Annotated in this window: 64 protein-coding genes, 1 riboswitch and 1 other annotated feature (2 of these 66 cut by a window edge); of the genes, 23 read left to right on the top strand and 41 right to left on the bottom strand. The window is 41.3% G+C overall.

Annotated elements, in window-relative coordinates:
• Positions 1-1476: the 5' portion of a polysaccharide biosynthesis protein gene (locus tag V6Z54_RS12640; protein ID WP_269103159.1), read on the bottom strand. Its footprint begins 147 nt before the window's first position; only the first 1476 of its 1623 coding nucleotides appear in the window; its start codon is at positions 1474-1476; its stop codon lies off the left edge, out of view.
• A gap of 175 nt (positions 1477-1651) precedes the next feature.
• Between V6Z54_RS12640 and V6Z54_RS12635 the strand changes: the two genes are divergently transcribed.
• From V6Z54_RS12635 to V6Z54_RS12620, 4 genes are all read left to right on the top strand, one after another.
• On the top strand, positions 1652-2923 hold the full coding sequence (locus V6Z54_RS12635; protein ID WP_073978720.1) for an NAD(P)/FAD-dependent oxidoreductase: 1272 nt from the start codon (positions 1652-1654) through the stop codon (positions 2921-2923).
• The gene (locus tag V6Z54_RS12630; RefSeq protein WP_041086703.1) at positions 2920-3117 is read left to right on the top strand and encodes a hypothetical protein; all 198 of its coding nucleotides are present in this window, start codon (positions 2920-2922) and stop codon (positions 3115-3117) included. Before V6Z54_RS12635 ends, V6Z54_RS12630 begins: the two co-directional genes overlap by 4 nt.
• 140 nt (positions 3118-3257) lie before the next feature.
• Positions 3258-4790 carry a BCCT family transporter gene (locus V6Z54_RS12625; protein ID WP_041086706.1) on the top strand — a complete coding sequence of 511 codons (1533 nt, stop codon included), beginning with the start codon at positions 3258-3260 and terminating at the stop codon, positions 4788-4790.
• A gap of 132 nt (positions 4791-4922) precedes the next feature.
• Positions 4923-5447, top strand: a complete 525-nt coding sequence (locus tag V6Z54_RS12620; protein ID WP_075611787.1) for a CbrC family protein — start codon at positions 4923-4925, stop codon at positions 5445-5447.
• Between the two features lie 43 nt (positions 5448-5490).
• Here V6Z54_RS12620 and V6Z54_RS12615 read toward each other — a convergent pair whose 3' ends face one another.
• The 7 genes from V6Z54_RS12615 to V6Z54_RS12585 all read right to left on the bottom strand — a co-directional run bounded on the left by V6Z54_RS12615 (position 5491) and on the right by V6Z54_RS12585 (position 10773).
• The gene (locus tag V6Z54_RS12615) at positions 5491-5673 is read right to left on the bottom strand and encodes a sporulation protein Cse60 (protein WP_041086710.1); all 183 of its coding nucleotides are present in this window, start codon (positions 5671-5673) and stop codon (positions 5491-5493) included.
• 99 nt (positions 5674-5772) lie between these two features.
• Complete coding sequence (locus tag V6Z54_RS12610) at positions 5773-6084, bottom strand: rhodanese-like domain-containing protein (protein ID WP_041086712.1); 312 nt, start codon at positions 6082-6084, stop codon at positions 5773-5775.
• A 54-nt stretch (positions 6085-6138) separates the two neighbouring features.
• On the bottom strand, positions 6139-6822 hold the full coding sequence (locus V6Z54_RS12605; RefSeq protein ID WP_338527379.1) for a YesL family protein: 684 nt from the start codon (positions 6820-6822) through the stop codon (positions 6139-6141).
• A 26-nt stretch (positions 6823-6848) separates the two neighbouring features.
• Positions 6849-8138 (bottom strand): Gfo/Idh/MocA family oxidoreductase, encoded by a 1290-nt coding sequence (locus tag V6Z54_RS12600; protein WP_269103157.1) that lies wholly within the window; start codon positions 8136-8138, stop codon positions 6849-6851.
• Positions 8139-8155: 17 nt separating this feature from the next.
• Positions 8156-8680: a hypothetical protein gene (locus tag V6Z54_RS12595; RefSeq protein ID WP_041086719.1), complete on the bottom strand. Its 525-nt coding sequence runs from the start codon at positions 8678-8680 to the stop codon at positions 8156-8158.
• Positions 8677-9789, bottom strand: coding sequence for a glycoside hydrolase family 105 protein (locus V6Z54_RS12590; RefSeq protein ID WP_041086721.1), 1113 nt, complete (start codon positions 9787-9789; stop codon positions 8677-8679). Before V6Z54_RS12590 ends, V6Z54_RS12595 begins: the two co-directional genes overlap by 4 nt.
• 18 nt (positions 9790-9807) lie before the next feature.
• A complete protein-coding gene (locus V6Z54_RS12585) occupies positions 9808-10773 on the bottom strand; it encodes a sugar ABC transporter permease (protein ID WP_073978715.1) in 966 nt (321 codons plus the stop codon).
• A gap of 231 nt (positions 10774-11004) precedes the next feature.
• On the opposite strand from V6Z54_RS12585, the gene V6Z54_RS12580 reads away from it, so the two are divergent.
• Positions 11005-13305 (top strand): helix-turn-helix domain-containing protein, encoded by a 2301-nt coding sequence (locus V6Z54_RS12580; RefSeq protein ID WP_338527378.1) that lies wholly within the window; start codon positions 11005-11007, stop codon positions 13303-13305.
• Between the two features lie 38 nt (positions 13306-13343).
• Here V6Z54_RS12580 and V6Z54_RS12575 read toward each other — a convergent pair whose 3' ends face one another.
• Positions 13344-13715, bottom strand: a complete 372-nt coding sequence (locus V6Z54_RS12575; RefSeq protein WP_003217763.1) for a winged helix-turn-helix transcriptional regulator — start codon at positions 13713-13715, stop codon at positions 13344-13346.
• 155 nt (positions 13716-13870) lie between these two features.
• Here V6Z54_RS12575 and V6Z54_RS12570 point away from each other — a divergent pair, with 155 nt between their 5' ends.
• Together V6Z54_RS12570 and V6Z54_RS12565 are read left to right on the top strand one after the other, a co-directional pair.
• Entirely contained in the window at positions 13871-15058 is a 1188-nt protein-coding gene (locus tag V6Z54_RS12570; RefSeq protein WP_041086727.1) for an MFS transporter, read from the top strand.
• A 10-nt stretch (positions 15059-15068) separates the two neighbouring features.
• Positions 15069-15911 carry an aldo/keto reductase gene (locus tag V6Z54_RS12565; protein WP_196770536.1) on the top strand — a complete coding sequence of 281 codons (843 nt, stop codon included), beginning with the start codon at positions 15069-15071 and terminating at the stop codon, positions 15909-15911.
• 45 nt (positions 15912-15956) lie between these two features.
• Here the strand turns inward: V6Z54_RS12565 and V6Z54_RS12560 are convergent, their stop codons facing one another.
• From V6Z54_RS12560 to V6Z54_RS12535, 6 genes are all read right to left on the bottom strand, one after another.
• On the bottom strand, positions 15957-17456 hold the full coding sequence (locus tag V6Z54_RS12560) for an extracellular solute-binding protein (RefSeq protein WP_041086733.1): 1500 nt from the start codon (positions 17454-17456) through the stop codon (positions 15957-15959).
• Positions 17457-17481: 25 nt separating this feature from the next.
• Entirely contained in the window at positions 17482-18342 is an 861-nt protein-coding gene (locus V6Z54_RS12555; protein ID WP_087976618.1) for a carbohydrate ABC transporter permease, read from the bottom strand.
• Positions 18343-18562: 220 nt separating this feature from the next.
• Positions 18563-19315 (bottom strand): NAD(P)-dependent oxidoreductase, encoded by a 753-nt coding sequence (locus tag V6Z54_RS12550; protein ID WP_269103155.1) that lies wholly within the window; start codon positions 19313-19315, stop codon positions 18563-18565.
• Between the two features lie 46 nt (positions 19316-19361).
• A complete protein-coding gene (locus tag V6Z54_RS12545; RefSeq protein WP_041086740.1) occupies positions 19362-20264 on the bottom strand; it encodes a dienelactone hydrolase family protein in 903 nt (300 codons plus the stop codon).
• Between the two features lie 129 nt (positions 20265-20393).
• Positions 20394-22808, bottom strand: coding sequence for a leucine--tRNA ligase (gene leuS / locus V6Z54_RS12540; RefSeq protein ID WP_338527377.1), 2415 nt, complete (start codon positions 22806-22808; stop codon positions 20394-20396).
• 97 nt (positions 22809-22905) lie between these two features.
• Positions 22906-23127: a binding site (T-box leader), on the bottom strand.
• 103 nt (positions 23128-23230) lie between these two features.
• Positions 23231-23560 (bottom strand): DUF4257 domain-containing protein, encoded by a 330-nt coding sequence (locus V6Z54_RS12535; RefSeq protein ID WP_224929310.1) that lies wholly within the window; start codon positions 23558-23560, stop codon positions 23231-23233.
• Between the two features lie 422 nt (positions 23561-23982).
• Here V6Z54_RS12535 and V6Z54_RS12530 point away from each other — a divergent pair, with 422 nt between their 5' ends.
• Together V6Z54_RS12530 and V6Z54_RS12525 are read left to right on the top strand one after the other, a co-directional pair.
• Entirely contained in the window at positions 23983-24786 is an 804-nt protein-coding gene (locus tag V6Z54_RS12530; protein ID WP_269103153.1) for a PAS domain-containing protein, read from the top strand.
• Between the two features lie 84 nt (positions 24787-24870).
• Positions 24871-25569: a hypothetical protein gene (locus V6Z54_RS12525; RefSeq protein ID WP_338527376.1), complete on the top strand. Its 699-nt coding sequence runs from the start codon at positions 24871-24873 to the stop codon at positions 25567-25569.
• A 65-nt stretch (positions 25570-25634) separates the two neighbouring features.
• Here V6Z54_RS12525 and V6Z54_RS12520 read toward each other — a convergent pair whose 3' ends face one another.
• The 7 genes from V6Z54_RS12520 to V6Z54_RS12490 all read right to left on the bottom strand — a co-directional run bounded on the left by V6Z54_RS12520 (position 25635) and on the right by V6Z54_RS12490 (position 30511).
• Complete coding sequence (locus tag V6Z54_RS12520) at positions 25635-26945, bottom strand: ABC transporter permease (RefSeq protein ID WP_041086748.1); 1311 nt, start codon at positions 26943-26945, stop codon at positions 25635-25637.
• Positions 26935-27633 (bottom strand): ABC transporter ATP-binding protein, encoded by a 699-nt coding sequence (locus V6Z54_RS12515; protein WP_041086750.1) that lies wholly within the window; start codon positions 27631-27633, stop codon positions 26935-26937. The genes V6Z54_RS12520 and V6Z54_RS12515 overlap by 11 nt, the downstream gene beginning before the upstream one ends.
• 21 nt (positions 27634-27654) lie before the next feature.
• On the bottom strand, positions 27655-28641 hold the full coding sequence (locus V6Z54_RS12510) for an ABC transporter permease subunit (RefSeq protein ID WP_041086752.1): 987 nt from the start codon (positions 28639-28641) through the stop codon (positions 27655-27657).
• A complete protein-coding gene (locus tag V6Z54_RS12505; protein WP_041086754.1) occupies positions 28635-29513 on the bottom strand; it encodes an ABC transporter ATP-binding protein in 879 nt (292 codons plus the stop codon). Before V6Z54_RS12505 ends, V6Z54_RS12510 begins: the two co-directional genes overlap by 7 nt.
• Positions 29506-29898, bottom strand: a complete 393-nt coding sequence (locus V6Z54_RS12500; protein ID WP_019743690.1) for a GntR family transcriptional regulator — start codon at positions 29896-29898, stop codon at positions 29506-29508. The genes V6Z54_RS12505 and V6Z54_RS12500 overlap by 8 nt, the downstream gene beginning before the upstream one ends.
• Before the next feature lie 17 nt (positions 29899-29915).
• Positions 29916-30095: a hypothetical protein gene (locus V6Z54_RS12495; RefSeq protein WP_039180825.1), complete on the bottom strand. Its 180-nt coding sequence runs from the start codon at positions 30093-30095 to the stop codon at positions 29916-29918.
• Between the two features lie 140 nt (positions 30096-30235).
• The gene (locus tag V6Z54_RS12490; protein WP_039180834.1) at positions 30236-30511 is read right to left on the bottom strand and encodes a YtzC family protein; all 276 of its coding nucleotides are present in this window, start codon (positions 30509-30511) and stop codon (positions 30236-30238) included.
• A 152-nt stretch (positions 30512-30663) separates the two neighbouring features.
• Between V6Z54_RS12490 and V6Z54_RS12485 the strand changes: the two genes are divergently transcribed.
• Together V6Z54_RS12485 and V6Z54_RS12480 are read left to right on the top strand one after the other, a co-directional pair.
• Entirely contained in the window at positions 30664-31629 is a 966-nt protein-coding gene (locus V6Z54_RS12485; RefSeq protein ID WP_338527375.1) for a TIGR01212 family radical SAM protein, read from the top strand.
• Positions 31626-32198: a class I SAM-dependent methyltransferase gene (locus V6Z54_RS12480; RefSeq protein ID WP_041086761.1), complete on the top strand. Its 573-nt coding sequence runs from the start codon at positions 31626-31628 to the stop codon at positions 32196-32198. The genes V6Z54_RS12485 and V6Z54_RS12480 overlap by 4 nt, the downstream gene beginning before the upstream one ends.
• A 117-nt stretch (positions 32199-32315) precedes the next feature.
• Here V6Z54_RS12480 and V6Z54_RS12475 read toward each other — a convergent pair whose 3' ends face one another.
• Both V6Z54_RS12475 and V6Z54_RS12470 read right to left on the bottom strand, forming a co-directional pair.
• A complete protein-coding gene (locus tag V6Z54_RS12475) occupies positions 32316-33395 on the bottom strand; it encodes a tetraprenyl-beta-curcumene synthase family protein (RefSeq protein ID WP_039180839.1) in 1080 nt (359 codons plus the stop codon).
• A gap of 30 nt (positions 33396-33425) precedes the next feature.
• Positions 33426-34205: an alpha/beta hydrolase gene (locus V6Z54_RS12470; protein ID WP_260774640.1), complete on the bottom strand. Its 780-nt coding sequence runs from the start codon at positions 34203-34205 to the stop codon at positions 33426-33428.
• 45 nt (positions 34206-34250) lie between these two features.
• Here V6Z54_RS12470 and V6Z54_RS12465 point away from each other — a divergent pair, with 45 nt between their 5' ends.
• Entirely contained in the window at positions 34251-34766 is a 516-nt protein-coding gene (locus V6Z54_RS12465) for a gamma carbonic anhydrase family protein (protein ID WP_041086765.1), read from the top strand.
• Between the two features lie 142 nt (positions 34767-34908).
• Here V6Z54_RS12465 and asnB read toward each other — a convergent pair whose 3' ends face one another.
• On the bottom strand, positions 34909-36807 hold the full coding sequence (gene asnB / locus V6Z54_RS12460) for an asparagine synthase (glutamine-hydrolyzing) (protein WP_073978707.1): 1899 nt from the start codon (positions 36805-36807) through the stop codon (positions 34909-34911).
• A gap of 148 nt (positions 36808-36955) precedes the next feature.
• Positions 36956-38158 carry a methionine adenosyltransferase gene (gene metK / locus V6Z54_RS12455; protein WP_039180847.1) on the bottom strand — a complete coding sequence of 401 codons (1203 nt, stop codon included), beginning with the start codon at positions 38156-38158 and terminating at the stop codon, positions 36956-36958.
• A 195-nt stretch (positions 38159-38353) separates the two neighbouring features.
• A riboswitch (SAM riboswitch) is annotated at positions 38354-38488 on the bottom strand.
• Positions 38489-38714: 226 nt separating this feature from the next.
• Here metK and pckA point away from each other — a divergent pair.
• Complete coding sequence (gene pckA, locus V6Z54_RS12450) at positions 38715-40301, top strand: phosphoenolpyruvate carboxykinase (ATP) (protein WP_260774641.1); 1587 nt, start codon at positions 38715-38717, stop codon at positions 40299-40301.
• A 41-nt stretch (positions 40302-40342) separates the two neighbouring features.
• On the opposite strand, the gene V6Z54_RS12445 is transcribed toward pckA, so the two are convergent.
• The 6 genes from V6Z54_RS12445 to V6Z54_RS12420 are packed head-to-tail and all read right to left on the bottom strand — an operon-like array spanning position 40343 to position 45479.
• Positions 40343-40585, bottom strand: a complete 243-nt coding sequence (locus V6Z54_RS12445; protein WP_025092385.1) for a DUF2584 domain-containing protein — start codon at positions 40583-40585, stop codon at positions 40343-40345.
• Between the two features lie 39 nt (positions 40586-40624).
• Positions 40625-41419, bottom strand: coding sequence for a prolyl oligopeptidase family serine peptidase (locus V6Z54_RS12440; RefSeq protein WP_041086772.1), 795 nt, complete (start codon positions 41417-41419; stop codon positions 40625-40627).
• Between the two features lie 26 nt (positions 41420-41445).
• On the bottom strand, positions 41446-42927 hold the full coding sequence (crtI, locus tag V6Z54_RS12435; protein ID WP_269103147.1) for a phytoene desaturase family protein: 1482 nt from the start codon (positions 42925-42927) through the stop codon (positions 41446-41448).
• Positions 42924-44051 carry a glycosyltransferase gene (locus tag V6Z54_RS12430; protein WP_041086776.1) on the bottom strand — a complete coding sequence of 376 codons (1128 nt, stop codon included), beginning with the start codon at positions 44049-44051 and terminating at the stop codon, positions 42924-42926. The genes crtI and V6Z54_RS12430 overlap by 4 nt, the downstream gene beginning before the upstream one ends.
• A complete protein-coding gene (locus V6Z54_RS12425) occupies positions 44036-44782 on the bottom strand; it encodes a lysophospholipid acyltransferase family protein (RefSeq protein ID WP_073978704.1) in 747 nt (248 codons plus the stop codon). The genes V6Z54_RS12430 and V6Z54_RS12425 overlap by 16 nt, the downstream gene beginning before the upstream one ends.
• A complete protein-coding gene (locus tag V6Z54_RS12420; protein WP_041086780.1) occupies positions 44751-45479 on the bottom strand; it encodes a carotenoid biosynthesis protein in 729 nt (242 codons plus the stop codon). The genes V6Z54_RS12425 and V6Z54_RS12420 overlap by 32 nt, the downstream gene beginning before the upstream one ends.
• 174 nt (positions 45480-45653) lie before the next feature.
• Between V6Z54_RS12420 and V6Z54_RS12415 the strand changes: the two genes are divergently transcribed.
• Genes V6Z54_RS12415 through V6Z54_RS12405 form a run of 3 tightly spaced genes read left to right on the top strand, consistent with a single transcriptional unit; the run spans position 45654 to position 48222 of the window.
• On the top strand, positions 45654-46655 hold the full coding sequence (locus V6Z54_RS12415; RefSeq protein ID WP_338527374.1) for an ABC transporter substrate-binding protein: 1002 nt from the start codon (positions 45654-45656) through the stop codon (positions 46653-46655).
• Positions 46656-46670: 15 nt separating this feature from the next.
• Entirely contained in the window at positions 46671-47441 is a 771-nt protein-coding gene (locus V6Z54_RS12410) for an ABC transporter ATP-binding protein (protein WP_073978702.1), read from the top strand.
• The gene (locus V6Z54_RS12405; protein WP_338527373.1) at positions 47428-48222 is read left to right on the top strand and encodes an ABC transporter permease; all 795 of its coding nucleotides are present in this window, start codon (positions 47428-47430) and stop codon (positions 48220-48222) included. Before V6Z54_RS12410 ends, V6Z54_RS12405 begins: the two co-directional genes overlap by 14 nt.
• A gap of 32 nt (positions 48223-48254) precedes the next feature.
• Here the strand turns inward: V6Z54_RS12405 and ytkD are convergent, their stop codons facing one another.
• The gene (gene ytkD / locus V6Z54_RS12400; protein WP_269103142.1) at positions 48255-48731 is read right to left on the bottom strand and encodes an RNA deprotection pyrophosphohydrolase; all 477 of its coding nucleotides are present in this window, start codon (positions 48729-48731) and stop codon (positions 48255-48257) included.
• Positions 48732-48979: 248 nt separating this feature from the next.
• On the opposite strand from ytkD, the gene V6Z54_RS12395 reads away from it, so the two are divergent.
• A complete protein-coding gene (locus V6Z54_RS12395; protein ID WP_052468239.1) occupies positions 48980-49591 on the top strand; it encodes a TerD family protein in 612 nt (203 codons plus the stop codon).
• A 22-nt stretch (positions 49592-49613) separates the two neighbouring features.
• On the top strand, positions 49614-50399 hold the full coding sequence (locus tag V6Z54_RS12390) for an AIM24 family protein (protein WP_041086788.1): 786 nt from the start codon (positions 49614-49616) through the stop codon (positions 50397-50399).
• A gap of 28 nt (positions 50400-50427) precedes the next feature.
• Here the strand turns inward: V6Z54_RS12390 and V6Z54_RS12385 are convergent, their stop codons facing one another.
• From V6Z54_RS12385 to V6Z54_RS12370, 4 genes are all read right to left on the bottom strand, one after another.
• Entirely contained in the window at positions 50428-50736 is a 309-nt protein-coding gene (locus V6Z54_RS12385) for a hypothetical protein (RefSeq protein ID WP_024425787.1), read from the bottom strand.
• A 43-nt stretch (positions 50737-50779) separates the two neighbouring features.
• The gene (locus tag V6Z54_RS12380) at positions 50780-51184 is read right to left on the bottom strand and encodes a phage holin family protein (RefSeq protein WP_041086792.1); all 405 of its coding nucleotides are present in this window, start codon (positions 51182-51184) and stop codon (positions 50780-50782) included.
• 135 nt (positions 51185-51319) lie between these two features.
• Entirely contained in the window at positions 51320-51511 is a 192-nt protein-coding gene (locus V6Z54_RS12375; protein WP_024424925.1) for a hypothetical protein, read from the bottom strand.
• A 126-nt stretch (positions 51512-51637) separates the two neighbouring features.
• Positions 51638-52075, bottom strand: a complete 438-nt coding sequence (locus tag V6Z54_RS12370; RefSeq protein ID WP_041086794.1) for a Dps family protein — start codon at positions 52073-52075, stop codon at positions 51638-51640.
• 131 nt (positions 52076-52206) lie between these two features.
• Here V6Z54_RS12370 and ytzI point away from each other — a divergent pair, with 131 nt between their 5' ends.
• On the top strand, positions 52207-52353 hold the full coding sequence (gene ytzI / locus V6Z54_RS12365) for a YtzI protein (protein ID WP_041086796.1): 147 nt from the start codon (positions 52207-52209) through the stop codon (positions 52351-52353).
• An 8-nt stretch (positions 52354-52361) separates the two neighbouring features.
• Here ytzI and V6Z54_RS12360 read toward each other — a convergent pair whose 3' ends face one another.
• Together V6Z54_RS12360 and V6Z54_RS12355 are read right to left on the bottom strand one after the other, a co-directional pair.
• Positions 52362-52796 (bottom strand): FixH family protein, encoded by a 435-nt coding sequence (locus V6Z54_RS12360; protein WP_338527372.1) that lies wholly within the window; start codon positions 52794-52796, stop codon positions 52362-52364.
• 118 nt (positions 52797-52914) lie between these two features.
• Positions 52915-53388, bottom strand: coding sequence for an S-ribosylhomocysteine lyase (locus V6Z54_RS12355; protein WP_003217624.1), 474 nt, complete (start codon positions 53386-53388; stop codon positions 52915-52917).
• A 126-nt stretch (positions 53389-53514) separates the two neighbouring features.
• Here V6Z54_RS12355 and yidD point away from each other — a divergent pair, with 126 nt between their 5' ends.
• Entirely contained in the window at positions 53515-53739 is a 225-nt protein-coding gene (yidD, locus tag V6Z54_RS12350) for a membrane protein insertion efficiency factor YidD (protein ID WP_041086801.1), read from the top strand.
• 1 nt (position 53740) lies between these two features.
• On the opposite strand, the gene V6Z54_RS12345 is transcribed toward yidD, so the two are convergent.
• Positions 53741-54307, bottom strand: coding sequence for a carbonic anhydrase (locus tag V6Z54_RS12345; protein WP_024424929.1), 567 nt, complete (start codon positions 54305-54307; stop codon positions 53741-53743).
• A gap of 214 nt (positions 54308-54521) precedes the next feature.
• Here V6Z54_RS12345 and V6Z54_RS12340 point away from each other — a divergent pair, with 214 nt between their 5' ends.
• On the top strand, positions 54522-55511 hold the full coding sequence (locus V6Z54_RS12340; RefSeq protein WP_041086804.1) for a zinc ABC transporter substrate-binding protein: 990 nt from the start codon (positions 54522-54524) through the stop codon (positions 55509-55511).
• Positions 55512-55588: 77 nt separating this feature from the next.
• Here V6Z54_RS12340 and V6Z54_RS12335 read toward each other — a convergent pair whose 3' ends face one another.
• Positions 55589-55831, bottom strand: a complete 243-nt coding sequence (locus V6Z54_RS12335; protein ID WP_041086807.1) for a type B 50S ribosomal protein L31 — start codon at positions 55829-55831, stop codon at positions 55589-55591.
• A 176-nt stretch (positions 55832-56007) separates the two neighbouring features.
• Here V6Z54_RS12335 and V6Z54_RS12330 point away from each other — a divergent pair, with 176 nt between their 5' ends.
• Together V6Z54_RS12330 and V6Z54_RS12325 are read left to right on the top strand one after the other, a co-directional pair.
• Positions 56008-57339: a cytochrome ubiquinol oxidase subunit I gene (locus V6Z54_RS12330; protein WP_041086809.1), complete on the top strand. Its 1332-nt coding sequence runs from the start codon at positions 56008-56010 to the stop codon at positions 57337-57339.
• Positions 57340-57361: 22 nt separating this feature from the next.
• A protein-coding gene (locus V6Z54_RS12325) for a cytochrome d ubiquinol oxidase subunit II (RefSeq protein WP_169510868.1) crosses the window boundary here: on the top strand, positions 57362-57671 show its beginning. The gene runs 737 nt beyond the window's last position; 310 of the gene's 1047 nt are visible here — the first part of the coding sequence; the start codon lies at positions 57362-57364; its stop codon lies beyond the right edge, outside the window.

Here is a 57671-nt window from a genome sequence, read left to right as displayed (position 1 = left end):
ATAAGAAATCACGTGGCTCACAAGCTGACATGTCACATAAGCCACCACAGCCATGATCGCCGTTAAAATACCAATCAGAATAAAACGTTTGAAAATTCTGCGGAACGAATAGCCCGCATGACGTTTAATCATGATAAACATATACAAGATAGACGCACTATAACCTAATGCCGTTGCCAGCACAGAACCATTTCCTTGTAGCCAGCTGATCAGCGGGATGTTCAGAACAGTTTTAATAATGATCCCTAACAAAAGACTAACGATAGCAAATTTTTGTTTGTTAATCCCTTGCAGGATCGCTGCATTAATGGTGAATAAAGAAAACAATAATGCAACAGGTGCATACCAGAACAAAATGGAAATCCCAATCTCAGGGTGAACCGACGGATAGAAAAACCAATAAACCGGTCCAGCCAATGCAGAGATACCAAATGAAGCAGGCAGCACGAAAAATAGAACCCCTTGCATCGTTTGGTCAATTTGTCGGTTTAATAATTTATAATTTCGTGATGTAAAAGATTCTGTGATAGTTGGAATTAATGTTAAACCAAATGCCGTCGCTAATGATACTGGAATCATTACAAGCTTAGGTAAATATAAAGTAACTATAGAAAGTACTGCAGTACTTATATCTTTAAAACCAGCATTAATCATTGCTTTATTAATAGTATTAGTATCAATGTAAGAGTATAGAGGAATAGCTAATCCAACAAAAACATATGGAGCAGCATAACTAAATAGCTCAATAAATATTTTTTTATATCCAAGGCCTAAATTTGGTCCAGAATTAGGCTGCATCGCAAGTAATTTATCTTTCCGCTTGATCCAATATACATATAACGTGAATAAACCTCCAAAAGAACCAATCAGAGCAGCAAAAGTAGCATATCCTACTGCGATGACAAGCCCCCCGTTAAGCACCTTTAAAATGACATAAGTTGCCGTCAACAAGAAGATAATTCGGACTATCTGTTCAACAACTTGTGAAACTGCTGTTGGTCCCATCATTTGATGCCCTTGGAAAAACCCACGTATAAGACCCATAATCGGGACAACTAAGAGAGCCAAACTCACCATTCTAATTACATATGTCACTTGGTCAACCGTTAGTCCACCAGTTTCGGTTGATCCACCGAGCTGTATCTCAGCAAAAATTGGGGCTGATAAATATAAAATACTAAAAGCAATGATACCTGAAACAAGCATGACAGACATGCCGGCTCTAAACATTTTTCGTGTTGTCTCAAAGTCACCAATCGCATTATATTTTGAAACAAATTTAGACACTGCTGCTGGAAAACCCAGAGTAGCAATGCTAATGAAAATCGTAAACTGATTGTATCCATATTGGAATAGCGCACCACCAGTAGCTCCAACCATTGCGCTAAATGGAATTAAATAAATCATACCAAGAATACGAGAGAGATACGTCCCTATCGTTAAAACCAACGTACCACGAAGCAGTTTATTAGACATGCGCTTAACCACCATTTTTCTAATGAATATTCAACTTAACTATTTTACCACATCAATTCAACACACAGGTAACAAATCCAATACTGAAGTCACAAAACCAATCAATTCATATTTCAGCCTTCCCTAATCTTCGTTATAATAGAAAAATGACTGAAAGTAGAAAGAGGAATGTAACATGAAACATTATGATGTCATTGTCATTGGCGGCGGACCTTCTGGACTGATGGCCGCGATTGCATCAGCAGAGCACGGCGCTACTGTTCTGTTAATTGACAAAGGAAACAAACTTGGCAGAAAGCTGGCCATTTCTGGCGGCGGACGCTGTAACGTCACCAATCGCCTTCCAGTAGAAGAAATCATCAAGCATATTCCCGGAAACGGCCGTTTTCTATATAGTGCATTTTCTGAGTTCAACAACGAGGATATTATTTCGTTTTTTGAAAACCTCGGTATTGAACTAAAAGAAGAAGACCATGGACGTATGTTCCCTGTATCAAACAAAGCACAATCTGTTGTGGATGCCCTTCTAGACAGGCTCCGCGCCCTCAATGTCACCATTCGAACGAACGAAAAGATTAAAACGGTTCTGTATCAAGACGGACAAGCAGCTGGAATTGTTACAAATAATGATGAAAAAATTTCAAGTAAGGCTGTCGTCATTGCTGTCGGCGGAAAAAGTGTGCCGCATACCGGCTCTACTGGTGACGGCTATGCATGGGCAGAAGCAGCCGGACATACCATTACAGAGCTTTTCCCAACAGAGGTACCAGTCACATCAGATGAACGATTTATTAAAGAAAAAGTGCTTCAAGGTCTTTCTTTAAGAAGTGTGGCTGTCAGTGTTTTAAATAAAAAAGGGAAACCAGTCGTCACACATGTCATGGATATGATCTTTACTCACTTTGGTTTATCGGGTCCAGCTGTTCTTAGATGCAGCGGATTTGTTGTGAAAGAATTGAAAAAGCAGCCGGCAGTCCGCCTGCAAATTGACTTATATCCGAAGCTGAATGACGAGGAGCTGTTCCAAAAGCTTCATCGTGACCTTAAAGATGAACCGAAGAAAGCCATTAAAAATGTCCTTAAGTCTTGGATGCAAGAACGCTATTTATTGTTTCTGTTAGAACGGAACGGTATTGATCCACAAGACACATTCTCTGGTCTAGCCAAGGATAAACTGCGTGCATTTGCCCATGATTGCAAACATTTTATTGTGCATGCAAATGGTACCCTATCTTTGGACAAAGCGTTCGTGACAGGAGGCGGCGTTTCTGTGAAGGAAATTGAACCGAAGAAAATGGCGTCTAAAAAAATGCCCGGTCTTTATTTCTGCGGAGAAATTTTAGACATCCATGGCTACACAGGCGGATACAATATTACGTCAGCACTTGTGACAGGCAGGCTTGCCGGCATGAATGCTGCACTAGAAGCAAAGGAGAGAGAGCAATGATTAGACGTGCATTACCGATTGTTCTTGCGGTCGTTATCAGTTTGACAGCCGCTGTTTTCTTGAAGCTGTCGATTACCCCGTTAAAAGTCGCCATTGTTTTGGCGTTTACCATTTTCGCTATATGTTTAAAAGAATATGTCTACCGTCTTCGCAAACGAATTGAGGAAAAATCGTCTTCACATATCGATAGTTGATAAATGGAAGCAAAACATGTTACGGTAAAGTAGAGGTCGAGTGAGAAGCTCGCCTCTTTTTGTTTGAAATAAGTTGAGTTAGGGGATATTAAACAAAGTCCTCTGCTTAAACGTGTAGAACAACAGGAGAGTGAGATGGTGTGAAAAACGTATCAAGTGTATTTTGGATTGTGATTGCGATCACATTTGTTGCCGTGATGTGGGGAGCGTTTTCTCCAGACACATTGCAAAATGTCACAGATCAAATTCAAACATACATTACAAATGACTTTGGCTGGTATTACTTGTTAGTGGTATCACTGCTTGTCGGCTTTTGTCTATTCTTTATTTTTAGCCCAATCGGTAAGATTACGCTAGGAAAACCGGGGGAAGAGCCTGAATTTGGTTTATTTTCTTGGTTTGCTATGCTATTTAGTGCCGGTATGGGAATTGGTCTTGTTTTTTACGGAGCAGCTGAACCAATCAGCCACTATGCTATTCAGTCACCAACAGGGGAGACTGAAACTGCGCAGGCCTTCCGTGATTCCCTTCGCTATACATTTTTCCACTGGGGGCTTCATGCATGGGCTATTTATGCCATTGTTGCACTTTGCATTGCTTACTTTAAATTTAGAAAAGACGCACCTGGCTTAATCAGTGCAACACTGCAGCCCGTTTTAGGAAATAAAATTCACGGATGGATCGGTAAAACCATCGATTGTATTGCGGTATTTGCAACCGTGGTTGGTGTTGCGACAAGCCTAGGATTAGGCGCGGCACAAATAAATGGTGGATTGAATTACCTTTTTCATATTCCAAATACCTTTAGCACACAATTGATCATCATTATCATTGTGACGGTGCTTTTCCTTGTATCTGCTTTAAGAGGGATTGGAAAAGGCATTAAATACTTAAGTAATATCAATATGGTATTAGCAGCTGTTCTGATGTTTTTCTTACTTTTGGTAGGTCCAACTGTTTTTATCTTAAATTCATTTACTGACTCGATTGGACAATACTTATCCAATATTGTTCAAATGAGCTTCCGTCTATCTCCCAATGATCCTGAAAAGAGAGAATGGATTAATGGATGGACGATCTTTTATTGGGCATGGTGGATTTCTTGGGCACCATTTGTCGGGATCTTTATCGCTAGAGTGTCACGCGGGCGAACGATTCGCGAATTTTTAGTGGGTGTCTTAGTGGCTCCTTCCATCCTAGTATTCCTATGGTTCTCGATTTTCGGCGTGTCTGCAATGGACTTACAGCAAAAGAATATTGTCGATGTTGCAGGCCTTTCAACTGAAACGATGCTCTTCGGTGTACTGAATGAATATCCGCTGGCGATGATTACATCGATACTAGCACTCATTTTAATCGCCGTATTCTTTATTACATCGGCTGATTCAGCTACATTTGTGCTTGGAATGCAGACAACCTACGGATCATTAAACCCTCCTGGCAGTGTCAAAGTCAGCTGGGGCATTATCCAATCTGCTGTTGCTGCTGTGCTTTTATTTTCAGGGGGACTTGAAGCCTTGCAAAATACAGCCAAGCTCGCAGCCTTGCCGTTCTCCGTTGTCATCATATTGATGATTGTCTCGCTGTATAAATCACTAAATGATGAACGAAGAATCATCAAACAAGCCAATAAAGTCAATAAACCAAGAAGTCCAAGAGTAAAAAAAGCATAATCGCAAGCGAGAAAAAAAGCCGTTCCTCATCCGAACGGCTTTTTTCTATATAAACAATTTAAGATTGTCTCGAGCTTGAGGATTCCTTTAAAATAGTGTTGAATCATCACTTTCTACATAATGGAGGTTTATATGACGTTACCTACGTTCAAGTACAACCCAGACCCAGTTTTGTTAAACGTGATTAAAAAAGAGCATACGACATGTCCTGTTTGTGAGAAAGAAAGAGATTATGTGTACCATGGCCCTTTTTATGCTGTTGAAGATGTGGAGGGAATTTGTCCTTGGTGCATTAAAGATGGATCAGCGGCGAAAAAATACAATGGAACCTTTCAAGACGATGCAAGCTGTGATGACGTCGATCAAGAGGAATATATCGATGAGCTGATCTTCAGAACGCCAGGCTATCGCGGATGGCAGCAGGAATATTGGTTAAGTCATTGCGGAGATTTTTGCGCAATCGTCCAGTATGTCGGCTGGAAAGAGATTGAACATTTAGAGGAAGAACTCGCCGAGGATATCGAAGACATTTGCAGCGGCGAAGGATTAACGAAAGAAAACCTAAAGCAATGGCTCGTCAACGGAGGAGACTTACAAGGCTACCTCTTCCAATGTGTTCACTGCAAAAAGCACCGTTTATATATTGACGCCAGCTAACCAAAGAAAAAGGACCCTTCAAGCAGGTCCTTTTTGATGCCGTCTATTTTTTATATAAAATGAGTGCAGAAAAACAGTAGAGCTGGTCGCCTCCCTGCTCACAGATCACCGCTACATTGTACTTGATGTCAATGATTTGGTCGTCATCCATTCCTTTTAAAAAATGATTGATTTCACTTTGCAAATCTTTCTCATGCTCTTCATCAAATACAGCTACCTTTAGCACCTATGCCACTCTCCCTTCTCTCGCTACTCTATCTTTATGCACATAGAGAGAGGCATATGAACAAAAAACCTTTCATCCTAACGATGAAAGGTCTTCAATTTATAACTTCGGTTTTGTTTCTCCTGTCCAAGCAAGCATCCCGCCAACGACATTGGTCGCTTGATAGCCTTGATCTTCTAGGTAATAGCAGACATTTTCACTACGTTTACCAGAGCGGCAAATAATATAATATTCCTGCGTTTGATCGAATGCATCCAGCTTCTCAGGGATATCTCCCATTCGGATGTGGACCGCTTCAGGAATCATCCCTTCTGCTACCTCTTCATCCTCACGTACATCGACAAGCTGAATAGCTTCTTCCTGATCCAGCTTTTGTTTTAATTCTTCTATTGAAATTTCTTTCACTGCCACGAGTCTCATCTCTCCTTTTCATCACGGTGACACCATTATAGCAGATGGTTCACTTCACTGCGTATTCACCCGCTTCGATTGAAGGAAAGACGGCAGCCGCTTCTTCACTTCGGCTGTCTCGTACTCACTTTCAAACTCAACCTTTTTAAAGACTTGATAGGCCAGCCACATATGACCGTAGGCGAGTATGCTCACACTAAAAAATGGCACGATTCCCGGTAAATAAGCAAACAGAACAAACAGCACAGCCGAGAAAACAAGCATAGAGAGTGTATATTGCAAATATGACACACCAAGCAGAAGAGAGAATTTCAGATAGAGACGTTTTTTCCAATCGTAATGAGCAAGCAGCGGAAAAATATAAAATAAGCTCACAATAAACAGAAAACCAAAAATATATATAGCAAAGCGAAGCACATGTAAGGGCCAGCTCGTCGGATAAATATAAGCAAGATCGACATAAATAATCGTTCCAATGAGGAACAGCACCACTCCAATCATGTTAGAGCGGACAAATTCCTCACGGTATACCTTCCAAAAAGTGCGGAATACATTGACTTGCTCATGCCCTTGAATCCACTTTCTCATTACGGAAAATAACGCAGTGGTCGCAGGCATCAAGCCAAAAATCCCAAGCCCTAGAATGGTGAACAAAAGCCATAACAAATTCGTATAGGCGAGTCTCATCACCCACTCACACATCCTCAGCATTCTGCTCATTGAACCATCATGATCCATCTCTTTTCCCCCTCCTCTCTTTCTCTTTACACCTTCTCTTTATGAAACAATTCATCAATTTCAATTGGGCGTTTTTCTGCGACAGATCGCCACATGCCCTCCCCAAGTGCAATCGAATAAGCACCAGCCTCTGCACCTGCTAAAATGTCATAGTGAATCAAGGGATCTTTTCCTATAAATAAATCAGCCAAAAGCAGAGGATCTCCTCCTCCATGTCCACCTGACTGCTTTACGACTTCAATCGTCTCCTTTGATCCAAACATCGGGTAATAAGAAATTGTTTGTTCTGGGAATTGAAAAGGAATTCTTGATGGCACATGAAACTCATTTGTTTCAATACGCCCCTTCGTCCCATTAATAGCCAGACGATAGCCTTCATATGGGGCTGAGAATTGAATCGAATAGCTGAGCAGAGCCCCTTGATCATAAACGACTGACGCCACATATGTATCCTCAATATCAATTTCCTGATCAAAAATGCACGCATCCGGACGATAATTTGAGTACTGCGGCGTTTGCTGCTGATCGGATTCAATATGATCGTCCTCCACCTTCGAGCGCTCAACCCGCGGATTCCACCTTGCTTCATAATGACAAATATCCTTCACATGACATGTTCCGCAAAATCTTTTTTCCTCCCCGTGCAAGGGATTCCAAGGGCTTTCGCTGCCGTAATAGTTCAGCGCCCCGTAGGCAAATACTTGCTTCGGCTTTTGATCAATCCACCAGTTGACCAGATCAAAATGATGCGTCGACTTATGAATAGACAGTCCGCCAGAAAATTGACGTGTACGGTTCCACCTTTTGAAATAACTAGCACCATGATACGTATCAATAAGCCAGCTCAGTTCAACGGATGTGATCCTTCCAATTTTCCCGTCTAGAATCAGTTCTTTTATCTTTCGATGGAAAGGATTGTAACGATAATTAAAGGTGACCGTGACCTTTCCTTTACTTTCTGCTTCTTTTTCCATCACTTTTTTGGCGTCTTTTGCTGTTGTCACCATCGGCTTTTCGGTGATGACATCTAGATCATGGTCAAGTGCCTGCATGATATACGTGACATGTGTATCATCCCTGCCTGCCACAATGACGATATCTGGTTTTGCTTTCTTGACCATCTGATCAAATGCATCTTCATGAAAAAACGAAACGCCCCGGAGTGATGGAAAACGCTCCTGACAAAGTGTATACCGCTGATGATCTATATCTAGGAGCCCTGTAATCTTATAATGCTCATTGAAATCCTCTGTAAGCGGTTGAATAAACATATTGAACGCACGATGACTTAGCCCGCAAATCACGACCCGTTTCACATTCCTCACCCCATTTTCTATTGGTTTTCACGAAGCTGTTTCATGAGAGATAGCGCCTCTTTTGTCTTGTCAGCATATACGGGAATGAAAGCGACCATATCTCGGTGTAATTGAAAGGTATAGCCGTTGAGTTTTTTCTTTCCTTTATTGATTTGAACTGCATAATCGACCGTTTTCCCTGTCTTTTTGTCCTCGACCGTATATGGTCCTGCTGCTTGATCACCTATTTCCATCTCTTCCAGCAGCTGAAAGCTTTCAGGATCATCATACGTTCTAAACATTTCTTCTGGGACAAGCATCACGTCCCCCTCTTTTGAGGTAATTTCAACAAGAAGCTTTTCAGGAATCGCCGGAAAGATGTGGACGCTATAAGTCTCTTGTTCCGGCTGAAAAGCCTTCTCCACTAATTGATCCTTCATTCCCTTTGACATATCAGAAAAAATCAGGACATCGATACCGTTTGTTTTCCCCTGACAGGCAGATAAACAAAAGGCAGCAATGAAACTGATGAGCCATACGACGGCTCTTTTTTGCCTTCTCATGCCTTTTGAAAAACAGACAGCTTTTCTAGCTCAGTTAACGCCATAATAAAAGCGCCTGCCCCGTGCAAGTCATTTGTGCTCCGCTCTCTTCCAACGTAATAATCATAAAATCCTGCAGATGTTCCAATACAGATATCGTTGATGGTAAAATCACCATTTTCTTTCTCAGCCGTCTTATGCTGAATCAAGCCTTGATATGCTTTGACCACATGATCAACATAACGGAGGTCCACATACCCTTCATTCATGGCCTTTGCCATGGCGTACATGAATAAACACGATCCCGAGCTTTCAAGCCAATTGTCACTGTGATTTCCTTTATCAATGATTTGGTGCCAGAGACCTGTCGTTTGATCCTGGTACTTTGCCACACTTTCCAGCATGTCTGTCAGTGTTTCCTTCCACACCTTCCGCATTTCATGCTGCTCGGGCAGGTCCTCGATCATATCTGCTAATGCAAGGACATACCAGCCAAACGATCTTGCCCAAAACTCTGGGGAACAGCCGGTCTTTTGATCAGCCCATGGCATCGTTTTTCGTTCATCCCACGCGTGATAATATAGACCTGTTTGTTCATCTTTCGTATGCTTTCTCATGAGATGCTCTTGATGGATGACCATATCCACAAGTGACTCTTCACCTTTAAGCTGAGCATACTTTAAGGCAAAAGGACCGCCCATGTAGAGACCATCGAGCCACATTTGATAAGCATAATTATCTTTATGCCAAAATCCGCCCTCAGACGTGCGGTTTAGCGTACGATAGAGTCCGCGTAGCTTCTCCGCTGCGAGCACATACCGCTTCTCTCTCGTTCGTTCGTAAAGAGGGAATAAAATGAGCCCTGCTTGTATGGCATCAAGCTCATCCCTGCGAAATAATAGATTTCCGTACTCATCAATAAGTGAGTCCGCATAGTTTTTCACATAATCGAAATAAGCCTCGTTCCCCGTTGCCTCATATAGCTTCATAACGCCGCAAAGGAAAACGCCTTGATGATAATGCCATCTTCCAGCTGGCGGCAGCTCAATCGGTGTATACGCTTTCATAATGGTTTGTGCTAATTTCTCTGCATGCTCAAGCGGTGATCCCTTTTCAATCGATAATGTCATTCTTCCTCATCTCCCTTTTTAATAAATACCTTCTTCCCCGAATTTCTTCGCTAAACGGTTTGCCAGCATAACCAAAATAAGTCCAACGGCTGCTTTAAATAAACCAACAGCGGTACTATAACTGAATTGTCCTTGTTTAAGACCTGCTGTATAGACATAGGTATCAAAAATCTCCGCTACTTCCCGGTTCGTTGCGTTCAGTAATAGATAGACATGCTCAAAGCCAAGCTCAAGCGTATCACCAATTTTTAAAATAAGCAGAACCACAATGACACTTTTGATGGCTGGAAGTGTGATGTGCCACATTTGTCTCAATCTCCCCGCACCATCCATTTTTGCTGCTTCATATAGCTGCGGATCTACCGCTGTAATCGCCGCAAGATAAATGATCGTCGACCACCCTGCTTCCCGCCAGATCACCTGTAAAATGTACATCGGTCTAAACCATTCCTGACTAAGAAGGAAGTTAATCTTTTCCCCTCCAAAGAAAGCAATCAATTCATTAATTAACCCGCCATCTACTGTTAACAAAACAAAAGATAAGGACACGACAATGACCCATGACATGAAGTGAGGGATATAAATCATCGTCTGTACAAATTTCTTAAACAATGCCAATCTCACTTCATTTAAAAGAAGGGCTAACAAGATCGGAATTGGAAAGAAAATCACAACATTCATGGCAAATAAAATCAGCGTATTTTTTAATAAGATGAAAAATGTTGGTTCTGTAAACAAGCGAATAAAGTGTTTGAAGCCAACCCACTCACTGCCAAGAATACCGAGAAACGGCTGGTAATCTTGAAAGGCAATGATGAGCCCCCACATTGGCACATATTTAAAAACAAGAAAATAAATGAGCCCCGGCAAAATCATTAAATACAAAAACTTTTGACTAAGCAGCTGATTAAGTAAGCGCTTTCTTTTTTCATTTTTCAAAGCTGCCGCAGGCATACCCTTGGCAGTGACATCCTCTGTTTTCATTGATAAAGCCTCCCCTCATGCTGATGCATGTGTTAACTGTATCTTAAGGATGAAAAATCCGTCTACAATCATATCAACAGATCATATTTTCATAGGTGAAGCTACTCAAAACGTTACATAAAACATAAGAAAATGATCCTAATCTCAGAAAATGATTATTGACAAACCTACCAGATTTTTGGATTAATAAATTAAGGGGAAAAGATTGTTTCGTTTGAAATGGGGGGTTTTATGAAAAGAAGGCAGTATAAATTTTATTACAAGCTTGTGACGTTTTTTTTCATACTTAGTACGATTCCAGTTATCATTGTCGGTATTTTTTCTTATCAGCATTCGCAAAAAACAGCACTTGAAAATATCTCAAATGAAAAGCTCGACAGCGTCAAACAAACGCAATCCAATATTGAGCATATTTTAAAAACGGTTGATCATTCTCTCACTCACTATGTCAGTTCGACACCTCTCCTTCAAACACTGGCAGAACCTTTAAATCCAGACCAATTCCAGCTTTATAATCAAGTACAGCAGGAACTGAACTACCTGCAAACCTTTGACACCGACCTTTCCAATATTACACTCGTCAGTAAAATGGAAGATTGGTACATGAACAATTCGGGGCTTTATCATGTCACAAGCGAAGACCAAGAAAAAGCGCTGACCTCTTACCTCAATATACCAAGTCACTCCAGCTGGGCACTTGAAGAGAATAATCCACTTGTTGCGACTAAAGAAGGTAAAGCATCCTTTTGCAAGTACAATGTGAATTTAATCAAACAACTGCCTATGAACAGCGTTCAAAAAAAGGGAATCGCTGTCGCCAGCATTCCAAGCTGCGTGATTGCTGATAACATGCCTGACTTCTCTCAATCAGATAGCATGTTTGTCATTGATACAAACGGAAAAGTGCTGCTACATAATCGCAAAGAACAAATTGGTGAATCGCTGAAACATCAAGATTTCGTCAAGCATGTGCTCTCACTTGAAAAACGATCAGGACAATTTGATATGAAGATCGACGAACTCAACTATCAAATCACATTTCAAAAATCAGATTATAATGAATGGACGTACCTATCCTTTGTTTCTATTCCAGAACTTAAGCAGCAAACGAAATCAATCGGGTGGATTACCTTTATTATCTGCACTATTTTGTTAGCGCTTTCATTACTATTTTCATGGTTTGGTTCCAGACACTTTTATAAACCAATCCGCTTATTATACGAGTCATTTGCACGCAATGAATCATTTTTGCAAAAACAGCCTTTTCAAAATGAATTTGAGTTGATTGAATCAAGTATTAAACAAATGAAAGATCAAAACAATGATTTAGAGGAACGGATTGAGCAGCAAGTGACACACTTACAGCAATACTTTATGGTACGGCTGCTGCTTGGAAAGCTGACAGATGAAGAAGTAAACAACCGGTTCCAAAGCTTAGGCTTTCCCCAGGGCTGGTCTCATTTGTCCATGCTCGTGACCCAAATCGATACGTTAAAAGGAACACCTTATGAAAAAAAAGATGCTGATTTGCTTTTATTTGCGATCAATGGACTGATCGAGCAGATTATTCCGCAAGAGGAACACCTTCAGCCAACCGTTGTCAATGAACATCAAACAACGATTATCCTTAACCACTCAAAGTCAGACGAAGAGTTTACTGAATATTTAAACCAATTAGCAGAAACCATTCAGCAGCGTATCGAAGAAGAGCTCGGTTTATCGATCAGCATTGGGATCAGCCGCCAGTTTAAGGAGCTTACGATGGCAAAACACGCTTACATTGAAGGAAAAGAAGCCTTAAAATACAGACTCAAAGCAGAGAAAAAATCCATTATCTTATATGAGCATATCCAGCAAGGAAAGACGTTCAAAACCCATTTTCCAAAGCAGCTGCAGCATGATTTATTTGATGCGGTGAAAGCTGGCGATCAAGGCAAAGCGGATCACTATTTACATGTGTTCCTGCAATCCATTTTCTCTAAAAATGCCGGACCGCACGAATACCAGATCGCCCTCGCTCGTTTTTTAAACAATTTAATTGAGCTGATGCATTTGCTGGGTATTGAATTATTTGAGGTCGAAGACAACAAAATGCTCTATGATACGATTTTTGAATTTAAAACCTTTGAAGATACAGAAGCATGGCTGAAACATGAGATCATCCGGCCAATTATTGACCAGCTTGCTGCACGTGAAGACTCACAATACAAAAACATCTCAGAAAAAATCATTCATATTATTCATCAAGAATTCGACTCAGATCTCACCTTGGATGAAATCGCCACACGCCTGCATTACAATCCCAATTATTTAAGCAGTATTTTCAGAAAGGAAATGGATATCTCTTTTAGTGAATATCTCTCTTCCTACAGACACCATGTCGCTAAAAACTGGCTAGTAGAAACCGATATGTCCGTCAAAGAAATTTCGGAAAAACTGAAATATAAAAACCCGCAAAATTTCATCCGATCCTTTAAAAAGCTAGAAGGTACTACTCCTGGGAAATACCGCGACCAGAAAAAAGGCACGTAAGACAAAGAGCCCCGCTCTCACAAGAAAGCGGGGCTCTTTTATTTAAACTGTTCATTTAAGATGCTGTCTTCCAGCACTGAAAGCGGCTCTCCATACACACGTTCAATATGAGCTGCTCCCCAATCGCATAGCGCATTGAGAATTCTTTCGAGCGACTGTCCGTATTCACTTAATTCATATTCCACTTTTGGCGGTACCTGTTCATAGACAATCCGGTTAATGACGCCATCACTTTCAAGCTCTCGTAGCTGCTGCGTGAGCATTTTTTGTGTGATGTTTGGCATGAGCCGCTTCAATTCGCTCGTACGTTTTTTCCCATGTGTCAAATGACATAAAATCACACACTTCCACTTCCCGCCTATGACCTCAAGCGTTGCTTCCACAGAGATATTATATTTTTTCTTTTCCATCGAATATTCACTCCTCTTTGTACGAACAGGCACTTTTTAGTACCTATATTACAAAAAAGTACGTACTTTTTTTTTCGTCATCTATGTTAGATAATAACTCTTGCCGATCGGCTTCGTCTATCAAAATGTCATCACAGAAGGATGTGAACTTACTGATGAAGAAAAAGCAAAACCATTTTGCTCTGCTCGCACTAGCGATTAGTGCTTTTGCTATAGGAACAACTGAGTTCATTAGTGTCGGTCTTTTGCCAATGATCTCAGAGGACTTTGGAGTGAGCGTCAGTCAGGCAGGCTGGACTGTCTCTTTATATGCACTTGGTGTGACATTTGGAGCGCCTATATTGACTTCCCTTACTTCCACGATGAAAAGAAAGACATTACTTTTGCTCATTATGCTCGTCTTTTTGATTGGTAATACACTTGCCACCATTGCCCCGACCTTTTCAGTGCTGTTAATCGGCCGGGTGATTTCAGCCTTGTCCCATGGAATCTTCATGTCCATTGGCTCTACGATTGCTGCAAGCCTTGTCGTGAAAGAAAAACGGGCAAGCGCCATTGCCTTTATGTTCACTGGTTTAACAGTAGCGACTGTGACAGGTGTGCCATTCGGGACATTTCTTGGTCATGAGTTCGGCTGGCGGACATCATTTGGTGTGATTGTGATCATTGGTCTGATCGCACTGATATCCAACTATTTACTTGTTCCGTCTCAATTAAAGCAGGGTGTGAAAACATCTTTTAAAGATCAGGCTGTCTTATTAAAAACAAAAAGAATCTTGCTTTTATTTGTCATTACAGCCACAGGGTATGGAGGAACCTTTGTCGTCTTCACATATTTATCTCCTCTCTTGCAGCATGTGACAGGTCTTGCGCCTGGGGCTGTGGCGTTGATCCTGCTTTTATACGGCATCACGATCGCAGCTGGAAATGTCATTGGCGGAAAAGCTGCTAATGAACAGCCAATGAAAGCACTGATCTATATGTTTATTATCCAAAGCATCATCTTGTTTATTCTTAGCTTCACTGCAGGATTCACAGTGTTAGGCATTGGAACCGTCATGCTGATGGGGCTGTTTGCTTTCATGAATGTACCTGGACTGCAAGTAGCCGTCGTTGATTTTGCCGAAAGATACACCCCTGGAGCAGTTGACGTCGCATCTGCTATGAATATCGCTGCCTTTAATGCCGGTATTGCCATTGGCTCATTTTTAGGCGGCATCGTGACAGATTCACTTGGTCTTGTGCATACAGGCTGGGTCGGCGGCATCATGGTCCTCATCGCAGCCATTCTTACGATGATTAGTTATCAAATGGAACAAAAAGAACAAATACAAACTATCTAAAGGAGTTTTTATTATGGAACATTTACAAAGTACAAAAACATTAAACAATGGAGTCCGCATGCCAGGCTTTGGCCTTGGTGTATTCAAGGTGGAAGATGGAGCAGAATTAGTTGATGCTGTCAAAACAGCCATTCAATTAGGCTATCGCAGTATTGATACAGCGGCTATTTATGGAAATGAAGAAGGTGTTGGACGAGGCATACAGCTTGGTTTAGCAGAAACAGGACTGCGCCGCGAGGACATTTTTGTCACATCAAAAGTGTGGAATGCCGATTTAGGATATGAATCTACCCTTCATGCATACGAAGAAAGCTTGAAAAAACTTCAGCTTGACTACCTTGATCTGTATTTAATCCATTGGCCGGTTGAAGGAAAATACAAAGAAGCTTGGCGTGCACTGGAAACCTTGTATCGTGAAGGAAAGGTCAGAGCCATCGGAGTGAGTAACTTCCAGCCTCATCACCTAGACGAGCTATTAAAAGATGCAGATATCAAACCAGCTATCAATCAAGTAGAATTTCATCCAAAGCTAACGCAGGAAACACTCTATACGTATTTGAACTCTCATGGCATTCAAATGGAAGCTTGGTCACCGCTGATGCAGGGTGAACTGCTGCATCACCCGCTGATCACAGAGCTCGCAGACACGTACAGTAAAACACCTGCTCAAATTATTTTGCGCTGGGATGTACAAAAAGGTGTCATCACCATCCCAAAATCAACGAAAGCACATCGTTTAAAAGAAAACGCTGATATATTTGATTTTGTCTTATCTGATGAAGATATGAAACGTCTTACTGACTTAAATGAAAACAAACGTATCGGTCCAGATCCAGACAACTTCGACTTTTAATCAAAACACCCCCGCTTTTTTGCTTTGCGGGGGTGTTCCTATTAATCATTTTGATTTTTTAAAGGAAGCCTCATATTCTTCTATGATTTTATTCCCACCATTTGATTTCCACTTCTCTACATCTTTCTGAAATTGATCTTCACTGATGTCTCCAAGAATGAACTTATACGTCGCATCATCAATGATTTTCTTCAATTCGTTTCCACGCTCTGATGCTGTTTCTGAATACAGGCTTTCAGCAGGATTGGCAACGATGATGTTTTTATTGTCTTCTTCTAGCTCTTCATATTTAGAACGAACTGCATCCCCTTTATTTTTCAAGTAACGTTTATCAATTCCTACAAGACTGACAAGCGGCTGTACATCTGTCTGCCAGCCTTTCACTTGGCTTTCTTCCCTGACAAATGTATTCCCTTCTTCTTTCTTATAATGCTGGCCATCTATACCGTACGTCATGAGACCATATACATCTTCTTCGGCAATGCGGTCAAAGAAGGCCAAAATCCGCTTTAATTCTGCCTCTGATTTCACGCTTGTTTTAGGGAATGCGAAGATGCCATTATGACCACCTGATGCCCACACACGTTCTTTGCCATCTGGGCCTTTGATTCGGTTGATAATATCTACTTTCATGTTTTTATCTGTCGCATCATCTCGCAGGTTCACGGCATCTACCATATTTCCAACATAGATGCCTGCTTTTCCTTGTGAGAATAATTCCTGCTGCTGTGTTTTGCTTGTTACTGGGAAGTCTTTGTTGATATAGCCATTATCACGCAGCTTTTTCATGTATTTCATTGTATTCATATATTCATCTGTCATAAAGTCTGGCGTGAATTTCCCGTTTTCTTCTTTCCAGTCTGTTGGCATACCTTCATATGAACCAAGTGTTTTAAATGCTCCATAAATTAAATCGTTCCGATCCGTAAAGCCAATTGTATCCGCTTTTCCGTTTTGATTCGGGTCTTTTTCAGTAAAGGCTTTGGCTACTTCATATAGATCATCCAATGTTTTTGGTGTATCCAAATTTAAATTTTCAAGCCAATCCTTTCGAATGACAATCCCTTGTCTTGAAAGTGGTCTTTCTCTATAGATGCCATAAAGCTTGCCGTCTATAGAGGCGTTTTGATTAATCAGTTCGTTCATCTTACTTAAATTTGGATAATCCTTTAAATACGGACCGACTTCCCAAAACATGCCTGATCTGAACGCATTAATCGCAGACGAATTTTTAATGTCTTGAATCGTCACAATTTGCGGCAAATTCCCTGCTGCAAGTGCGGAATTTAACCGATCTTCCTTCACAGCATCAGGCACCCATGTAATATCAAGCTCTGTATTTGTGAGCTTCTCAATCTCTTTTAAAACGGAATCCTTCGGCGGCTGCTGATGATATAAAATCGCCATCCATGTCAGCTTTACCTTTTTGTCTAAATCAACCTTCTCATCTGATGAGTTTGCCCCTTTACTTGAACATGCTGACAAAATACCGCTTGCTGCAAATAACAGGACAAACGCAATCAGCCATAATTTCTTTCTCCCCATAAGATCCCTCCGTTGTTCCATCATTTTAACCCTTTACAGAACCTAGTAATGCCCCTTTGTTGAAATGCTTTTGAATAAATGGATAGACAAGCAGAACCGGAATAGTCGCCACAACAATGACAGCCATTTTAATCGTTTGGTCTGGCGGTGGTGTGGATGAGCCCATATCCGACATATCTCCCTGCATTCCGCTTGAGACAATGACAATCTGTCTCAGCAGCACCTGAATCGGCCATTTCACTGAATCATTTAAATACAGAATGGCGGTCATATACGTATTCCAATACGTCACGGCATAAAAAAGTGAAATGGTTGCAATGGCTGGCAAAGAAAGTGGCAGCACAATTTTAAAGAAAATCCCTAAATCGTTACAGCCGTCCATCTTCGCTGATTCCTCAAGACTTGCCGGTATGTTTTGAAAAAAGTTTTTCAAAATGATTAAATTGAACGCATTGATTGCAACCGGTAAAATAAGTGACCAATACGTATCAAGCAGACCAAGTGTTTTCACCACAATAAACGTCGGAATCATACCTCCGCTAAACAGCATCGTGAAGACAACGAGAAACATCAGTGTTCTCCGGCCTTTTAGCTCCTGGCGAGACAGCCCGTATGCCATAAGCGAGGACAAAAACATGCTGACAGCTGTTCCAACAAGCGTCACAAGAATGGACACAATGAGGCTGCGATACACAATATCTGTAGAAAAAATGTATCGATATGCCTCTAAAGAAAACGTCGTTGGGAACAAGATAAACTTCTTCGTGATGACCTCTTCTACTGTTGCAAAAGAGGCGGCAATGACATGGATGAACGGAAGCACACATATTAATGCGAACATGAGTAGAAAAGAGTAATTAAATAAATTGAACAATCGGCCTTTTATAGAACGATCTATGTTCATCACGCCCTTTCTTTTGAAAGCGTTATCATTTTATCTGAAAGTAAGCTGCAGCCTGTGACGATATCGTGATTAAAATGTAACAAACGGGGGAAGAAAGCGTCTATAATCATCTTGACAGACCAACTGAATAGATCATGTCAGCCGTGCTTTTATACTCATGAAACAAAAGAATAAGATCATTAGCTCATGACATGATTATGCCCTATGCCTGATCATTTTCTTCTAGAATTTCCGTCGTATTGACATCTGGTTTGTAGCCTAACTCCCGCTTCGTTTTCTCAGTAGACCATGGCTTTTCTTCATTCTCTGATACAGCATAATAGGTCCCAAAGGGAATATCAGATTCAATCGCTGCCTTTGTCATACCTGCAAGATCCTCATGTGTCAGCAGTGTTCTTTTTGTTCTTTGCTTTTTGTGTAATGCCTTCATCTCATCTGTCACAACTGTTCCAATCCGTAAATTGATGACAGACATTCCCGTTTGATCGTGGAACAAACGGCCCAGCTGTTCGGAAGCAAATTTTAAAATGCCATAGACATTTTTAGTCGCAGGCACATCGTCAGTTGTAATCTGCCGTCCAATTAAGGAGCGTCCATCCTCTTCATAACGATCCGTCACATGGTTACTGCTTGCAAAAATGACTTTTCGTATGCCCAGCCGCGCGGCTGAACGAAACATATAATAGGTACTCCTCCAAAAAATATCAGTCATTTTTGCAAATTCTTCATGATCCATCACATCATGCGTCATGTCCATGTTTAGAAGATGCAAGATGACATCTGTATCCCGCGGAATTGCCTCATATACATTCTGTTCATTCGCTGCATCCGCTAAAATGACTCCTTCTACACAGCTCGTTAGATCAATAATCGTGACACTGTATTCAGTAGAGAGCGCTTTTGTTAAAAGATGTCCAATTACACCGCATCCGCCAATGATGGTGATTTTTTTCATCTGTCTCCTCCTTTCTTTTGACGTAGTATGTCCAAGCGTTTCTTGATTACAGCCACTTTTTCAAAAATCGTGTCGCCTCGTGACGCATAGCGGCTGTTTCAAAATGACCTGCATGAAGATGGGCAAGCTGATATCGTTCTTTCAATGAAGCAGCTTGATAGGTTTGACTCAATACCTTTTGAATCCTTCCAACGCCTTCAGCAGGGGTGAGCTGATCAAGTTTTCCCACTAAGCTTAAATGCGGTCTTGGAAAAATCATTTCTTGAATGTCCGCTGCTGTAAAGTGCTTTGCTAAGCTTGGTACATAGTAATAAAAGCCATGCCTATCCAAATTGTTCGTTTCAATTAATGTATGATGATCCACCTGTGCGCAAAGATCAATACACACACTGACCCTCTCATCAAGTGCAGCCGTCCACCAGGAAAGGAGACCGCCCATTGACATCCCAAAGACAGCTAACCGGTCCACCAGTACATCAGTTCGAGACAGCAAATAATCAATCGCACACATGCTTTCATACAGCATCATGCCCCACATCACTTTTCCTGTTAAAAGCATTTCCTTAAAAATTTCACTTTCTGTTCTTCCTCTTCTCTCACCAAACCCTGCATGATCAATGGCCAGTACACTATATCCTTTTGACGTAAACTCTTTTGCATATGAAGGCGTTCGCAAATAATGAGCACCCTCTAACAGCTCTTCCTTCCCGTTCACGTAATTACCGCCATGAGAGTGCTGAAACAGTACTACGGGTCTTTTTTTCACCGTATCCTTCGGTTTCACGAAATAAGCAGGGACTTCCTCTACACCATTCATAGAGAGAATGAGTGTTTCCACTACATATGATTCACGTTCCTCCATTTTTAACGTATAAGCCTCCACGCGATGACGCTCTGGCATTTCTCCTAACAGACTGAGCAGTTGTTCACGTTTGCTTTCCTTTTCCATTGACGTCACTCCTCATTTTCTTGATCACCTGTTAAAATACGAGACCGATGCAGGAATCACCTTGTTTTCGACAAAATTATGTCCCGGGAAATAAAGAACACCCACCGGTTCATACCGATGGGTGTCACATTAGTTCGCAACAATATTGACAAGCTTCCCAGGAACCGCAATTACTTTGCGGATGGTTTTCCCTTCAAGCTGTTCTTTTACACGTGCATCATTTTTCGCAAGCTCTTCTAACTGCTCCCTTGTTGCATCAGCAGGAACGGTTAATTTTGCTTTCACTTTACCGTTAAGCTGTACGACAATTTCTACTTCATCGTCGACAAGCTTTGACTCATCATATTGAGGCCATGCTTCATAAGAAATAGACCCTTCATGACCAAGTTTATTCCAAAGCTCTTCTGCTAAATGCGGTGCAATTGGAGAAAGAAGCTTTACAAAGCCTTCTGCATATTCTTTCGGCAGTGTATCAGCCTTATAGGCATCGTTGATAAACACCATTAATTGTGAAATTCCTGTATTGAAACGCAAGCCTTCATAATGGTCTGTTACCTTCATGACTGTTTCATGATAGCTGCGTTCTAATGCGCCACCAGATTGCTCTGTCACTTTATCACTGAGTGAGCCATCTTCATTTGTAAATAGACGCCATACACGATCAAGGAAACGACGAGCGCCATCAAGTCCTGTTTCAGACCAAGCAATTGACGCATCTAGAGGTCCCATGAACATTTCATAAAGTCGTAATGTATCTGCACCATGAGATTCTACGATATCATCCGGGTTGACCACATTTCCTTTTGATTTACTCATTTTTTCATTGTTTTCCCCAAGAATCATGCCTTGATTGAACAATTTCATGAAAGGTTCTTTTGTTGGAACAACACCGATATCATACAAGAATTTATGCCAGAAGCGTGCATATAGAAGATGCAGTACAGCGTGTTCTGCTCCGCCGATATACACATCAACTGGAAGCCATTTCTTCAGCTTCTCAGGAGATGCAAGCTCTTCTAAGTTATGAGGATCAATATAACGTAAGAAATACCAGCAGCTTCCTGCCCATTGCGGCATTGTATTTGTTTCACGGCGGCCTTTCTTACCTGTTATAGGATCTACAACCTCAACCCAGTCTTTAATATTGGCTAATGGTGATTCACCTGTACCACTTGGCTTAATCTCTGTCGTTTTAGGCAAAATCAGTGGAAGCTCTTCCTCTGAAACAGCTGAAGATGTTCCGTCCTCCCAATGAATGATTGGAATCGGTTCACCCCAGTAGCGCTGGCGGCTAAATAGCCAGTCTCTTAAACGATATGTGACTTTCTTTTCACCCTTTTGATGTTCTTCAAGCCATGCAATCGCTTTTTCAATCGCCTCTTCTTTTCCTAAGCCATTTAGGAAATCAGAGTTAATGTGCTTTCCATCACCTGTGTAGGCTTCTTTTTCGATGTCTCCGCCTTCTACCACTTCTTTGATTGGAAGATCAAAGGTTTTGGCGAATTCATAATCACGTTCATCATGAGCAGGAACCGCCATAATAGCTCCAGTCCCATAAGACGCCAGCACGTAATCTGCAATCCAGATCGGCATTTTTTCACCATTTAACGGATTGATGGCATACGCCCCTGTGAAAATACCCGTTTTCGTTTTGGCAAGATCTGTCCGCTCTAAATCACTCTTCGATTGAATTTCTTTGATATATGCTTCGACTGCTTCTTTTTGAGCAGCTGATGTGATTTTTTCAACTAGTGCATGTTCTGGAGCAAGCACCGCATAAGTTGCACCAAATAGTGTATCAGGACGCGTTGTAAAAACCGTAAACTGTTCGTTATGCCCTTCTACTTCAAAATGAACGTGCGCACCTTCAGAGCGTCCGATCCAGTTACGCTGCATGTCTTTGATGCTTTCAGGCCAATCAATGTCCTCTAAATCTTCTAACAGCCTGTCCGCATATGCTGTAATCTTTAGCATCCACTGCTTCATAGGACGTCTTTCAACAGGATGGCCTCCGCGTTCACTTTTTCCATCAATGACTTCTTCGTTTGCTAGCACTGTGCCAAGCGCTGGGCACCAGTTCACTGGTACTTCATCGATATAGGCCAATCCTTTTTCGTACAATTTTAAGAAAATCCATTGTGTCCATTTGTAGTAATTCGGATCTGTCGTGTTGATTTCTCGATCCCAATCGTACGAGAACCCTAGTGATTGAATTTGGCGGCGGAAGTTATTGATGTTCTCTTCTGTAAAGGCCGCCGGGTCATTCCCTGTATCAAGTGCATACTGTTCTGCCGGGAGACCAAATGCGTCCCATCCCATTGGATGAAGAACATCATATCCCTGCATACGTTTCATGCGTGATAAAATGTCGGTTGCTGTATAGCCCTCAGGGTGCCCGACATGAAGCCCTGCTCCTGATGGATATGGAAACATATCAAGCGCATAAAACTTCGGTTTATCTTCCGAGTCAGATGTGGCGAACGTTTTATGTGTCAGCCAATAATCCTGCCACTTCTTTTCAATTTCCCGATGCTGAAAACTCAATGTGAAAACCTCCTTTAATATGTACGGCTTTATCTGCTTAGATGACCACTGCAAGAATTCAGATTTTTCTAAAATCAACAAAAAACCCTCATCCCTGGAAAGGGACGAGAGATTTTTTGGTTCCCGCGGTACCACCCTTGTTAGCGTAACATGCTGTTCGTACGCTCACTTAATATCTTTAACGCAGACATGCGACAGAAGCTTTAACGCAACTGCAACTCTGAGGCGAGTTCAGAAGCAGATTTGATTGACTTTCACCAGCCGTCAATTCTCTAAAGACAAATACTGCTTTCCTACTACTCCTCTTCACTGTTCTTATCGTAACCGTCATCTAAGTAGTATTTTATAGAATTATGATCATAAGTGCAAGCAGGTTTGTATACAATGGGAATGTACCCTAGACTAGGGTAAAGTAGAGGATATTATTCGTGTGGAGATCGGTTATGACGGCTGGAGTCTGCATCCTGTGAACGCTGTTCTCTTACAAAATCAAAGCTTCGCAGAACTGCTTCTCCTCCGTAACCTGAAATAATTGATAAGATGATCAAGTGCAGACTAGAATCGGGATTTGAGGATAAGACAAGCAGTGTAGCGGCAATCATCCCAACGAGCCAATCTTCAATAAACCCTAAGTAAATAAACTTTTTTGTCATTCTGGGCTTCTCTAGCCTGCCTTTTTTCTTTACGTGACCGAGAATGCCCATGACCCCTCCAATGGCGCAAGCAATAATGACTTGTTGCAGCATTTTCATCACCTTCCTAAAGCCCTTAGAATAGTAAAGCGACTTCAGGCTGTCCAGCCCCCTGTAATGCCATTCTGCTGTTCCGTCATAATCCATGTAAAAGGTCTATTCTCTCTAACGAAGAAAAAAAGCTTGTTTCTTCCATTATATGTGAATGACCTAAAAACAATCTTGATGCATTGGAATCATTTTTACCTAATCCATATTAACTATTTTTGTCATTTTATGAATGTTGAGTAATTGATTCCTTCTTTTTCTAATGAAAAGTCTCCTTACTTACTCTATTCTAATGGAGGACAAACTATGATGACAAATTTAACAAAGCGTTTGCAATCGTTGAAACAGAACATATGTTATGTTACGTTTATAAGGATTCATTTGGTTGAAAAGACAACCATTTGATATGTCTTATAGCAGCAAAGGAGGGTAATATGGTCAGCTCGAACATTTTCGGCTTGCAAAAACAGCTTGAACTCATCAAAAAAGCGCTGGATCATGCGCGCATCGGTGTTGTCATTACAGACCCTTCCTTAGAGGATAACCCTATCGTTTATGTGAATCATGGCTTTACACAAATGACTGGATACAAACCAGATGAGATTCTTGGGCGTAATTGTCGATTCCTTCAAGGAAAAGACACGGATCAAAAGCAGCTTGCTTTAATTCGTCATGGAATTCAAAACAAAACACCTATTACCACACAGCTAAAAAATTATAAAAAAGACGGTACTTTTTTTTGGAATGAACTCAATATAGATCCTCTATACATTGAACAAGATGACAAAACATTTTTCATTGGTTTTCAAAAGGATATTACGAAACAGAAAGAATATGAACAGCTCCTAGAAGATTCCTTACAGGAAGTCACCTCTCTTTCGACGCCAATCGTCCCAATCAAAAATGGTGTATCTGCTCTTCCGCTTATCGGGAAATTATCTGAAGAACGCTTTGATGCCATTGTCGCTAAGTTAACCTGTATATTAGATGATTCAAAGGATGATTATTTAATTGTCGACCTTTCTGGTTTAATCGAGGTCGATGATTCCGTCGTAGCACGTATTTTCAAACTGCATCATCTTCTCAATCTAACGGGAACCGAACTGATCATCACTGGGATCAAACCGCAGCTTGCGCTGAAAATGAAAGACCTCGATACAGATTTCCAGAATACGATCACTTATTTGACAGTAAAAGAAGCCATAAAAGGATTACCATTAGCTGAAAACCCTGTGTAAACAGGGTTTTTTTAGTTGAACCGCTCCCCAAAATGGAAAAATGAGGTATGATAGGTGTAAATAGCAATAGGGGGGCTGTTAGATATGTTGTTACTCATCATAGGTCTTTTATGTGTCTGTTTTGCCATCGGATATGCCGTCAATTTCTTTTTACTCAAACACCAGAACGAGCTGATTTTTTCAAAGAAACTTTTTTATCCTTTTTTGATCATTGGTCTCTTCTTTTCCATTATGTCATTACCGCTTGTTGCTGCAAATTCACCAAAAGCACAAGCCGATCCATCTTCCGAACAGCTTTTAAAGGATCAAAAGGAGCTCTCAGCTGACATTTCGAGCTTAAAAGCTGATAAAGAGTCGCTTACCTCCTCTTTAGAAGACGCGGAGAAGGAAAAAGAAAAGCTGGAAAAAAAGCTAGAAACGATCACCTCAGAAAAAGAAACGGTCAAACAGCAAGAAAAGACCATTCAGTCGCTTGAAAAGAAAATAGACAAGCTTACCTCCAGCAATGAAACACTCAAACAAGAAAACAAGAATAGCAGCAGCGATACGAAGTCTTCCACCGTCCAGCGCTCTGCTCCTAAAGATGAAGGAAAAAACACAGGCGGTCATGAATCACAAAAGGAAACAAAAAAAGAATCAGCTGCCTGTAACATTAAAGGAAGTGTCAACGGTATTTATCACACACCAAGCAGCAGATACTACTCTAGAACAAAGAATGTAACCAAAATGTTCTGCTCCGTAGAAGAAGCTGAGCGTGCCGGATACAGGGCACCTAAGCAATAGCGATGTTTAATTAAGATTAAAAAGAACCTCCTGAGCGCCCAATCGGGTTTCCAGGAGGTTCTTTTTTAAATTTCTCTTCTTAAAGCTGATAATACATTCGTTTTTGTTGCCTTACGTGCCGGGTTCAGCCCTGAGATGATCGCTACCCCTGCGCTGATCACTGTTGCTGTAATCACAAGGCTAAGCGGAATATAGGAAAAAGTAATCGAGAATTGATCGCTTGATCCTCCCTCAGACATGGACGACAAAATGGCTGGGATGATTAAATTAACGGCGAAACTAATGATATATGAGATGATAATACCGATGATTGATCCGATGACTCCAATATAAGCACTTTCCATTAGGAACATTCGCTTGATAATGGATGGATTCGCGCCAATGGCTTTCATAATCCCAATCTCTTGTGTTCGCTCTGTTACCGCCATGGTCATCGTATTGAAAATACCGATGGCAGAAATAATGACTGCAATACATCCGACAAAAATAAGTCCAATTTTGAAGACTGTAAAGAACATAGCCATTCCTTCTAGCTGATTCGTCACAGAGATGACTTGGTAGCCCTCATCTGTTAGTTTATCCGTGAGTGCACCGACATTGTCGAATTTATCTGCATAAACAGAGGTCATTTTCTCGACATTTCCTGCTTCAGGAGACAGGTCGAGTATTTGGCCAAATTCTTTTTCATAAGCATTCGGAATCAGAATTTTATGATCCTCCTGCCACTCCAAATTCGGCTTTTTCAAAACACCTACTACACGGAAATCAAATGTTTTTTCTTTAACGACTTCACCTTCTTCATTTAGTTTTGGCACTTTGATTTGAATCACTTTATTTAAAATATCTTTCTTGTAGCCTTTAGGCTCCTTCGGTGTTTCTTCCCCATTTGACGTCTGATTTAATTCTTTTTCATAGGCTTCTCGTTCTTTTTTTGTCCACAGCTGTTCCGCCATATGATATCCGACCACAATTTCGTTCGCTGATGTTGGCACTTTTCCACGGTCTAGTTCAAGCCCTGCTTCTTTTTCTTCTTTCATATCGGTTAAAGCAGCATGTGTTTCACTTGAACGGTCATCGAGCTCGACGTTAACCAATGGAATGATCGATGTTCTTGAGACGACAGATTTCACATGATCATATTTCTTTAAATCATCAATCTTGACGTCTCCTTTTTCTTTTCCTAACACTTTAATTTCTGTGATGATTTGCTGCTTCATAATTTCATCTTGAGCTGATTTTTGCAAACCAAAACCGACAGAAGCTAAAACGATTAAGAAAGAGCATGCCATTGTCGTTGCAAGAATGGTCATAAACACACGCAATCTATTTTTCTTCATATTTCTTCTGATGAATTTGACCTGATCTCTAAATTTCAATGGACTGTTCCCCTTTCTTTAATACACCATCGTGAAGCTGGAACGTTGTGTCTGCGATTGAAGCGACTTCATCGTCATGTGTAATGATGACAAATGTAATTCCTTTTTCACGATTGAGCTGCTGGATAAAGGCTAGAATTTCTCCTTCAGTTTCTGAATCCAGACTCCCTGTTGGTTCATCCGCTAAAATAATAGATGGATTTAAAATCAAGGCTCTTGCAATACTCACACGCTGCTGCTGTCCGCCTGACAGCTCATTTGGGTAATGTCCTGCGTGATGTTCAAGACCTACTCGTTTCAGCATTTCTTTTACTTTCGCTTTTCGTTCAGACGGCTTCACACCTTTTAAAGTGAGCGGAAGTTCAACGTTCTCATACGTTGTTAAGCTCCCGATCAACTGAAAGCTTTGAAAGATAAAGCCAAAGTGATCTAAGCGAAAGTCTGCCCATTCTTTTTCATTAAAGCCAGTCACATTGGTGCCATCAATGGTAATTTGTCCACTCGTTGGCGTAATATAGCCTGATATTAAGTTCAACAAAGTCGATTTCCCTGAACCACTTCGTCCAACAATACAAGCAATATCACCTCTTTTGATGGACAGGTCAATCCCTTTTAGTACAGGAATTTCATTTTCCCTACCTTTTTTACCAATTTTAAATACATGATCTAATGCTTGAATCTGAATCATCTCTACTCCCCTGCTCTCTGTTTATCTTTTTCTATAGATTAAGAAATAACTCGTTAATGCGCCCACAGCTCCACCGATGAGCATGCCAGCAATATAACCAAATATGGAATTGTCTGAAGAAAATCCAACCCAGCCAAATCCTAGAACTCCGAAGACAATGACCATAATTTGAATTGGTCGATCGATCTTTTGATAAAGAAAGAAGCGGCCATTTCGTTCAATTGGATGTTTTATAAAGCTAATTAAGCCAATTAGATAGAACAGAACCATCATGACAATAGGTATAATGATTTTTTCGCCTGAGAACCAAAGAGGATAATCAGATCGGAAAGGTTCATCTATAATATAGTTGATTGGAGACATAGGCGATATCAAATAAGCGAAGCTCTTATCTAACCAACTTCCACTTGTCTTTATAATAAAATCTAAATGAACAAGCGGTAATCCGATCACTAAAAAGGGTAAAATAGCTGTGCTGAACCCAACGATTGCTTGCGCAATGGAACTTCCGGTTAAAGTACCCGCTGCAAAAAATAAACTATAAAACATCAAGGAGGACACAAGCGAAATGACATAACCGCTATGAAATCCAGGTGTCTCTAGTGGGTTAAGTCCTAAAATAAGTAAATAAGTAAGAACATAAGAAACGGCATGAACGACTGCAATGATTCCAGCACCTAAGAAAAACTTTGTGTGATAAATTGCACTTCTGCTAAACGGTAAAGATAAGGTAAAGTCCATATGCCCTTTATTTCTCTCAAATCCCAGCTGAATGACAGCAAAGAAGAGCCCCATTAACCAAGAAAGGGAGAGAAAAGCATCTGTATTAAAGTAATAAGAAAAACGCGGTGAATCGACAATACACTCTGTATCATTTAGACATGTTTGAAAAGACGAATATTCCATTAAGAATGCGAAGGGCGTCGCAAGCGCAGCAACAAGCATCACTAAAATGAATGTCAGCTCAGATTGCTTCCACTCCTTATATAATAATTGTCGCTTTACCATCTGCGTTTCCCTCCAAACTTCGCAATGAATACTTCTTCTAAATTCACAGGTAGTTCATGCCATACTTTTGGCTTTAGTGACTTCAAGTACTCTTTAGCCTCCACGTCGGTTTTAAGAACAAGCGCTGTATAGAAAACGCCCGCTTGATCCAAAATCGCAACGCCATTTTTACGAATACTTAAGTTCATATCTTCTTCAAAGGCCATTTGGATTTTGACATAGTCATCCTTTAATTCATCTAAATCCATGACACTTGTGAGTTCATTTCCTTCTAAAAATCCGATTCGATTACACATACGCTCAATGTCTTCTAAACGGTGAGATGTAATGAGAATCGATGTTTCACGTTCTGCCACTTCGTCGATCATGAGCTGAAGCACATCATTTCTTGTAACAGCGTCGATTCCATCAGTCGGCTCATCCAATAAAATGACCGCTGGTTTGATCGCAAAGCTTAAAATGAGCGACAGCTGTTTCTTTAATCCTGTTGACAATTCACGATATTTTACTTTTTCCGGGATCTCATACCGGTTCACAAGCTCATTGGCATAAGTTACATCAAATCTCGGATAAATATGCTTTAACAGCTGGACAAGCTGTCCGTAATTGTATCTGTCAAAGAATGGATTCACGACTGGCATAAACACAATATTTTGCTTCACTAGAGGGTGGTCTTTCACCAGCACGTCTTTAAAATAAATCTCTCCTTCATCCGGAAGAAGAATTTGCTGTATCAATCGGAGAAGCGTTGTTTTTCCAGAGCCATTCCGCCCTAACAGACCGAAGATCTCACCTTTTCCTATTTTGAAGGAAACGTCACTGAGGACTTGGCGTCCATTTAAAGTTTTTGATACATTTCTGACCTCAATCAACTTGTTTTCCTCCTTTAAGACTTGAGCCGATCTCTTCTAGCCATTCCTTCAGTTGATGAATATCAATACCGGCATAATGAGCTTCTATGATGAGTTGTCTTAACTGTTCTTTCATCTCGAGCACCTTCCCTTCATTCAGCTTTAACTGAGCACCTTCTGTTACATACGTACCACGGCCTCTTAGCGTTTCAATAATCCCTTCCCGTTCAAGTTCTTTATACGCTTTGCTCACGGTGTTTGGGTTGGCAATAATAATGGTGGCGAGCTCTCTGACAGAGGGCAGTTTGTCACCTGGCTTCATCACGCCTTTTAAACATAAAATTTTGAGCTGCTCAATGATTTGTTCATATATTGGCGCAGCGCTTCTTGGATCTATTTGGATCATGATGGCTCCCTCTTTCCTCATTCATGCTTTTGCAGTCCTATCGCTTGTTCATGTCCTTGCATTAAAGGAACCGAATTGGGTATCAAATCTTTTTGAACTTCAAAACCAATGAAAACGAGAACGAAAAAAAATGTACATGCTAACGCAACAGCCAGCACCATCCACTTCAAATTGATTGGCTTTTTTTCTTTTTTCATGGTTGAACACCTTTCTTCACTTTTTAAGTGTCTATAGTGTATTAGTTGATGTAGTACACTTAATACAATATAGACACTCAATCTAAAAGTCAATAGCCTTTCAAAAATAAAAAACAGACCCTTTAAGAAGGATCTGTTCATTAAACGTTATCGTAAGAAATTCCTAATATCATTTGGTTTTGCAAGCTCTGAATTTGAACACGCGCCCTGTCTAACCGTTCTCTTTGCTGGTCATTGGCGACATCTTTTAATTTTTCTAATTCGTTGACCGTATTCTCAAGCATAAGCTGTGCTTTAGAAAACTCTTCCTCATTATAATGTTCCTGTCGTGAGCTCAAATCAAATTGCTCACTTGCAAACTCAAGGGTTTCAGTACTTTTTTGAATAAATTCATCGATCGACTGCCTTGTTGCCATCTTACATTCCCTCCATTTCATCATCGCTCCCGCCTATTTTGCCCATATAAAGCTTTTTCACTAAAGAAAATGTTGGACAGATTCAATTGTCCTCCTTCGTGATTTTTGTTAAACTTTAAGGATGCCTATTATTATGCAAGGAGGTTACTGACTTGGATCAGCATAACCCTTTTTTATATTCAAACAGCGAAAAACGTTATCACACATGGAACTACCATTTGCGTGAACACTTTGGTCATAAAGTATTTAAAGTAGCCTTAGACGGCGGTTTTGACTGCCCAAACCGTGATGGTACCGTAGCCCACGGCGGCTGTACATTTTGCAGTGCCGCTGGTTCTGGTGATTTTGCAGGAAACCGGGCTGATGATCTCATCACTCAATTTAATGAAATCAAAGACCGGATGCATACAAAATGGAAAGACGGAAAATACATGGCGTATTTTCAGGCGTATACAAACACACACGCGCCGCTTCCTGTCCTAAAAGAAAAATATGAAACCGTCATGAACCTAGATGGTGTCGTAGGTCTATCCATTGCAACAAGACCTGACTGTCTACCGGATGACGTAGTGGAATATTTAGCCGAATTAAACGAACGCACTTACCTATGGGTAGAGCTCGGTCTTCAAACGGTACATGAACGAACAGCTATGCTCATTAACCGTGCTCATGATTATGAATGCTACGTTGAAGGTGTAGAAAAGCTGAGAAAACACGGAATTCGTGTCTGCTCGCATATTATCAACGGATTGCCTCTTGAGAACCGGAACATGATGATGGAAACAGCAAAAGCTGTTGCGGATTTAGATGTGCAAGGAATAAAAATTCATTTACTTCACCTTTTAAAAGGGACCCCAATGGTCAAGCAATATGAAAAAGGAAAGCTTGAGTTTTTAAGCCAGGAGGAATATGTTCAGCTTGTTTGTGATCAGCTGGAGATTCTTCCGCCAGAAATGATTATTCATCGTATTACAGGAGACGGCCCAATTGAATTAATGGTTGGTCCAATGTGGAGTGTAAACAAGTGGGAAGTACTAAATGCCATTAATGCAGAGCTCGAAAGACGTAACAGCTACCAAGGGAAACGTTTCGTCAGATTGGAAGAAGCATCCAAATGATTTTGAAACGCATGCTTCCTTTTAGTAAAGAGCTGTTAGAACGCGCGTGTCAAAAAGGCGACATCGTCATAGATGCAACAATGGGAAACGGCCACGATACACTCTATTTAGCTGACCTTGTAGGAACTGATGGACAAGTGTTTGCATTCGACGTGCAAGAGGAAGCCTTGCAGCAGACAAGCAAAAGGCTTGGCGATCAATATCCTTACGTTCACCTGATCCATGATGGACATGAAAAACTGGCGGATCATCTGCCGAAGGATGTTTATGGACATATATCTGGTGCAGTGTTTAACCTTGGGTATCTGCCTGGAGGCGATAAAGCCGTTACCACTCAGGCGCATACAACCATTGAAGCGATTAAACAGCTCCTCGAATGGCTCAAACCCGGAGGACTGATCGTCCTTGTGATCTACCACGGACATCCCGAAGGTAAAAGAGAAAAAGAAGTGCTTCTCGACTATTGCAGATCACTGTCTCATGAAGAAGTACAAGTTTTATCATATCAATACATGAATATTCAAAACGACCCGCCTTTTGTGGTCGCCATTGAAAAAAAGCTAAAATGATGTGCATTTTAGCTTTTTTCTTCTTTTCAGCATGATAGAAAATCTTTGCAGACCTGACACCGAACGCGATGGTTTGTCTACATGCTAAAGCTCAAATCCTAATGGATTTGAGCTTTTTTATGAGGATTTCATCCAAGGCATTTTCTGATAGGTCCGATAGGCTCTTCCGTTAATATAGAAAAAGAATGATGTTTTCCCGCTTGATTTGATCAGCCTTTTTGCCAGCTTGTTCATCTCTTTTTGGGCTGTCACTTTTTCATCGGACAAATAGACCGCGAGTAACCCTCTGTTAATCAATTTGTGAAAGTTCTCATGCGGAATGCCTTTCAGCTGCTCATCCGCTTTTTCGATAAAATGCTGAAGTCTATCCATCATCTCATGATGAGAATCATAGTATGAGCAAAAGTTCAAATCTCCCCCAAGCCGGTCCTCTTCTTGGTCAATTAAATAATCGAGTAAAATATGCAGACCTTGAATATAAGGGAAATAGCTTTCGTAAATTTGCTTCGCCTGCTTTTCTGTAAAATCAGGCTGCAGCGCATACGCCACAAGACAGAATATCCCTAACGTCGATCCCGCACAAGCTGAAAACTCATACCATTCCATCTTCGGCAAATCCTTTTCATATTGGCGGAACCACGACTCTAGCCTTGGCACACGCTCATGAGGAACAACGTGCTTATGTACTTGCAGATCACTGTAGTAATCACACAGCGTATGTAAATATGGCTGAATGATTGGATAATGCTCAACGCGCGTAAGCACGTCTTGACATGTGCGGACAAGCGCATGTAAGTATCCATGATCCTCTTGATCCTCACGGAATTGATAGTATGGCTTGAGCTCAGCATGAATATCAAGCGCATCTCTCATCGCTTGATGCAGCATATGAAAATCCTTTGGATCAAGCGACGTGCTGCGGTCACATAGGTTATCTAAGTAATCACTGATGGTTTGATATGCCACGATGAATTCAATACACGTTTCTTTCTCTTCACCTGCTAGAAGAGATAAAATACCTCCGCCTTCACAGTGAAACGTTTTACTGGATATGCTCGCTAGTGCCTGCGTTCTCAGTTCTTCATTTTCAATCATTTCTGCATGAGCCCGCCACTTTTTCAGCTCCTGATGAACAAGCGGAAAAATATCTTTATACACCTTTGTCATCAGTGCAAAAGGACGCTCTGGTACTGACAAATCACTCCACCCCCAACTTAAAGCTCACAATCAAATATATTGATCGGTAAAGGCTCTTGCCGCCTTAAACACATCTTCTCTTTCCGGTTCATTAAAAATTTCGTGATACAGCTCTTCCCATTCACGGTATGATTTATTGGTTGATTCTATGCCATTGAACCATTTGATTACCCTCGTTTTATCGACGATCTTATCATCACCAGCCTGCATTAAAAGGAGCGGGATTGATTTAAAGACATTTGTCGGCTGCATCGCCGCATCAATATTTTTGATCAGCTCTCGATACCAGCGAACCGATACCTTTGTCACGTAAAGAGAATCATTTGAGTCTGCCTCAATCACTGCCTGATTTCGTGTGGCTAATTCAATCGTCAGACCTGACTCCACTTTAAAAGACGGTGCCAGCACATTTAGACCTTTTGACGCAAAATCCATCAGCTTCTTCGGTTTAAATTGCAGGCCTAAACAAGGTGATGATAAAATAAGGCCATTCAACTTCGTATGGGTATACTGCTTCATCCACTCAATTGAAATGAGTCCACCCATACTGTGTCCAAGTAAAAATGTAGGAAGTCTGAATGATTTCGCATGTTCGATCCATTCATCGACTGTATCAATGTATTCTTGAAACGAACGAATGTGGCCACGCGCACGTGTCGAAGTGCCTTGCCCAGGTAAGTCACCCATGACGACGTGATAACCTGCATTTCGCCACATTTCAATCAGCCATTTATATCGGCCGTGATATTCACTCGCACCATGTACAATCACAATTGTACCAACTGGTCTTTCAGCATGCCAAGTCCACAAAGTAAACACCTCACAAATGTTGTATTAAGAAAGGAAGTCGAAAAAGTGATTTATCCATATCATCAGTTTACACCTGAGATTCATGAATCGGTCTTTGTCGCAGATAACGCCACCATTACCGGTGATGTCACAATTGGAGAATATTCGAGCGTGTGGTTCCAAACTGTCATCAGAGGCGATGTGGCACCTGTGAGAATTGGAAAGAACGTCAACATTCAAGATTTATCGTGCCTGCATCAAAGTCCTGGAAAAACACTTCTTATTGAAGATGGTGCTACCATTGGACACCAAGTCACATTACATAGCTCAATCATTCGAAAAAATGCCCTCATTGGCATGGGGTCCATCATTCTCGATGGTGCGGAGATCGGCGAAGGCGCCTTTATCGGTGCAGGAAGTCTTGTCCCTCAAGGAAAGGTCATCCCAAAAGGATCACTCGCTTTTGGCCGTCCAGCCAAAGTCGTTCGGCTGTTAACAGATGAAGATATTCTAGACATGGACCGAATCCGCAGAGAATATGTAGAAAAAGGACAATACTATCGTTCCCTTTTATCTCGTTAACATCATACGTGTATCTTCACTTTATCATGTTTTTTTCAGGATATTAAGCAATAACTATGAACCGCTTGTTATTTTACCCTTTTCCGCCACTTTCTATCATGACAAAAAAGGTTTTCAGCACAAAGCTGAAAACCTTTTTTCATTAACTGAAGATGACTTCTTTTGGTTGATGATTCAATTGCTCTGGATCAATACTGCGCTCCACATAAATGCTGTGCCAAATCATAAAGATCAGAACGGTCCAAATCTTACGGCTATGATCTGCTTTACCAGCACAATGTTCATTTAATAAATCAAGCACATACGCTTTGTTAATATATTCGTCCGTTTGACTGTTTTTAATGATGTCTTTCGCCCAAGCGTTCATCTCATTTTTCAGCCAATGACGAATTGGAACAGGGAAGCCCAGCTTCTTGCGGTTTAACACGTGGTCAGGCACAATGCCTTCTGCTGCTTTACGCAATAAATATTTCGTTGTGCCATCTTTTGTTTTCAGCTCTTCTGGAATTTTAGAAGCCGCTTCAAATACGACCTTATCAAGGAATGGAACACGAAGCTCAAGAGAATTCGCCATTGTCATCTTATCTGCTTTCAATAAGATGTCACCGCGCATCCACGTATGAATATCAACATATTGCATTTTGTTAATATCACTGTAGCCTGCACTTTCCTCAAAGTATGTCTTCGTCACATCACGATACGTAATGTTCGGATCATACTGCTTTAAGAGGTTTTTCTTTACTGGCTCTTCAAAGATTTTCGCATTACCGATATAACGCTCCTCTAATGGTGTACAGCCGCGGACGATAAAGCTTTTTCCTTTCATTCCTTCTGGCATTAAGCGCGCCAGACGAAGAAGAAGCTTTTTCAGCATAGATGGAACAGATTCAAATGGTTTAAGAGAAAGCGGCTCACGGTAAATATTATATCCACCGAACAGCTCGTCTGCTCCCTCACCAGAAAGAACAACCGTCACTTGTTTCTTCGCTTCCTTTGCCACGAAGTACAATGGAATCGCCGCTGGATCAGCTAAAGGATCATCTAAATGCCAAACAATTTTCGGAAGCTCATTCATATATTCCTCAGGAGAAATCACAGCACTGAAATTTTGTAAGCCCAGCTTATCAGCCGTTTCCTTCGCCACATCAACTTCACTAAAGCCATCCTGCTGGAAGCCAACAGAAAACGTCTTCAGCTCAGGATGAAATTCCTTTGCGACAGATACGATGAAAGAAGAATCGATACCACCTGATAGGAATGAACCAACAGGTACATCACTTCTCATATGAATTTTCACAGAATCATAGATTGCATCGCGGACTTCTTCAATCAGCTTTTGTTCTTGTGTTTGCTCAGGCTTGAATTGAACTTTCCAGTAAGTCTTAAATTCAATCTCCTGCCCTGGGCGTAAAGTAAACTGATGACCTGGCTCTACTTTGTGCACCTTTTGATCAAGTGTATTTGGCTCAGGTACGAACTGGAATGACATGTATTGCTGTAAGGATGTCTCATCAAATAAAATGTTCTCGTTCACTGCCATCAAGCTTTTGCGTTCAGACGCGAAGTACACTTGCTCATCCATTTGTGTAAAATAAAGCGGTTTGATGCCAAAAGGATCTCTTGCGCCATATAATAATTGCGCTTCTTTATCCCAAATTAAAAATGCAAACATGCCGCGAAGCTTTGAAGCCGCTTCTTCTTTATAATGACGGTATGTGGCAAGAAGTACTTCCGTATCTGAATCTGTGCTGAATGTATAGCCTTTTTTCAAAAGCTCTTCCTTCAGCTCCACATAGTTATAAATTTCTCCGTTGAAAATAATCCAGTACTTTTCATCTTCATAAGAAAGCGGCTGCTTTCCATGCTCAACATCTATAATACTTAAACGTCTAAATCCAAATCCTACATGCTCATCATGAAAGTAACCCTCATCATCCGGACCGCGATGAACGATGAGACGATTCATTTGTTTAATTAGCTCTTCCTGTTCAGTAGTTTCGGACAATGGACGGTGATTAAATACACCAACAAACCCACACATATTATTGCCTCCACGTTATGTTATTTCTTAAAAGTAGACCTATAATTAGACAGTATTTTGTCCGATTTTGTTTCACATTTTTTCGCTTTTTGTAGATTTTTTTTTAATCAAAAGGAAAACCGCTTAAAATAAGCGGTTTTCTATGTTGTTATTGTCCCAATGCTTCTTTGCGAAGTGTTTCGGCTTTATCCGTTTTTTCCCACGGAAGATCTAAGTCGTGACGGCCGAAATGTCCGTATGCAGCTGTTTGTTTGTAGATCGGACGGCGCAGGTCAAGCATTTTAATAATGCCAGCTGGACGAAGATCAAAGTTTGCACGAACCACTTCAATTAATTTTTCTTCAGAAGCTTTTCCTGTTCCGAATGTATCAATTGAAATCGATACAGGCTGTGCAACACCAATTGCATAAGCAAGCTGTACTTCACAAGAATCTGCAAGGCCGGCAGCTACGATGTTTTTCGCTACGTAACGAGCAGCGTATGCCGCAGAGCGGTCAACCTTCGTTGCATCCTTACCTGAGAAAGCACCACCGCCATGACGAGCGTATCCGCCATACGTATCAACGATGATTTTACGTCCAGTTAAACCAGCATCCCCTTGAGGTCCACCGATCACGAAACGGCCAGTTGGGTTAATAAAGTATTTTGTCTGTTCATCAATCAGTTCACTTGGAACGACAGGGCTGATGACATGCTCTTTTAAGTCACTTTGAATTTGTTCAAGCGTCACTTCTGGTGCATGCTGCGTAGAAATAACCACTGTGTCAATACGAACTGGTTTGTTTTGCTCATCATATTCAACTGTCACTTGTGTTTTTCCGTCTGGACGAAGGTAGGCAAGTGTTTCATTCTTACGTACTTCTGTTAAACGGCGAGATAATTTATGCGCTAGTGAAATCGGCAGCGGCATGAGCTCTTCGGTTTCGTTGTTGGCAAAACCAAACATCAATCCTTGGTCACCTGCACCAATCGCATCAATTTCTTCTTCAGTCATTGTTCCTTCACGTGCTTCAAGCGCTTTGTCTACACCTTGCGCAATATCAGCAGACTGTTCATCAATTGATGTAAGGACCGCACATGTTTCCGCATCAAAACCATATTTCGCACGTGTGTAGCCAATTTCCTTAATTGTGTCACGCACCGTCTTTGGAATATCGACATAAGTAGACGTTGTAATTTCACCGCTTACTAATACGAGACCGGTTGTAACAGAAGTTTCACAGGCAACACGTGCATTTGGATCTTTCTTTAAAATTTCATCCAAAATGCTGTCTGAAATTTGATCACAGATTTTATCCGGATGTCCTTCTGTCACTGATTCTGAAGTAAATAAACGACGATTTTGACTCATAATGGCTATTTCCTCCTGTACAAGACCACATCATCCCAAGATGAGGCCTCCAATATGATACGGAACTCGTTCCCTCTTATATTTAAAAACGTTTATATTAGAGATGTTATTGGCAATTTGTTCATATGATATCCCAAAAATAAAAAAACCATTTCCTTCATTGCGAGGAAAGGGTCTGAGATCGCATGCCTTTCACTCTTATCGCTCAAGGTGTTCTTGTACCTTGCATCAGGTTAGCACCTTGGTTTCTCAGCATGTTCATGCCTTTTTCATAAGAAACCGGTTGCTGGGCTTCATCGGGCCTGTCCCTCCACCAACTCGGGATAAGAGTATCCGTTCAATAAGATATCTTATCTTAAACCCTTGCGTCATGTCAATGCTTCATAAGAATTATCTCCCTCTTTTTTCTCCTCACCATTAGCATCACCAAAAAGCATATTTTCATAGCAGAAATGAAAAAACACACACAAAAATCTTTAAATAGTATAGACTATTATTATTAATGTGTTATACTAATCGAAACAAACAAATTCAACGGTAAAGGAAGGGTTTTTTTATGAACTCAGTGGATTTAAAAGAAGATTTGCAGTCATTGCTCTCATTAGAAAATACGCACCAAAATTTATCTGTTCCGAAACTTGTTGAAAAGATTTTGGCACGTAATGAAGGCGTTTTAACATCAACAGGGGCTGTCCGTGCGACAACTGGAGCCTACACAGGACGTTCGCCTAAAGATAAATTTATCGTCAAAGAAGAAAGCTCTGAACATAAAATCGATTGGGGTCAAGTAAACCAGCCGATCTCCAAAGAAGCATTTGACCGTTTATATACAAAGGTTGTGTCATACTTAAAAGAGCGTGATGAACTATTCGTCTTTGAAGGGTTTGCAGGCGCTGATGAAAGATATCGTATGCCGATTACAGTTATAAACGAATTCGCATGGCACAATCTTTTTGCCAAGCAGCTATTCATCAGACCTGACGGGTCAACACCTTCTTCAAACGAAAAACCTTTCACCATCTTATCTGCACCGCACTTCAAAGCAGATCCTGCAACAGATGGCACAAACTCTGAAACGTTTATCATCGTTTCTTTTGAAAAACGCACGATTCTTATCGGTGGAACAGAATATGCAGGAGAAATGAAAAAGTCCATTTTCTCTGTGATGAACTATCTGCTTCCTGAGCAAGATATTTTATCCATGCACTGCTCAGCAAACGTAGGTCAAGAAGGCGATGTAGCCTTATTCTTCGGACTTTCAGGTACTGGGAAAACGACGCTTTCTGCAAGCGCAAGCCGCAAGCTGATCGGAGACGATGAACACGGCTGGTCTGGCACAGGGGTCTTCAATATCGAGGGCGGATGCTATGCGAAATGTGTGAACTTAAGTGAAGAAAAAGAACCACAGATCTACAAAGCGATCAGCTTCGGATCAGTTCTTGAGAACGTTGTGCTTGATGAAGAAACACGTGAAGCGGATTATGATGATACATTCTTTACTGAAAATACACGCGCTGCTTACCCAATCGAAATGATTGATAACATCGTGAAACCAAGTATCGCAGGACATCCATCTGCCATTGTTTTCTTAACAGCTGATGCGTTTGGCGTCTTACCTCCAATCAGCCGTTTAACAAAAGAACAGGCAATGTACCATTTCTTGAGCGGGTACACAAGTAAACTAGCTGGAACTGAGCGAGGTGTCACTTCACCAGAAACGACATTCTCTACGTGCTTCGGTTCACCATTCCTCCCGCTTCCAGCTCACGTCTATGCTGAAATGCTTGGCAAAAAGATTGATGAGCACGGTGCTAAAGTATTCCTTGTGAATACAGGCTGGACTGGCGGAGGCTATGGTACAGGCAAACGAATGAATCTCGCTCATACAAGAGCAATGGTTCAGGCAGCAATCGAGGGTGACCTTGACAATGCTGAAATGATTACTGATGACATCTTTGGCTTACACATCCCGCTTCATATTCCTGGTGTACCAGATGAAGTGCTTCAACCTGCTAAAACATGGGATGACCAAAAGGCTTATCAAGAAAAAGCACACTTCCTTGCCAATGAATTTAAAAAGAACTTCCAAAAATTCAGCCACGCGGCAAGTGACATTGAAGCCAAAGGCGGACCACTCGTATAACCAAATGAAAAAAGCTGAGGAGATTCAATCCCTCAGCTTTTTTAGTTTGTTGAATGCAATGACACAAGACGGTACGTCACCTTCGTGACATTGTCTGTCAGCTCCAGCTTTTCAACATGTGCTGTCCCTGTTTTTTCTCCGTCTTTCGTTTTGCGCACCTCAAGTGGAATATTTAACGGATAAATGCGGTATCCATCCTTCATGAGTTCAAATACATTTTCTTCAATTCTTGTCTCTTTTCCCTTTGTGACAATCATTGTATTAAATTCAACAGGCATTCCCATAATGAAAATCCCCCTACTTTCTATATTTCGTTATACTGCTTATTTTAACACATTTCCGCTTTTTCGGCTGTGCATCCATGTGGTCAGCCTTCTCACAATTTCTCGATTATGCTGCGGCGGGAAATAGTGGTTGTATCCATGGAAATACCATGTCTCCACGGACTTCCCGTGCTGACGCAGCGCATCTTCTAACAAATATGCATGCTCAATCGATACATTTTGGTCCTCTTCTCCGTGGATGATCAGGACAGGCGCTTCAATTTTGTCCACATCATTTAAAGGGGTTCTGTTCTCATATGCCTCTGGCACCTTATGCGGCGGACCGCCAATCACACGCTTCATCATCCGTCTCATATCCACACGCTCTTCATAAGTCAGTTTCATGTCACTGACGCCTCCCCATGTGACAAAGGAAGCCGCCTCCTGTTTCATTTCTACAGCGGTCCAGATGCCCATAATACCGCCTCGCGAAAAACCAAAGATATGAATGCGATCCTTCTTCACTTTTTTGTGCTGCTTTAACAGCTGAAAGGCAGCGAACGCATCTTTTCGATCTTCTCCGGCAAAATCTTCGTTCCCTTCGCCTCCCTGATTTCCTCGGTAAAAGGGAGCAAAGACGACAAAACCCTGCGCGGCAAATTGCACAATCCGGCCAGGTCTGACCATCCCCACATTTTTAATGCCGCCTCGTAAATACAAAAAGCCGTCGTAGAGACCTTCTTCGGCCGGCTCAGCGAGCAGTCCTTTCATCCGAAGTCCATCTGCCTCATAGGTCACTGTATATAAGTGAATATGCGGATGGGGCGACGGAAACCTTCTTTTTTCCACAATCACTCGATTTCTCTCCTTTTCATCTTTGATTACGTCCATTGCTTCAGCATCGCTTCTGCGACAAGCTGGCCTGATTTTGTCACCATTGGCGTGCCGCCGCCTGGATGACTTGTTCCCCCAACAAACCAAAGTCCTTCAATGTCCTTTGATTGATTATTGATGCGAAAGAACGCCTGTTTGAACGAGTTTGAAGACATGCCATAAATGGCTCCACGATATGCCCCCGTTTTCTGCTGCAGATCGAGCGGGGTTTGAACCGCTTCATATTCGATTAGCTTCTCCAAATCAAAAAGACCTTTTTCCATTAATTTGTTTTTTACATGCTGACGATATGTCTCCTTTAGCATGTCCCAATCTTGCTCTTTTGTCACATAAGGTGCATTGGCCAGTACAAACAGGTTGCTTCTTCCCGCTCCTCCGCTTAAAGCTGGTTCTGAATGACCTGAATAACATATGTAAAGCGTCGGATCTTGAGGCAGTTGTTTTTTCTGAAAAATATCTTTGAATTCTTGCTCATAATCCTCAGGGAAAAACACATTGTGATGAGCCAGCTGCTCATAGACTTTAGGTACACCTAATAAGAGAACAAAGCCCGACAACGACGGTTCAATACTAGCCAGTTTTTGATTTAAAAAACGAGGACGGTCTTTTTCATCTATAAGATGACGGTATACAGTCAGCGCATCTGCTCCTGCAATGACTTGATCTGCTTCATACATCTGCTGATCCGTCTCCACTCCTTTGATCCGCCGCCCCTTCACATGAATCTTGTTCACTTGTTCATTGAGGTGAATCTGAACGCCTAATTCTTTTGCCAGTGTCTCAAATGCCTCAACTAAACGATACGTACCGCCTTGTATTCCATAAATCCCTTTCTCCCCTTCTAAATACGCCATCATATTAAAAATAGCCGGCGCTTCGTAGGGAGAAGAGCCGATATAAGTGGCATACCGTCCAAACATGGCCAATGTATGGGGATGACGGAAATATTGACGTAGCAGGCGCTGAACGGATGTGAATGGTTTGACAGCAAGAAGTGCTTTCATCAGCTTTAAATCCGCCTTATCCTTCCAGCTCAATAACAAACGATTTAAAAACTGCTCCTCTGCCTTTTGAAAAAGCGTCTTTGATTCCTGTAAAAATGCACGGTATTGCTTCGCATCTTCAGGACTGAATGCAGCAATTTGTGACTCCATATGCTCAATATTCGGCGTAAACTCGACCGTATGGCCATCTGAAAAAATATTTTTGGTCAGTGGAGAAATCGGATAAAAGGTCACATAATCCTCCATCCGTCTATGACAGGCTGTAAACACTTCTTCAAAATATGCCTTCATTGTAATGGTACTCGGTCCTAAATCAAAAGAGTAGCCCGCTCCATGATGGCGCTGCAATTTCCCGCCTAAAGCCGCTTCTTTTTCTAAAATGGTGACCTGAACCCCGCGTGACTGTAGACGGATCGCGGCTGATAATCCGCCAAGTCCGCCGCCGATGATGATCACTTTTTTCATTCGTACCTTCTCCCTTTCCATTCATACCCTTCTTTTTTCAGACCGATTTTCATAGAAGCAAAACCGATGGCGATCAAGCTTAAAATACTGACCGGCAATAAAAAAGCCATCGCAGATGTCCGACCATTTTCAGTATCAATTGCCGCTTTAATCGACACACCCAGCCCATAGCAAAGAATCGCTAAGCATATGCTCAAAACATCCAGCTGAAACAATGCGATCATGAAACAAATGACAGGAACCAAATAAAGGAGGGAGTATAAACAAAAGACACTGCTTAACAAAGCAATGCTTCGATTCACACCTGGGAATAAATTTTTCCGGTAACCTTCCCAAACCTCTAGTCCACTCTCATACATTCTCATATACACAAATGGATGAATGCTTGCAAGTGTGAACGGAAAGCCTTTTTCCTTCACCCGTCTAGCCAAGGCCATATCATCAACTAGTGAATCCTTGATCGCTGCATGCCCGCCAATGTCGTGATAACAATTCTTTTCAATGGCAATAAAACCGCCATGTGCTGCGGCAAAAGCGGGGTTCTTAGATTTTCTTACCCATTTCACTGGCAGATGACAGCCAATGGTAAACATCATCATAGGAACCACAAGATGCTCAAAAAATGTACCTGTTTTCTGTTCTGGAAAACCTGACAGCATCCCCGTTTTTTGCATGCATAACTGCTTGTACACTGATTCAACTGCCCCTTTTTTTAACCGGACATCCGCATCTAAAAATAGCAGCCAGTCAGAAGCAGCAGCTTCCGCGAGCTGAGAACAGGCATATGATTTACCAAGCCAGCCGCGCTTTAAGGGTTGACCTGACTGGACACGGATCCACGGGTATCTTTCTGCAAAGCGTTCCACCATCGCTCTTGTCTGATCTGTCGAGTGATCATCAAGGACGATGAGCTCTTTCGGGTGAAGTTGTTGATCAACGATCGACTGAAGACAGGCTTCGATCCGTTTTTCCTCATTTCTTGCTGGAATCAGAATTGATAATGAAATCGGTTCACCCGGCGGAAAGGATGCTGGCTTTAAAATAGGAAGCTGCCTCATATTCCATATGGTGAAAATAAACTGACAGAGCAAGAGTTCACTGATCACGGTTAAGAAGACCGCCATGTTTTCACCCACTTTTTAAAGGAATCAAACGCATCACTTGTTGACTGACTTGTCCTTGTCATCTGTCTAAATTCTTGATTAGTTGAAAAATCAGGATCTGCGATGACCTGTGCTTGATGTGCGTTTAACTGCGTTTCAAGCAGATCTCTGAGCAGATGCGTCACGTCCTTGCTTCGAAGTGCCCCGCCAGATACTAAGGTATCTTCACCAAACAAAGCAGATACTGTCGGCTTTTGAAATTGATTAAATGTATAATGCAAGGTCACAGGCTTCACCACGACTTGCTCAAATTGTCTCACTAAAAATGAAGCCCCGCCCTCTAATTCAAGCGGTCGCATGTCCTGATGCATGATTTTCCCCTGTGGAAAAAGCCATACAGCCCCGCCAGCCTGCATGTTTTCTTTAGCCGTCATTAATGCTTGCTTCACACTTTTCAAATTCTCTTTCTGAACCGGAAAGGCACCAAGCTTACGGAAAAAGGCATATTGCTTCAGCTGCTTCTCTTCCATCATCATATAGTGATCGAGTTCGGACGCTTTTTCTGTTAAAAGAAAGAGGATGAGTCCATCCCACCATGAGCTATGATTGGCGATATAAAGAACAGGCAACTTCTCGTTTGGGTCCACAGCGCCTTTCATCATCACGCAGCGGAAATGTTTATGAAGTAAATACCGCTCAAGATAAAGAGAAAATATACGTCTAAACGATCGGCTTTTGTCGCTTTCTTTCAAATTGAACCCTTCCTTCACACAGAATAACAATGATCAGTGCTAAATAAAAAATGACCTCGAGCCCGCCCTTTAATGCCAGCACACCAAAAAAGAACACCATTGCCTGATAAATACGGCTCGTCCAGCTCAAAGCCTTCTGATCAATCTGAACAAGCGGGAAGAGAAAGGAAAGTCCTGCTCCAATCATACCCCAGCTCACAAAATTCTCAAAAGGAATACCATAAAAACCACCGCCGTCATACCACACCCAAAATTTCCGTTCAGCTGCTACTGGGTCTAATATGAGGTCAAGCAAGACAATCCATATTCCCGTTTCGACCGCTCGTTTCCACTTCGACTGCTGACTGGATAAAAAAAGACTGTTTAAAAATACTCCAACCCATGCAAAAGCAATGGTTAAAGGCACCCCTGCCACTAGAAAACCTAACGTTGGATAATAGTCATAAGCTCCGAAAGGAAACCCGGTTGTGATCCCAATCCATTCAACCGTAAATGTCAGCACGCCGACAATGGCTGCCCGTTTGATCACCATTCCCCATGATCCATAAATATTTCGCCCAATCTCTATCACACAGCAGGCATACAGCACAAGGAAAATGCCATTTGCAAACTGAAGCCATGCTGGCACCTCAAAAAAGACCATTAATATGAGCCCTATTAAATACCACCCAAGAAATACCCAACTCACTCTATACACGAAACCGCCCCTTTATTTCTTCCAAATTCAAGAAAGTATTCATGCTTCTAGTATAGAAAAAAAGACACGTTCTATAAATAAACAATGCGCTTCTTATTTTCATCTAGGCACTCACCAAAAATCCCTTTTGACATACTTTAATTAGTGATCTAGAACAAAGGAGGCGAATTACTCTTGAATCGTTCCATCAAAGTCAGACTGGCATTCATCGTCGTTGTCCTGCTCTTTATTCCATTTGTCGCCTGTAAAAAAGAACAAGAGCAGACCGTACAAGTAGCCGAGGTGACCCATTCGGTTTTTTATGCTCCGCTATATGTTGCCTTATCTGAGGACTTCTTCAAAGAAGAAGGGCTAAAGGTTGAATTAAAAACGACTTGGGGCGGCGATAAAACGATGACAGCTCTTTTATCCGGTGGTGCAGATATCGCCCTGACCGGATCTGAATCCTCTATCTATGTAGAGGCTCAAGACACAAAGGACTCTGTCATCAACTTTGCACAGCTGACACAAACAGACGGTACATTTCTTGTTTCAAGGGAGAAGGTGAGCGAATTCTCTTGGGATCAATTAAAAGGAAAAGACTTTCTTGGACAGCGGAAAGGCGGCATGCCGCAAATGGTCGGTGAATATGTCCTGAAAAAGGAAGGAATTGATGTAAAAAAGGATCTCCGTATGATTCAAAATATTGATTTTGCCAACATTTCTGGTGCTTTCTCCTCTGGAACTGGCGATTTTGTGCAGTTATTCGAACCAACAGCATCCTTAATTGAAAAAGAAGGCAAAGGGTACATCACCGCCTCCTTTGGAGAGGCTTCCGGAAAGGTGCCTTATACCACCTTCATGGCAAAGAAAAGTTACTTAGAGGAAAACAAAGAGACAGCAGAAGCCTTCACTCGTGCCATTTACAAAGCGCAGAAATGGGTGGAAGCCAAGCAGCCAGAGGAGATTGCCAAAACCATTCAATCTCATTTTCCTGACACAGAACTTGATGTCTTATCAACAGCCATTAAACGATACAAACAGCAGGACTCCTATGCAACAGATCCACTTCTGAATGAAGAGGAATGGAACAAATTGCAGGAAATCATGAAGGAGAGCGATGAATTGCCGAAATTTATCCCGTACAAACAACTTGTCGATTCATCCATTGCAAAGAAGGTCACAGAACATAAATAGAATAGGAGGTAGCACATGTCTTTCCTTCAAATTGACCATGTGACCCACACGTACTTCTCTTTAAAAGAAAAAACAACGGCCATACAGCACATTAATATGGAGATAGACCAAGGTGAATTTATCTCATTTATTGGTCCCAGCGGCTGCGGGAAAACCACCCTGCTGTCTATCATTGCAGGAATAACGCCGCCCTCTGAAGGCCGCATTTTAATCGAAGGAAAAGAACCGAATCAAAAGGAGCATCAAATCGGCTACATGCTCCAGCAAGATTATTTGTTCCCTTGGAAAACCATCAAGGAAAATATCATTCTCGGGTTGAAAATTACCAAACAAGATTCACATGAAGCCACCTCCGCCGCTCTTGGCTTACTGCCTAAGCTTGGCCTTCATGATGTAGAGGAAAAATACCCGAAAGAGCTGTCAGGCGGTATGAGGCAGCGTGCGGCTCTCGCCCGAACGCTTGCAGTGAATCCCGGTCTGCTTTTACTAGACGAACCCTTTTCAGCTCTAGACTACCAAACCAAACTAACATTAGAGGATCTCGTCTTTCATACACTCAAAAACTATCAAAAAACAGCGGTCCTTGTGACACATGACATTGGCGAAGCCATTGCGATGAGTGACCGCATTTTCTTATTCTCAAAGCATCCTGGCTCGATCAAACGAATTTTTACCGTTCCAGATGATCTGAGGACTCTTTCTCCTTTCGAAGCAAGACAGACCCAGAGTTTCCAAGAGCTCTTTCAAACGATTTGGAAGGAGCTGAAAACAGTTGAAACACAGTGATCTTTTACATGAAGCCTATCGCAAAAAATACCGAATGGAAAAGCGCATGACCCGAATCTATCAGTTCATTATTTTCGCCAGCTTCTTTTCGCTTTGGGAGCTCGCCAGTCATTTTCGTCTCATCGATCCACTGATATTTAGTTCACCATCTGCGGTCTGCCAATTGTTTGTACAAAAAATATCCGATGGGTCTTTAGTGAATCATATGAGTATTACATTATTTGAAACAGTACTCGGATTTCTACTTGGTACCTTTTGCGGCATTTTGCTTGCTGCCGCCTTATGGTGGTCCACCCGCCTGGCAAAAGTTCTTGATCCTTATTTAGTCATTTTAAATGCCATGCCAAAAGTTGCCCTCGCCCCGATTTTAATTGTTGCCCTTGGGCCTGGCATGATCAGCATCGTTGCCATGGGCGCAATCATTAGTGTGATCATTACGACGATCGTCATTTATACAGCCTTTCAAGAGGTCGATGAGAATTATTTAAAGGTGATGAAAACCTTTGGTTCGAAAAAAAGCGTCGTCTTTCGCGAGGTCATTTTGCCAGCTAGTATTCCAACGATGATTTCTGCGATCAAAGTCAATGTCGGCCTTTCTTGGGTTGGGGTTATTGTAGGGGAATTTCTTGTTTCCTCAAAAGGGCTCGGCTACATGATCATTTACGGCTTTCAAGTCTTCAACTTTACACTCGTGTTCTTAAGTCTTTTCATTATTGCCGTGTTTGCGACTATCATGTACCAGCTTGTGGAATGGCTCGAACGCCGTTTTCTTCAAAAATAAAAAAGCACAGGGAATGTCTCCCTGCGCTTTTTTTAACGAATCAAACCGTTTTTTTCTAAATAAGCAAGACTTTGTCTTAACACATCATCTTTCATAATAAAACTGAAGTTCTTATTTTTTGCGATGGATCTCGGCAAGTCTGCGAAAAGAACCGGTCCTTTCGTTTCAAAATATGTTTCTTGCTTCACTAGCTTTTCAATTTCAGCGAAATAAATATTCTTGACGATGACCTTTTCTCTGCCCAGCACCTGATATTGGCCAATATACGTTAATTCACGAACAACAGCACCCGTCTCTTCTTGAATCTCCCGTATAGCGGCTTGGTCTGCTTCTTCATCCGGCTCAACTTTCCCTCCTGGAAACTCATAGCCCCGATCCTCATGTTCAGTGAGCAGCCATTTCCCTTGGTAACGGCAGATGGCCCAAACATGCTTAGGATGACTTGAAAAAGGCTTCTCCTCAAAAGAGAGTTTGACCGTATTATGATAATAGTCTTTAAATACATGCATGTGAAATCCCTCATATCCTGTCCTTGCTTCTTGTAAAACATCATACCACAGATCACATTTATCTGAAGAATTTTTATCAAAAGTGAAACAAACGAGTGGTTCCAACTCGTCTGTATCTAAAATGAGGTATTGTTGCTAAAACCTTTTTATCATCTCCAACTTCACCCAATTTTAATCATGAAACCTTTTATCCCTATATGACGTAAATGAATCAGTGTTTGTCCTATGACAACGAGGAGGAAATCAGCATGAGTATAAAAAATGGGTCAAAACAAGACGCACCCCATGAGGTGATCAAGAAACACCTCGTGAAAGGGCAAAAGTTAGATTTAACAAAAGAAAATCCAGCGGTCGACCAAATTCATATCGGGCTTGGCTGGGACCTGGCTGGTCAGCCAATTGATTTAGATACGCAAGTGTTTCTTTTAAATGAAGAAGACAAACTGTTGTCTCCTAAGCATCTGATCTATTATCACCAGCAGCAAAGCTTAGACGGAGCTGTTCGTCATCTTGGTGATCATCAATTTGGCGGAGGGTATCGAGACAATGAAATGATTATTATGCAATTAAGCAGAGTCTCACCTGATATTCATAAAATTGTCGTCACAGCCACAATACATGATGCACACGAACGCCAGCATCATTTTGGACAAGTCACTAATGCCTATGTGCGCCTTACTGATCAAATCTCTCAGCAAGAGATTTGTACCTTTCAGTTAACAGAAGATTATTCGTATTGTACGTCCATTATATGCGCAGAACTCACGAGAGATCAGGAGGAATGGAAGATCACTGCAACCGGGCAAGGGACTACTCTAGATTTACATGATTTATGCCGCATCTATGGATTCACATCTTGACGCAGGAAAGGAGCCGGCACCCATGGGATTTCATTTCGTCACAATAGAAGAACTTACCTTACAAGCAGAAGGCAGCGGAATCTTTTTTGCCAAAAAGGGCGCAATGATTGCCGATCAAGGAAGTTTCCAATACCGCAAGCGATTACTTGGAACGAATAAAGGAAATATGGTCAGCCAAGTATTTAACCATATCAGCAGGAAATTCACAGGTGAAAACCTTGAGATGATGGAAGTGAGTGGACAAGGTACTTGCTATCTGGCTGATTCAAGCGAGCATGTAACAGTAATTAATCTTGAGCCAAGCGGTCCTTGGCAGCATGTAAGTGTAGAAAGTGAAGATTTACTTGCCTTTACTGAGGAATGCCATTACGGTGTCACACCAGTAGGCGTTGGTATTTTATCGCAGAAAGGACTGTTTACATCAAAACTCTCTTATCAAGGGCACGGAGCGCAGGTCGCCATCAAAACGAATGGAAATCCGCTCATTTTAAAAGCCCCCTGCCGCGTAGACCCTGACGCAATTGTCGCTTGGACGGGCAGAGCACCGAAGGTCAAATTAGATGTGAACTGGAAAACTTTCATTGGACAAACATCTGGTGAATCCTATTTATTTGAGTTCCAAGAACAAGACCAAATTGTTATTATTCAGCCATCTGAGCGCACATCTGGGTTACGGGTTGGCTTAGATGATAATCGCTACAAGCCTCAGAGCCAGAGCTCCTCTCATGAATTCACCAATTCACAGCAAGAAAATAGAGGCGGTGGGATCACTGATCTGATCGGAGGCATTTTACAACCGCGAAAATAAAGCATGTAGAGAATCTCTACATGCTTTTTCAATTCATCAAACCATTTGTCTCAATAAAGCTCCTTGTCTCTTCATTGCCGAGCTCATAAATCATTGTGTAAATCTCTTTTCTTTTTCTATCCATTTCATCATTTGGACTATCATAATGATATTCAAGAAACGGAACATGTGCCCGAAAGAAGCCTTTCCAATCTGTCATATACTGTTCATCGAAATAGTCTCTCAGCTGCAAAATTTGATCATCATCTGCTTCTATTTGAAATTGCCAAGCCGCTGCATCTCTATGCTGCGATATCGATCCATCTTGTACGGATACATAGTATGTGTGTCTCGCCATCTGAATCATCCTTTTTTCTTTAGTATGACCAGATATGAGGAAATTACGGCTTTTTGCGCAATTTATTTTTCAACATGTCCAATACATCAATAAACAACTGTGGAATGGGAACTCCAAGGGCTCTGGCTGTCGAGACGATTTGGTAAGATTCATAAATAATATAAAAGATGATCGCTAAATCCTTAATCGCCCCATTTGTCTTCAGCATGACATCAAAGAAATGTGCCATCGATATTAAGGAGACTGTCACAATCTTTCGAACAAGCCGCGTAAAAAACCGCTTCATTGTGAGCTGTCCAGTCAAAGATTCTCTTAGGCTTGCACAAATTAATTCAATAGCCATCAACGTCACTAAAATCATCAGTAAATATCCTGCTCCACCAAACAGAAAGCCCATCGCTGACAAACTCACTGTAACCAACGAAAAGATGCCTAAATCCTTGCTCACTTGGCATCAACATCCTTTCAAAGTGGAACTCCTTACCTCAATAGTATATGCCGGATTTTCACAATAGCTTGGACGACAAAAAATAAAGGCGCTGTCTTTTGACAAGAAAAAGCCGCCTTGCGCGGCGGCTACTTCCTAGACCCTAACATCAATAAAGCTTGCATCTGAATCCTTTGGCTGAACAGCTTGAGGCTGCTGCTGCACTTGATCCAGCATCACCATGGCCTGTGCTGTATTCGTAGCAAGCTGTGAATTCAACAAACTAATATTGAGTGTCTTTTGAATGCTCGCTACTTGCTGACTCATCATTCCTGCAATAGAAGACATCTTCTTCCCTCCCTTCTCTTTTCTCTTCGGCTGAAAGCCCTATGATTTCAATGGGCTGTCTGTCCCGATTCCAATAAAAAAGAATGTCGGTCTATTTATGACCGACATTCTTTTCCCATACGTGTATTATCCTAAATATGCTTTAAGCATCCAGTTGTGTTTTTCAATGGATTGATGAATCGCAAGCAGCATATCACCTGTTGTTTCATCGCCAACCTCTGCAGCCAGGTCCATTCCTTGCTTTAATTCCTCTGCGATATTGGAGAAATCATCATATAAATTTTTCACCATTTGCTCTGCTGATTCATTGCCTTCTGCTTCTTGAATGCTGGAAATTTCTAAGCACTCTTTCATTGTCGCAACAGGCTGTCCATTTAAAGCAAGCATACGCTCAGCCAAATCATCAATATATGTAGCTGTTTCTGTATATAGTTCCTCAAATTTCTCATGAAGTGTAAAGAAATCTTTCCCCTTTACATACCAATGATAGTTATGTAATTTCACGTAAAGCACAGTCCAATCAGCTACTTGTTTATTGACGACGTTTAATAATTTTTCAGACATGTTTATTCCTCCTTATGTAATTGCGTTTAGTATGAGAATACCCTTTTCTTATTATACTGAAACCTGCCGTCAATTTCTTCTATTTTGACTGCATGAAATATATGTTAATATGGAAATAAGGAGGGAGTTAGATGCTGTTACTTGGGATTATCAGCTTTATCATTATCTCAATCGTTGTCTTTTTATCATTGTGGACGACAGCGAAGGCTTATGAATATAAGCATAAAGTCGATTCACCACAGGATGCAGAACCAAATCAACGTCCTAATCCAAAATAAATCCGCTTTTAATGATGTGAGGTTTCTTCTTCAGTAGACGAACTCTCTTTTTTCACCTCACCTACGTGGATGTTCGTTTTCGGCATATTATGCTGCTGTTTAGCTGTCACATGGACTTGTATGATATAAAGGCCATCTTTATTGAAGGCTGTGTGCAATTCGTATACACCTTTGTTTTCTTTCTTTGGCTGAATCATTTTGCTGTTATCCTTGTCGCCATCTTTCCACACTTCAAATTGAACATCATCTGCATCATCAACAGGCGTATCACCGTATGTGACAGCTGCTTTTACTATAACGCTTTCATTTTTCTCCACTTGCTCAGGCCCTGTAAGCTTTACTTCTAATAGCTCAGGCACTTCCCCTTTTCCGCTATTTGCTACAGAGTTTCCGCATGCACTTAATAACGTGAGCATCAGAATCATTCCCAACATTTTTCGCATCTTGCGTTTCCCCCTTCTTTTACTGACATGTCCATTTTAACAAATATCCCCTATTTTGACATCACTGATCGAATTCAATAAAAAAACCGGACATCTAAATGTCCGGTTCATCGTTCGATTAACCAAATACTTTTAAAAGCTCTTCTTGATCCTGAGAAAGCCAGAAACGCATTAAACGTTTTGCCCCTTCAAGATCATGAAGCTTCGCTTGGCCGCATTGCTCTTCGTTTGCAGCAGGAATTTCTGTTACTTCAACTGCATCCTTGAATGTTGCATCAAGAAGTTCAACGATTTCTTTTGGAGTTGGTGCACCACTGACAACTAAATAGTAGCCTGTCTGGCAGCCCATTGGAGAAATATCGATGATATCAAAATGATCATATTTCTCTGAGTGTGTTCTAATATTAAACGCAAGCAAATGCTCTAATGTATGAATCGTATCAGGTTTCATCGCCTGCTTGTTCGGCTGACAAAAACGAATATCGAATTTATTTACTTCCCCATCTGATCCCACTTTATGAACGCCACAATGACGAACGTATGGCGCTTTTACAGCATTATGATCAAGTTCAAAGCTTTCAACTGAAGGCATAATCACCACTCCTATAATTGCAATTTCCTATATTATAACATATTTCTCCGACCAGTTTAGTTTATAAAACTTTCCTTCCTTGTCCTTTTTTCTTATACTGTGGAAGACAGACAAGGAGGAACCTCTATGAAACAAATTTTTATCGGGATTATACGATTTTATCAAAAATGTATTTCCCCTCTGACACCGCCAAGCTGCCGGTTTTATCCAACATGCTCAAACTATGGACTTGAGGCGATCAAAACGCATGGCGCGATCAAGGGCGGCTGGCTGACCATAAAGCGGATTTTGAAATGTCATCCGTTTCACCCCGGCGGCATCGATCCTGTTCCGCCTAAAAAGGAAAAGTAACTTACTTTTCTTCATATCCGTTGACAACTAAGTCAAGCTTCCCTGTTCCAGGATCGATGACAAGCCCATGTACAGGTACATCTGATGGAAGAAGCGGGTGATTTTTTACTACAGACACACTGTCCTTCACGCTCTCTTCAACTGAACTAAAGCTTTTGAGCCACTGTTTAAAATCAATTCCTGAGTATTCCAGTACTTCAATACGCTTTTCTGGAATACCACGCTCAACGGCTTTATTTAAAAGTGTCTGGCTATCAATTTTGCTCATCCCGCAATCATGATGCCCAATGACATATACCTCGTCAGCATTTAATTCGTAAACAGCAACTAAAATGCTTCGCATAATACTTCCAAATGGATGAGAAACAAGCGCCCCAGCACTTTTGACAATCTTAATATCGCCATTTTTCATGTTCATGGCACGCGGAAGCAGTTCAACAAGTCTTGTATCCATACACGATAGAATGACAGCTTTTTTCTGTGGAAACTTTGTTGTTGTAAATTCTTCGTATTTCTTTTCTTCAATAAATTGTTGATTATATTCGATGATTTCATCTAAAAGTTTCATACGTTTGTCCATTCCTTTATCTTTTTTTAAAAATAAATATAGCACAATGTAAGAAATTTCGTCACGTTTTGCAGCTTATTTTTTTAAAGGAAACATCTGCTGACGAAAATTTTTTATTTTCCTCTTTTCAAATCGTAATTATTACGATACAATAACTCAGGACATTAAATCGTAATCATTTCTATCTATTAGATTGAGAGGAGACATTTTCTACATGAAAAAAATCTTTTTTATTTTAACAGCTGCTCTATTCGCGATCGGCCTTGCCGCTTGCTCAAGCAGTGCGGGCACTAATGCTTCAAAAGGAAAGACAGACGGGAAACTAATCATTTACACCACGATCTTTCCAATCCAAGATTTCACTGAAAAAATTGGCGGCTCTCACGTTCATGCTCAAAGCGTGTATCCTGCCAACGCAGATGCACACAGCTTTGAACCAAGTTCGAAAACGATGGTTGAAATGGCTGAAGGTGATGCCTTTATCTATAGCGGCACAGGGGCTGAAGCATTCGCAGACAAAACTGCTGCCACATTAAAAGACCAAGGTGTGAAAACAGTCAAAGCAGCCGAAGGCATCAAATTGTTATCGACAAATGAAGAACATGCACATGAAGAAGGTGAAGATCATGACCATGAAGGTGAAGACCACGACCATGATCATGACGGGCACGATCACGGAGATAAAGATCCTCATGCATGGTTAGACCCAGTTTATGCGCAGCAAATGGCGAAAAACATTAAAGACACACTCGTCTCATTAGATCCAGATCATAAAGAAGAATACACAAAAAACTATGAAAATCTGAAAAAAGATTTACAATCCCTAGATCAAGAATTCAAAACAACGTTATCTAAAGCTAAACATAAAGAAATTCTTGTTTCTCACGCAGCTTATGGTTATTGGGAAAAGCGCTATGGAATTGAGCAAATCAGTGTTTTAGGATTATCTGCTTCCGAAGAGCCATCACAAAAGCAGCTCGAAAACATTGTACAAAAAGCAGAAAAGCATCACATTCAATACGTTATTTTTGAAAACAACGTCAGCAGCAAAGTATCAGATACGATCCGCAGTGAAATTGGGGCAAAAAGCTTAACCCTTAAAAATCTAGAATCCATTACCGAAGATGATGCCAAAAATGGCGAAAGCTACATCAGCTTAATGAAACAAAACTTAAAGACATTAAACACCGCTTTAAATGATTAATGTTTTGAACCCCGGGCTTTATCAGCCGGGGTTTTTTGCTGTAAAAAAGCACACCGTTATCAGGCGTGCTTTTTTGATTACATTTGATATTTTTTCTTAAACAGCTCGGCTCTTCCGCCTTTTTCTCCGAATTTTTGACGTCCTGTATAAAAAGGATGCGTATCAGAGCTTGTTTCTACTTTAATGACAGGATACGTTTTCCCATCTTCCCACTCTACTGTCTCATTTGATGTCTTTGTTGATCTACTCAAGAAGCGGTAACCGCTGTTTACGTCCATAAATACAACTTCATGTGAGGTTGGATGAATATCTCTTTTCAATGTCAAAACTCCTTTCGTTATCAAAACGTAATGATTACGTTTTATAATTATATTCTACTCCCTCTTATACAACTTGTCAAAAAACAAGCTTTCTTAGTCAGGAAGAATAATCTAAAAATGGTGGAGAATAATAAGCATCATGAAAAAGAGAAGCGATAAGAAAGGCGGAGAAAAAATTGACTGATCTCGTTTTAGCTAGAAGCCTGTTCGGCACAACCATGGGCTTTCATATTATTTATGCCTCGCTTGGCGTTGGCATCCCGCTAATGATTTTGTTAGCTGAACTCATCTTTCAAAAAACGAAGGACCCGCATTATGCCATCATGGCCAAGCGATGGACAAAAGCACAGGCTGTTCTGTTAGGGGTCGCCATTCCAACAGGTACTATTGCTGGTACGCAGCTTGCCCTTTTATGGCCAGGTTTTATGGAGGTTATCGGAAAAGTCATGTCACTGCCATTCCAGATTGAAATCTATGCGTTCTTTATAGAAGCATTATTTATGTCTATTTATGTGTACGCAGCGGATCGCCTATCAAATGCAATGCGCATCATTACGGTTATTTTTATCGTCATTGGTGCAGCTGCATCAGCGATTCTGATTACAAACGTACATGCTTTTGAAGGGACACCTGCTGGCTTTCAGATGGTGAATGGAGAAATCACAAATATCGAGCCTTGGAAGGCCTTTTTCAATCCAAGCTTTGCTGTGACTGCTACACATGTTGTGCTGTCTGCTTTTACAACAGGTGCTTTTGTCATTGCTTCAGTTGCAGCTTTTAAAATGCTCAAAACTAAAAAAAACGAGAAGCTCTATTCATTTCATCGAAAAGCCCTTTTTCTTGGACTCATTGTAGGAGGACTTTTCTCTTTTCTAACAGCCTTAAATGGCCACGAATCCGCTCAGCTTCTGTATGAATATCAGCCTGAAAAGCTGGCTGGAGCTGAAGGTTTATTTGAAACGCAATCACATGCGCCTCTTGCAATAGGTGGTTTTACGGATGCTGATTCGCAGGAAATTAAAGGTGCGATCGAAATTCCTTGGGCGCTTAGTTTTCTCGCAGGAAATAGCTTTGATACGGTGGTCAAAGGCTTAAATGATTTCCCCCGTGACGAGTGGCCGCCTTTATTTATACACACATTATTTAACGGCATGGTCATTATTGGATCGGTGCTCATTCTATTTGCGGTATTAGCACTGCTTTATCGTAAAATTTTAAAACGTGAAAAATTTCCGAAGTGGCTTCTTTTTCTTTACTTATTCGGCGGGCCTCTTAGTCTTTTGGCTATTGAATTTGGCTGGATCTTTGCTTGTACAGGCCGTCAGCCATGGGTCATCTATCGAATGCTCAAAACCTCCGAGGTTGTCACATCATCTGGCTCGATCGGGACACTTTTTATCCTTTTTGCCATTGTCTATCTCATCTTAGGTATAGCAACTGTTATTGTGCTGACGTACTACTTTAGAAAACATACGATTGAAGAAGACCTACGGTTAACAGAATCTTAAAAAGGGAGCGATCTTGATGCAAATGGATGTTACAACTGATGCGCTCATTGCAATCACCATCTTATGGGGGTTCGTTTTTATCTATGCAGTGATGGCATCAATGGATTTCGGCGCAGGATTTTGGTCGATGATTTATATGAATAGAGAACAAACAAAGGCAGCTAATATCGCAAATAAATATCTTTCTCCAACATGGGAAGTGACAAACGTCTTTATTGTGGCCATCGTTGTCGCATTGTTTAGCCTGTTTCCAGGTGCGACCTTTGTACTTGGTACCGTTTTATTAATACCCGGCAGCATCATCTTATTGCTTCTTGCACTGCGAAGCGGTT

The organism is Bacillus sp. MAG717A, assembly GCF_036884855.1.
Classification (GTDB): Bacteria; Bacillota; Bacilli; order Bacillales; family Bacillaceae; genus Bacillus; species Bacillus safensis.
The sequence above is the reverse complement of the archived record's forward strand: the minus strand, read 5'-3'. Positions and strand labels throughout refer to the sequence as shown.

What these genes read in the sequence shown, in the direction of transcription:
- V6Z54_RS12635 (WP_073978720.1), top strand. Translation starts at nt 1,652, where the DNA reads ATGAAACATTATGATGTCATTGTCATTGGCGGCGGACCTTCTGGACTG.
- V6Z54_RS12630 (WP_041086703.1), top strand. Translation starts at nt 2,920, where the DNA reads ATGATTAGACGTGCATTACCGATTGTTCTTGCGGTCGTTATCAGTTTG.
- V6Z54_RS12620 (WP_075611787.1), top strand. Translation starts at nt 4,923, where the DNA reads ATGACGTTACCTACGTTCAAGTACAACCCAGACCCAGTTTTGTTAAAC.
- V6Z54_RS12605 (WP_338527379.1), bottom strand. Translation starts at nt 6,822, where the DNA reads ATGGATCATGATGGTTCAATGAGCAGAATGCTGAGGATGTGTGAGTGG.
- V6Z54_RS12595 (WP_041086719.1), bottom strand. Translation starts at nt 8,680, where the DNA reads ATGAGAAGGCAAAAAAGAGCCGTCGTATGGCTCATCAGTTTCATTGCT.
- V6Z54_RS12590 (WP_041086721.1), bottom strand. Translation starts at nt 9,789, where the DNA reads ATGACATTATCGATTGAAAAGGGATCACCGCTTGAGCATGCAGAGAAA.
- V6Z54_RS12585 (WP_073978715.1), bottom strand. Translation starts at nt 10,773, where the DNA reads ATGAAAACAGAGGATGTCACTGCCAAGGGTATGCCTGCGGCAGCTTTG.
- V6Z54_RS12580 (WP_338527378.1), top strand. Translation starts at nt 11,005, where the DNA reads ATGAAAAGAAGGCAGTATAAATTTTATTACAAGCTTGTGACGTTTTTT.
- V6Z54_RS12575 (WP_003217763.1), bottom strand. Translation starts at nt 13,715, where the DNA reads ATGGAAAAGAAAAAATATAATATCTCTGTGGAAGCAACGCTTGAGGTC.
- V6Z54_RS12570 (WP_041086727.1), top strand. Translation starts at nt 13,871, where the DNA reads ATGAAGAAAAAGCAAAACCATTTTGCTCTGCTCGCACTAGCGATTAGT.
- V6Z54_RS12560 (WP_041086733.1), bottom strand. Translation starts at nt 17,456, where the DNA reads ATGGGGAGAAAGAAATTATGGCTGATTGCGTTTGTCCTGTTATTTGCA.
- V6Z54_RS12550 (WP_269103155.1), bottom strand. Translation starts at nt 19,315, where the DNA reads ATGAAAAAAATCACCATCATTGGCGGATGCGGTGTAATTGGACATCTT.
- V6Z54_RS12545 (WP_041086740.1), bottom strand. Translation starts at nt 20,264, where the DNA reads ATGGAAAAGGAAAGCAAACGTGAACAACTGCTCAGTCTGTTAGGAGAA.
- V6Z54_RS12535 (WP_224929310.1), bottom strand. Translation starts at nt 23,560, where the DNA reads ATGAAAATGCTGCAACAAGTCATTATTGCTTGCGCCATTGGAGGGGTC.
- V6Z54_RS12530 (WP_269103153.1), top strand. Translation starts at nt 23,983, where the DNA reads ATGGTCAGCTCGAACATTTTCGGCTTGCAAAAACAGCTTGAACTCATC.
- V6Z54_RS12525 (WP_338527376.1), top strand. Translation starts at nt 24,871, where the DNA reads ATGTTGTTACTCATCATAGGTCTTTTATGTGTCTGTTTTGCCATCGGA.
- V6Z54_RS12515 (WP_041086750.1), bottom strand. Translation starts at nt 27,633, where the DNA reads ATGATTCAGATTCAAGCATTAGATCATGTATTTAAAATTGGTAAAAAA.
- V6Z54_RS12510 (WP_041086752.1), bottom strand. Translation starts at nt 28,641, where the DNA reads ATGGTAAAGCGACAATTATTATATAAGGAGTGGAAGCAATCTGAGCTG.
- V6Z54_RS12500 (WP_019743690.1), bottom strand. Translation starts at nt 29,898, where the DNA reads ATGATCCAAATAGATCCAAGAAGCGCTGCGCCAATATATGAACAAATC.
- V6Z54_RS12495 (WP_039180825.1), bottom strand. Translation starts at nt 30,095, where the DNA reads ATGAAAAAAGAAAAAAAGCCAATCAATTTGAAGTGGATGGTGCTGGCT.
- V6Z54_RS12490 (WP_039180834.1), bottom strand. Translation starts at nt 30,511, where the DNA reads ATGGCAACAAGGCAGTCGATCGATGAATTTATTCAAAAAAGTACTGAA.
- V6Z54_RS12480 (WP_041086761.1), top strand. Translation starts at nt 31,626, where the DNA reads ATGATTTTGAAACGCATGCTTCCTTTTAGTAAAGAGCTGTTAGAACGC.
- asnB (WP_073978707.1), bottom strand. Translation starts at nt 36,807, where the DNA reads ATGTGTGGGTTTGTTGGTGTATTTAATCACCGTCCATTGTCCGAAACT.
- metK (WP_039180847.1), bottom strand. Translation starts at nt 38,158, where the DNA reads ATGAGTCAAAATCGTCGTTTATTTACTTCAGAATCAGTGACAGAAGGA.
- pckA (WP_260774641.1), top strand. Translation starts at nt 38,715, where the DNA reads ATGAACTCAGTGGATTTAAAAGAAGATTTGCAGTCATTGCTCTCATTA.
- V6Z54_RS12445 (WP_025092385.1), bottom strand. Translation starts at nt 40,585, where the DNA reads ATGGGAATGCCTGTTGAATTTAATACAATGATTGTCACAAAGGGAAAA.
- crtI (WP_269103147.1), bottom strand. Translation starts at nt 42,927, where the DNA reads ATGAAAAAAGTGATCATCATCGGCGGCGGACTTGGCGGATTATCAGCC.
- V6Z54_RS12430 (WP_041086776.1), bottom strand. Translation starts at nt 44,051, where the DNA reads ATGGCGGTCTTCTTAACCGTGATCAGTGAACTCTTGCTCTGTCAGTTT.
- V6Z54_RS12410 (WP_073978702.1), top strand. Translation starts at nt 46,671, where the DNA reads ATGTCTTTCCTTCAAATTGACCATGTGACCCACACGTACTTCTCTTTA.
- ytkD (WP_269103142.1), bottom strand. Translation starts at nt 48,731, where the DNA reads ATGCATGTATTTAAAGACTATTATCATAATACGGTCAAACTCTCTTTT.
- V6Z54_RS12395 (WP_052468239.1), top strand. Translation starts at nt 48,980, where the DNA reads ATGAGTATAAAAAATGGGTCAAAACAAGACGCACCCCATGAGGTGATC.
- V6Z54_RS12390 (WP_041086788.1), top strand. Translation starts at nt 49,614, where the DNA reads ATGGGATTTCATTTCGTCACAATAGAAGAACTTACCTTACAAGCAGAA.
- V6Z54_RS12385 (WP_024425787.1), bottom strand. Translation starts at nt 50,736, where the DNA reads ATGGCGAGACACACATACTATGTATCCGTACAAGATGGATCGATATCG.
- V6Z54_RS12375 (WP_024424925.1), bottom strand. Translation starts at nt 51,511, where the DNA reads ATGTCTTCTATTGCAGGAATGATGAGTCAGCAAGTAGCGAGCATTCAA.
- V6Z54_RS12370 (WP_041086794.1), bottom strand. Translation starts at nt 52,075, where the DNA reads ATGTCTGAAAAATTATTAAACGTCGTCAATAAACAAGTAGCTGATTGG.
- ytzI (WP_041086796.1), top strand. Translation starts at nt 52,207, where the DNA reads ATGCTGTTACTTGGGATTATCAGCTTTATCATTATCTCAATCGTTGTC.
- V6Z54_RS12360 (WP_338527372.1), bottom strand. Translation starts at nt 52,796, where the DNA reads ATGCGAAAAATGTTGGGAATGATTCTGATGCTCACGTTATTAAGTGCA.
- V6Z54_RS12355 (WP_003217624.1), bottom strand. Translation starts at nt 53,388, where the DNA reads ATGCCTTCAGTTGAAAGCTTTGAACTTGATCATAATGCTGTAAAAGCG.
- yidD (WP_041086801.1), top strand. Translation starts at nt 53,515, where the DNA reads ATGAAACAAATTTTTATCGGGATTATACGATTTTATCAAAAATGTATT.
- V6Z54_RS12345 (WP_024424929.1), bottom strand. Translation starts at nt 54,307, where the DNA reads ATGAAACTTTTAGATGAAATCATCGAATATAATCAACAATTTATTGAA.
- V6Z54_RS12340 (WP_041086804.1), top strand. Translation starts at nt 54,522, where the DNA reads ATGAAAAAAATCTTTTTTATTTTAACAGCTGCTCTATTCGCGATCGGC.